Source organism: Nocardioides sp. B129/18, assembly GCF_055282735.1.
Window position 1 is genome coordinate 5,467 of sequence record NZ_JBUZJI010000021.1, and the last position, 53,549, is coordinate 59,015.

General features: G+C 74.2%; 62 protein-coding genes and 1 pseudogene (1 of these 63 running past the window's edge). 48 read left to right on the top strand and 15 right to left on the bottom strand.

Features of this window, described 5'->3' with window-relative positions:
- Positions 1–182: 182 nt before the first annotated feature.
- The 6 genes from ACZDWJ_RS14455 (at position 183) to ACZDWJ_RS14480 (ending at position 5,710) form a co-directional block, all read left to right on the top strand.
- A complete protein-coding gene (locus ACZDWJ_RS14455; protein ID WP_463521856.1) occupies positions 183–1,979 on the top strand; it encodes an FAD-dependent oxidoreductase in 1,797 nt (598 codons plus the stop codon).
- A 4-nt stretch (positions 1,980–1,983) separates the two neighbouring features.
- On the top strand, positions 1,984–3,051 hold the full coding sequence (locus ACZDWJ_RS14460) for a maleylacetate reductase (RefSeq protein WP_463521858.1): 1,068 nt from the start codon (positions 1,984–1,986) through the stop codon (positions 3,049–3,051).
- A complete protein-coding gene (locus ACZDWJ_RS14465; RefSeq protein WP_463521860.1) occupies positions 3,048–3,965 on the top strand; it encodes a dioxygenase family protein in 918 nt (305 codons plus the stop codon). The genes ACZDWJ_RS14460 and ACZDWJ_RS14465 overlap by 4 nt, the downstream gene beginning before the upstream one ends.
- A gap of 44 nt (positions 3,966–4,009) precedes the next feature.
- Positions 4,010–4,990: an AraC-like ligand-binding domain-containing protein gene (locus tag ACZDWJ_RS14470; RefSeq protein ID WP_463521862.1), complete on the top strand. Its 981-nt coding sequence runs from the start codon at positions 4,010–4,012 to the stop codon at positions 4,988–4,990.
- Between the two features lie 77 nt (positions 4,991–5,067).
- Positions 5,068–5,250: a hypothetical protein gene (locus ACZDWJ_RS14475; protein ID WP_463521864.1), complete on the top strand. Its 183-nt coding sequence runs from the start codon at positions 5,068–5,070 to the stop codon at positions 5,248–5,250.
- A gap of 196 nt (positions 5,251–5,446) precedes the next feature.
- Positions 5,447–5,710, top strand: coding sequence for a DUF1905 domain-containing protein (locus tag ACZDWJ_RS14480; RefSeq protein WP_463521866.1), 264 nt, complete (start codon positions 5,447–5,449; stop codon positions 5,708–5,710).
- A gap of 10 nt (positions 5,711–5,720) precedes the next feature.
- Here the strand turns inward: ACZDWJ_RS14480 and ACZDWJ_RS14485 are convergent, their stop codons facing one another.
- On the bottom strand, positions 5,721–6,350 hold the full coding sequence (locus ACZDWJ_RS14485; RefSeq protein ID WP_463522003.1) for a DedA family protein: 630 nt from the start codon (positions 6,348–6,350) through the stop codon (positions 5,721–5,723).
- Positions 6,351–6,362: 12 nt separating this feature from the next.
- Positions 6,363–7,979: a sensor histidine kinase gene (locus tag ACZDWJ_RS14490; RefSeq protein WP_463521868.1), complete on the bottom strand. Its 1,617-nt coding sequence runs from the start codon at positions 7,977–7,979 to the stop codon at positions 6,363–6,365.
- Between the two features lie 177 nt (positions 7,980–8,156).
- Between ACZDWJ_RS14490 and ACZDWJ_RS14495 the strand changes: the two genes are divergently transcribed.
- The 3 genes from ACZDWJ_RS14495 to ACZDWJ_RS14505 all read left to right on the top strand — a co-directional run bounded on the left by ACZDWJ_RS14495 (position 8,157) and on the right by ACZDWJ_RS14505 (position 10,852).
- Positions 8,157–8,516: a hypothetical protein gene (locus tag ACZDWJ_RS14495; protein WP_463521870.1), complete on the top strand. Its 360-nt coding sequence runs from the start codon at positions 8,157–8,159 to the stop codon at positions 8,514–8,516.
- Positions 8,513–8,818 (top strand): hypothetical protein, encoded by a 306-nt coding sequence (locus ACZDWJ_RS14500; RefSeq protein ID WP_463521872.1) that lies wholly within the window; start codon positions 8,513–8,515, stop codon positions 8,816–8,818. The genes ACZDWJ_RS14495 and ACZDWJ_RS14500 overlap by 4 nt, the downstream gene beginning before the upstream one ends.
- A gap of 219 nt (positions 8,819–9,037) precedes the next feature.
- On the top strand, positions 9,038–10,852 hold the full coding sequence (locus ACZDWJ_RS14505; RefSeq protein ID WP_463521874.1) for a PAS domain-containing sensor histidine kinase: 1,815 nt from the start codon (positions 9,038–9,040) through the stop codon (positions 10,850–10,852).
- Between the two features lie 50 nt (positions 10,853–10,902).
- Here ACZDWJ_RS14505 and ACZDWJ_RS14510 read toward each other — a convergent pair whose 3' ends face one another.
- Together ACZDWJ_RS14510 and ACZDWJ_RS14515 are read right to left on the bottom strand one after the other, a co-directional pair.
- Entirely contained in the window at positions 10,903–11,316 is a 414-nt protein-coding gene (locus tag ACZDWJ_RS14510) for a response regulator transcription factor (RefSeq protein ID WP_463521876.1), read from the bottom strand.
- Entirely contained in the window at positions 11,313–11,651 is a 339-nt protein-coding gene (locus ACZDWJ_RS14515; RefSeq protein WP_463521878.1) for a hypothetical protein, read from the bottom strand. Before ACZDWJ_RS14515 ends, ACZDWJ_RS14510 begins: the two co-directional genes overlap by 4 nt.
- 153 nt (positions 11,652–11,804) lie before the next feature.
- On the opposite strand from ACZDWJ_RS14515, the gene ACZDWJ_RS14520 reads away from it, so the two are divergent.
- Positions 11,805–13,439, top strand: coding sequence for a sensor histidine kinase (locus tag ACZDWJ_RS14520; RefSeq protein ID WP_463521880.1), 1,635 nt, complete (start codon positions 11,805–11,807; stop codon positions 13,437–13,439).
- A 34-nt stretch (positions 13,440–13,473) separates the two neighbouring features.
- Here the strand turns inward: ACZDWJ_RS14520 and ACZDWJ_RS14525 are convergent, their stop codons facing one another.
- On the bottom strand, positions 13,474–14,436 hold the full coding sequence (locus tag ACZDWJ_RS14525; RefSeq protein WP_463521882.1) for a response regulator transcription factor: 963 nt from the start codon (positions 14,434–14,436) through the stop codon (positions 13,474–13,476).
- A gap of 125 nt (positions 14,437–14,561) precedes the next feature.
- On the opposite strand from ACZDWJ_RS14525, the gene ACZDWJ_RS14530 reads away from it, so the two are divergent.
- The gene (locus tag ACZDWJ_RS14530; protein ID WP_463521884.1) at positions 14,562–15,263 is read left to right on the top strand and encodes a hypothetical protein; all 702 of its coding nucleotides are present in this window, start codon (positions 14,562–14,564) and stop codon (positions 15,261–15,263) included.
- A gap of 21 nt (positions 15,264–15,284) precedes the next feature.
- Here the strand turns inward: ACZDWJ_RS14530 and ACZDWJ_RS14535 are convergent, their stop codons facing one another.
- Complete coding sequence (locus ACZDWJ_RS14535) at positions 15,285–15,806, bottom strand: TetR family transcriptional regulator (RefSeq protein WP_463521886.1); 522 nt, start codon at positions 15,804–15,806, stop codon at positions 15,285–15,287.
- A 78-nt stretch (positions 15,807–15,884) separates the two neighbouring features.
- On the opposite strand from ACZDWJ_RS14535, the gene ACZDWJ_RS14540 reads away from it, so the two are divergent.
- Genes ACZDWJ_RS14540 through ACZDWJ_RS14550 form a run of 3 tightly spaced genes read left to right on the top strand, consistent with a single transcriptional unit; the run spans position 15,885 to position 17,804 of the window.
- The gene (locus ACZDWJ_RS14540) at positions 15,885–16,799 is read left to right on the top strand and encodes an oxidoreductase (RefSeq protein WP_463521888.1); all 915 of its coding nucleotides are present in this window, start codon (positions 15,885–15,887) and stop codon (positions 16,797–16,799) included.
- Positions 16,800–16,843: 44 nt separating this feature from the next.
- Entirely contained in the window at positions 16,844–17,323 is a 480-nt protein-coding gene (locus ACZDWJ_RS14545) for a hypothetical protein (RefSeq protein ID WP_463521890.1), read from the top strand.
- Between the two features lie 10 nt (positions 17,324–17,333).
- On the top strand, positions 17,334–17,804 hold the full coding sequence (locus tag ACZDWJ_RS14550) for a hypothetical protein (RefSeq protein ID WP_463521892.1): 471 nt from the start codon (positions 17,334–17,336) through the stop codon (positions 17,802–17,804).
- 21 nt (positions 17,805–17,825) lie between these two features.
- On the opposite strand, the gene ACZDWJ_RS14555 is transcribed toward ACZDWJ_RS14550, so the two are convergent.
- A complete protein-coding gene (locus ACZDWJ_RS14555) occupies positions 17,826–18,062 on the bottom strand; it encodes a hypothetical protein (RefSeq protein WP_463521893.1) in 237 nt (78 codons plus the stop codon).
- 84 nt (positions 18,063–18,146) lie between these two features.
- On the opposite strand from ACZDWJ_RS14555, the gene ACZDWJ_RS14560 reads away from it, so the two are divergent.
- Positions 18,147–19,004 carry a sigma-70 family RNA polymerase sigma factor gene (locus ACZDWJ_RS14560; RefSeq protein WP_463521895.1) on the top strand — a complete coding sequence of 286 codons (858 nt, stop codon included), beginning with the start codon at positions 18,147–18,149 and terminating at the stop codon, positions 19,002–19,004.
- Positions 19,005–19,022: 18 nt separating this feature from the next.
- Here ACZDWJ_RS14560 and ACZDWJ_RS14565 read toward each other — a convergent pair whose 3' ends face one another.
- A complete protein-coding gene (locus ACZDWJ_RS14565; RefSeq protein WP_463521897.1) occupies positions 19,023–19,538 on the bottom strand; it encodes a hypothetical protein in 516 nt (171 codons plus the stop codon).
- A 301-nt stretch (positions 19,539–19,839) separates the two neighbouring features.
- Between ACZDWJ_RS14565 and ACZDWJ_RS14570 the strand changes: the two genes are divergently transcribed.
- The 6 genes and pseudogenes from ACZDWJ_RS14570 to ACZDWJ_RS14595 all read left to right on the top strand — a co-directional run bounded on the left by ACZDWJ_RS14570 (position 19,840) and on the right by ACZDWJ_RS14595 (position 23,719).
- Positions 19,840–20,256 (top strand): hypothetical protein, encoded by a 417-nt coding sequence (locus ACZDWJ_RS14570; RefSeq protein WP_463521899.1) that lies wholly within the window; start codon positions 19,840–19,842, stop codon positions 20,254–20,256.
- A 46-nt stretch (positions 20,257–20,302) separates the two neighbouring features.
- On the top strand, positions 20,303–20,758 hold the full coding sequence (locus ACZDWJ_RS14575; RefSeq protein ID WP_463521901.1) for a DUF350 domain-containing protein: 456 nt from the start codon (positions 20,303–20,305) through the stop codon (positions 20,756–20,758).
- A 7-nt stretch (positions 20,759–20,765) separates the two neighbouring features.
- A pseudogene (locus tag ACZDWJ_RS14580) lies at positions 20,766–22,097 on the top strand (glutathionylspermidine synthase family protein).
- Positions 22,094–22,684 (top strand): hypothetical protein, encoded by a 591-nt coding sequence (locus ACZDWJ_RS14585; RefSeq protein WP_463521903.1) that lies wholly within the window; start codon positions 22,094–22,096, stop codon positions 22,682–22,684. The pseudogene ACZDWJ_RS14580 and the gene ACZDWJ_RS14585 overlap by 4 nt, the downstream one beginning before the upstream one ends.
- A gap of 73 nt (positions 22,685–22,757) precedes the next feature.
- Positions 22,758–22,958: a hypothetical protein gene (locus ACZDWJ_RS14590; protein WP_463521905.1), complete on the top strand. Its 201-nt coding sequence runs from the start codon at positions 22,758–22,760 to the stop codon at positions 22,956–22,958.
- The gene (locus ACZDWJ_RS14595) at positions 22,955–23,719 is read left to right on the top strand and encodes a hypothetical protein (protein ID WP_463521907.1); all 765 of its coding nucleotides are present in this window, start codon (positions 22,955–22,957) and stop codon (positions 23,717–23,719) included. Before ACZDWJ_RS14590 ends, ACZDWJ_RS14595 begins: the two co-directional genes overlap by 4 nt.
- Here ACZDWJ_RS14595 and ACZDWJ_RS14600 read toward each other — a convergent pair.
- Positions 23,716–24,045, bottom strand: coding sequence for a hypothetical protein (locus tag ACZDWJ_RS14600; protein WP_463521909.1), 330 nt, complete (start codon positions 24,043–24,045; stop codon positions 23,716–23,718). The two genes, ACZDWJ_RS14595 and ACZDWJ_RS14600, sit on opposite strands and share 4 nt — an antisense overlap.
- 116 nt (positions 24,046–24,161) lie before the next feature.
- On the opposite strand from ACZDWJ_RS14600, the gene ACZDWJ_RS14605 reads away from it, so the two are divergent.
- The 9 genes from ACZDWJ_RS14605 (at position 24,162) to ACZDWJ_RS14645 (ending at position 30,780) form a co-directional block, all read left to right on the top strand.
- The gene (locus ACZDWJ_RS14605; RefSeq protein ID WP_463521911.1) at positions 24,162–24,581 is read left to right on the top strand and encodes a VOC family protein; all 420 of its coding nucleotides are present in this window, start codon (positions 24,162–24,164) and stop codon (positions 24,579–24,581) included.
- Positions 24,582–24,634: 53 nt separating this feature from the next.
- Positions 24,635–25,009, top strand: coding sequence for a hypothetical protein (locus ACZDWJ_RS14610; RefSeq protein ID WP_463521913.1), 375 nt, complete (start codon positions 24,635–24,637; stop codon positions 25,007–25,009).
- Positions 25,006–25,629, top strand: a complete 624-nt coding sequence (locus tag ACZDWJ_RS14615) for a hypothetical protein (protein ID WP_463521915.1) — start codon at positions 25,006–25,008, stop codon at positions 25,627–25,629. The genes ACZDWJ_RS14610 and ACZDWJ_RS14615 overlap by 4 nt, the downstream gene beginning before the upstream one ends.
- 117 nt (positions 25,630–25,746) lie before the next feature.
- Complete coding sequence (gene lhgO, locus ACZDWJ_RS14620; protein WP_463521917.1) at positions 25,747–26,949, top strand: L-2-hydroxyglutarate oxidase; 1,203 nt, start codon at positions 25,747–25,749, stop codon at positions 26,947–26,949.
- Between the two features lie 214 nt (positions 26,950–27,163).
- The gene (locus tag ACZDWJ_RS14625) at positions 27,164–27,367 is read left to right on the top strand and encodes a cold-shock protein (protein WP_463521919.1); all 204 of its coding nucleotides are present in this window, start codon (positions 27,164–27,166) and stop codon (positions 27,365–27,367) included.
- A gap of 238 nt (positions 27,368–27,605) precedes the next feature.
- Positions 27,606–27,791 (top strand): hypothetical protein, encoded by a 186-nt coding sequence (locus ACZDWJ_RS14630; RefSeq protein WP_463521921.1) that lies wholly within the window; start codon positions 27,606–27,608, stop codon positions 27,789–27,791.
- A 128-nt stretch (positions 27,792–27,919) separates the two neighbouring features.
- A complete protein-coding gene (locus ACZDWJ_RS14635) occupies positions 27,920–28,213 on the top strand; it encodes a metal-sensitive transcriptional regulator (RefSeq protein WP_463521923.1) in 294 nt (97 codons plus the stop codon).
- A gap of 71 nt (positions 28,214–28,284) precedes the next feature.
- Positions 28,285–28,491, top strand: coding sequence for a heavy-metal-associated domain-containing protein (locus ACZDWJ_RS14640; protein ID WP_463521925.1), 207 nt, complete (start codon positions 28,285–28,287; stop codon positions 28,489–28,491).
- A gap of 36 nt (positions 28,492–28,527) precedes the next feature.
- Positions 28,528–30,780 carry a heavy metal translocating P-type ATPase gene (locus ACZDWJ_RS14645; protein ID WP_463521927.1) on the top strand — a complete coding sequence of 751 codons (2,253 nt, stop codon included), beginning with the start codon at positions 28,528–28,530 and terminating at the stop codon, positions 30,778–30,780.
- A gap of 79 nt (positions 30,781–30,859) precedes the next feature.
- On the opposite strand, the gene ACZDWJ_RS14650 is transcribed toward ACZDWJ_RS14645, so the two are convergent.
- Positions 30,860–31,906: a hypothetical protein gene (locus ACZDWJ_RS14650; protein ID WP_463521929.1), complete on the bottom strand. Its 1,047-nt coding sequence runs from the start codon at positions 31,904–31,906 to the stop codon at positions 30,860–30,862.
- A gap of 100 nt (positions 31,907–32,006) precedes the next feature.
- On the opposite strand from ACZDWJ_RS14650, the gene ACZDWJ_RS14655 reads away from it, so the two are divergent.
- The 7 genes from ACZDWJ_RS14655 (at position 32,007) to proC (ending at position 38,930) form a co-directional block, all read left to right on the top strand.
- On the top strand, positions 32,007–32,879 hold the full coding sequence (locus tag ACZDWJ_RS14655; protein WP_463521931.1) for an NUDIX hydrolase: 873 nt from the start codon (positions 32,007–32,009) through the stop codon (positions 32,877–32,879).
- A gap of 232 nt (positions 32,880–33,111) precedes the next feature.
- Complete coding sequence (locus ACZDWJ_RS14660) at positions 33,112–34,209, top strand: phosphate ABC transporter substrate-binding protein PstS (protein ID WP_463521933.1); 1,098 nt, start codon at positions 33,112–33,114, stop codon at positions 34,207–34,209.
- 74 nt (positions 34,210–34,283) lie between these two features.
- Positions 34,284–35,252, top strand: a complete 969-nt coding sequence (gene pstC, locus ACZDWJ_RS14665) for a phosphate ABC transporter permease subunit PstC (RefSeq protein WP_463521935.1) — start codon at positions 34,284–34,286, stop codon at positions 35,250–35,252.
- Positions 35,249–36,304 carry a phosphate ABC transporter permease PstA gene (pstA, locus tag ACZDWJ_RS14670; RefSeq protein WP_463521937.1) on the top strand — a complete coding sequence of 352 codons (1,056 nt, stop codon included), beginning with the start codon at positions 35,249–35,251 and terminating at the stop codon, positions 36,302–36,304. Before pstC ends, pstA begins: the two co-directional genes overlap by 4 nt.
- Before the next feature lie 20 nt (positions 36,305–36,324).
- Complete coding sequence (gene pstB / locus ACZDWJ_RS14675) at positions 36,325–37,104, top strand: phosphate ABC transporter ATP-binding protein PstB (RefSeq protein ID WP_463521939.1); 780 nt, start codon at positions 36,325–36,327, stop codon at positions 37,102–37,104.
- Positions 37,105–37,175: 71 nt separating this feature from the next.
- Entirely contained in the window at positions 37,176–38,111 is a 936-nt protein-coding gene (locus tag ACZDWJ_RS14680) for a proline dehydrogenase family protein (RefSeq protein WP_463521941.1), read from the top strand.
- A 9-nt stretch (positions 38,112–38,120) separates the two neighbouring features.
- Positions 38,121–38,930 carry a pyrroline-5-carboxylate reductase gene (proC, locus tag ACZDWJ_RS14685; RefSeq protein ID WP_463521943.1) on the top strand — a complete coding sequence of 270 codons (810 nt, stop codon included), beginning with the start codon at positions 38,121–38,123 and terminating at the stop codon, positions 38,928–38,930.
- 138 nt (positions 38,931–39,068) lie between these two features.
- Here the strand turns inward: proC and ACZDWJ_RS14690 are convergent, their stop codons facing one another.
- The gene (locus ACZDWJ_RS14690) at positions 39,069–39,359 is read right to left on the bottom strand and encodes a hypothetical protein (RefSeq protein WP_463521945.1); all 291 of its coding nucleotides are present in this window, start codon (positions 39,357–39,359) and stop codon (positions 39,069–39,071) included.
- A gap of 26 nt (positions 39,360–39,385) precedes the next feature.
- On the opposite strand from ACZDWJ_RS14690, the gene ACZDWJ_RS14695 reads away from it, so the two are divergent.
- From ACZDWJ_RS14695 to ACZDWJ_RS14710, 4 genes are all read left to right on the top strand, one after another.
- On the top strand, positions 39,386–39,589 hold the full coding sequence (locus tag ACZDWJ_RS14695; protein WP_463521947.1) for a helix-turn-helix domain-containing protein: 204 nt from the start codon (positions 39,386–39,388) through the stop codon (positions 39,587–39,589).
- A gap of 179 nt (positions 39,590–39,768) precedes the next feature.
- The gene (locus ACZDWJ_RS14700; protein WP_008356322.1) at positions 39,769–39,870 is read left to right on the top strand and encodes a 30S ribosomal protein bS22; all 102 of its coding nucleotides are present in this window, start codon (positions 39,769–39,771) and stop codon (positions 39,868–39,870) included.
- A gap of 45 nt (positions 39,871–39,915) precedes the next feature.
- Positions 39,916–40,989, top strand: a complete 1,074-nt coding sequence (locus ACZDWJ_RS14705) for an NAD-dependent epimerase/dehydratase family protein (protein ID WP_463521949.1) — start codon at positions 39,916–39,918, stop codon at positions 40,987–40,989.
- The gene (locus ACZDWJ_RS14710; protein ID WP_463521951.1) at positions 40,982–42,220 is read left to right on the top strand and encodes a lysophospholipid acyltransferase family protein; all 1,239 of its coding nucleotides are present in this window, start codon (positions 40,982–40,984) and stop codon (positions 42,218–42,220) included. Before ACZDWJ_RS14705 ends, ACZDWJ_RS14710 begins: the two co-directional genes overlap by 8 nt.
- A 41-nt stretch (positions 42,221–42,261) precedes the next feature.
- Here ACZDWJ_RS14710 and ACZDWJ_RS14715 read toward each other — a convergent pair whose 3' ends face one another.
- The 3 genes from ACZDWJ_RS14715 to ACZDWJ_RS14725 all read right to left on the bottom strand — a co-directional run bounded on the left by ACZDWJ_RS14715 (position 42,262) and on the right by ACZDWJ_RS14725 (position 45,369).
- Positions 42,262–43,413, bottom strand: a complete 1,152-nt coding sequence (locus tag ACZDWJ_RS14715; RefSeq protein WP_463521953.1) for a DUF5667 domain-containing protein — start codon at positions 43,411–43,413, stop codon at positions 42,262–42,264.
- A 103-nt stretch (positions 43,414–43,516) separates the two neighbouring features.
- Positions 43,517–44,320, bottom strand: a complete 804-nt coding sequence (locus ACZDWJ_RS14720) for a sigma-70 family RNA polymerase sigma factor (protein WP_463521955.1) — start codon at positions 44,318–44,320, stop codon at positions 43,517–43,519.
- Between the two features lie 116 nt (positions 44,321–44,436).
- Positions 44,437–45,369, bottom strand: a complete 933-nt coding sequence (locus ACZDWJ_RS14725; protein ID WP_463521957.1) for an HAD family hydrolase — start codon at positions 45,367–45,369, stop codon at positions 44,437–44,439.
- 135 nt (positions 45,370–45,504) lie between these two features.
- Between ACZDWJ_RS14725 and ACZDWJ_RS14730 the strand changes: the two genes are divergently transcribed.
- The 7 genes from ACZDWJ_RS14730 (at position 45,505) to hemB (ending at position 53,157) form a co-directional block, all read left to right on the top strand.
- On the top strand, positions 45,505–47,148 hold the full coding sequence (locus tag ACZDWJ_RS14730; RefSeq protein WP_463521959.1) for an AMP-binding protein: 1,644 nt from the start codon (positions 45,505–45,507) through the stop codon (positions 47,146–47,148).
- Complete coding sequence (locus tag ACZDWJ_RS14735; protein ID WP_463521961.1) at positions 47,145–47,399, top strand: glutaredoxin family protein; 255 nt, start codon at positions 47,145–47,147, stop codon at positions 47,397–47,399. Before ACZDWJ_RS14730 ends, ACZDWJ_RS14735 begins: the two co-directional genes overlap by 4 nt.
- A gap of 183 nt (positions 47,400–47,582) precedes the next feature.
- Positions 47,583–48,299 carry a redox-sensing transcriptional repressor Rex gene (locus ACZDWJ_RS14740; RefSeq protein ID WP_463521963.1) on the top strand — a complete coding sequence of 239 codons (717 nt, stop codon included), beginning with the start codon at positions 47,583–47,585 and terminating at the stop codon, positions 48,297–48,299.
- Complete coding sequence (locus ACZDWJ_RS14745) at positions 48,296–49,576, top strand: glutamyl-tRNA reductase (RefSeq protein ID WP_463521965.1); 1,281 nt, start codon at positions 48,296–48,298, stop codon at positions 49,574–49,576. The genes ACZDWJ_RS14740 and ACZDWJ_RS14745 overlap by 4 nt, the downstream gene beginning before the upstream one ends.
- On the top strand, positions 49,573–50,541 hold the full coding sequence (gene hemC / locus ACZDWJ_RS14750) for a hydroxymethylbilane synthase (RefSeq protein WP_463521967.1): 969 nt from the start codon (positions 49,573–49,575) through the stop codon (positions 50,539–50,541). Before ACZDWJ_RS14745 ends, hemC begins: the two co-directional genes overlap by 4 nt.
- 5 nt (positions 50,542–50,546) lie before the next feature.
- Positions 50,547–52,148 (top strand): bifunctional uroporphyrinogen-III C-methyltransferase/uroporphyrinogen-III synthase, encoded by a 1,602-nt coding sequence (locus ACZDWJ_RS14755; RefSeq protein WP_463521969.1) that lies wholly within the window; start codon positions 50,547–50,549, stop codon positions 52,146–52,148.
- A 4-nt stretch (positions 52,149–52,152) separates the two neighbouring features.
- Positions 52,153–53,157, top strand: a complete 1,005-nt coding sequence (gene hemB, locus ACZDWJ_RS14760) for a porphobilinogen synthase (RefSeq protein WP_463521971.1) — start codon at positions 52,153–52,155, stop codon at positions 53,155–53,157.
- An 82-nt stretch (positions 53,158–53,239) separates the two neighbouring features.
- Here hemB and ACZDWJ_RS14765 read toward each other — a convergent pair whose 3' ends face one another.
- A protein-coding gene (locus ACZDWJ_RS14765) for a lytic transglycosylase domain-containing protein (protein ID WP_463521973.1) crosses the window boundary here: on the bottom strand, positions 53,240–53,549 show its 3' end. It continues 935 nt past the right edge of the window; 310 of the gene's 1,245 nt are visible here — the last part of the coding sequence; its start codon lies beyond the right edge, outside the window; the stop codon is at positions 53,240–53,242.

Here is a 53,549-nt window from a genome sequence, read left to right on the forward strand (position 1 = left end):
CCTCAGAACCTGCGAGACACGTCACGGCGTCGGCTCGGCGACCTGCGTTCGTCGGCGTTCGCATTTCCGCCATCGACCACCCCGACCCTTGGCCGGCCCCGAGCCGGCCGCTGAGACTCGACGCACCCGAGGACCCCCGAGACCCCCCGAGAACCGCTCAGGACCCGACGAGAGGTGCGCAGATGACGACGTTCGACGACGGCCTGGCCGAGACCGTGCCGCCCAGCGGCGCGATGGTGGAGACCGACGTGCTCGTCGTCGGGTCGGGCCCGGCGGGTGCGTCGGCGGCGCTGTTCCTGGCCGAGCTGGGCGTGGCGACGATCATGATCACCAAGTACCGCTGGACGGCGAACACCCCGCGGGCGCACATCACCAACCAGCGGGCGATGGAGATCTTCCGCGACCTCGGCATCGAGGAGCAGGTGCTGGCCGACGCGACGCCGCACCACCTCGTCGGCGACACGGTGTTCTGCACCTCGCTGGCGGGGGAGGAGATCGGCCGCATCCGCACGTGGGGCACCCGGCCCGACCGCGAGGCCGACTACCAGCTGGCCAGCCCGTGCCTCACCGTCGACATCCCGCAGACCTACCTCGAGCCGATCCTGGTGCGGACGGCCACCGAGCGCGGCGCGCAGACGCGCTTCTCCACCGAGTACCTTCGCCACCGGCAGGACGACGACGGCGTCACCGTGGAGGTGCGCGACCGGCTGACCGGCCACGAGTACGCGATCCGCGCGAAGTACCTCATCGGCGCCGACGGGGCCCGCTCGCAGGTGGCCGCCGACGTCGACCTGCCCTACGAGGGCGCGATGGACATCGCGGGCTCGATGAACATCACCTTCAAGGCCGACATCTCCGAGCTCGTCGACCACCGCCCGTCGGTCCTCTACTGGGTGATCCAGCCGGGCTCGAACGTCGGCGGCATCGGCACCGGCCTGGTGCGCATGGTGCGCCCCTGGGACGAGTGGCTGATCGTGTGGGGCTACGACATCGCCGAGGAGCCGCCGGTGCTCGACGACGCCGCGGCCACCAAGATCGTCCGCGACCTGCTCGGCATGCCCGACCTCGAGCCGGAGATCACCGGCTACAGCCTGTGGGGCGTCAACGAGATGTACGCGACCCGCCTGCAGCACGGCCGCGTGTTCTGCGCCGGCGACGCCGTGCACCGCCACCCGCCGAGCAACGGCCTGGGCTCGAACACCTCGGTGCAGGACTCCTACAACCTGGCCTGGAAGCTCGCCGCGGTGCTCAAGGGCCAGGCGGCGCCGGGCCTGCTGGAGAGCTACACCGAGGAGCGAGCGCCGGTGGCGCAGCGCATCGTGACGCGCGCCAACACCTCCGCGCGCGAGTTCGCCGACCTCTTCGAGGCGCTCGGCGTCGTCGGGCTGGAGGGCGAGGCGATGGCCGCGGCGATCGAGGAGCGCAAGGCCAGCACGCCCGAGGGCGCGGCCAAGCGGGCGGCGCTGGTGAAGGCGATGGAGAAGAAGAACTACGAGTTCAACGCCCACGGCGTCGAGCTCGGGCAGTTCTACGAGTCCGGCGCGATCCTCGGCGACGGGACGCGGCCGGTGCAGCCACCGGGCAAGGAGGACGCCGACCTCTACCACGCGGTCTCCACCAGCCCCGGCGCCCACCTGCCGCACGCGTGGGTCGGCGACAACACCACCCGGCTGGCGATGATGGACCTCGCCCCCTACGACCGCTGGACGCTGATCACCGGCGTCGCGGGGGAGGCCTGGGAGCAGGCCGCGGCGGCGGTGTCGGCCGAGCTCGGCGTGCCGTTGGAGGCCGTCGTCATCGGCCCCGGTCGGGAGGTCACCGACCTCTACTTCGACTGGGAGCGACTGCGCGAGGTCGAGGAGTCCGGCGCGCTGCTGGTGCGCCCCGACAAGCACGTCGCGTGGCGGGCGATCAACCTGCCCGAGGCGCCCGAGCAGGCGCTGCGCGCCGCGCTGGCCCAGCTGCTCGGACGGGCGTGAGGCCGTGACCACCGCCCTGCGCTTCGAGCACGAGACCCGCGCCCAGCGCGTGGTCTTCGCGCCGGGCGAGGCGGCCGCGGCCACCGCCGCGGAGGCCGAGCGCCTCGGCGCGCGCCGCGTCATGCTCCTCGCCGCGGGAGCGGAGGCCGCGCTGGCGGCGCGGATCGCCGACGGCCTGCCGGTGGCGGTGCACCACGACGAGGTCGTCATGCACGTGCCGGTGGAGGTCGCCGAGCGCGCTCGCAAAGTGGCCGCCGACGCGGACGCCGACGCGCTGGTGTGCGTCGGCGGAGGCTCGACGACGGGCCTGGCCAAGGCGGTCGCGCTCACCACCGGCCTGGTAATCCTCGCCGTGCCCACCACCTACGCCGGCTCCGAGGCCACCGACGTGTGGGGCCTGACCGAGGGCGGCGTCAAGACCACCGGCGTCGACGCCCGGGTGCTGCCCCGCACGGTGGTCTACGACGCCGCCCTGCTCACCAGCCTCCCGGTCGAGCTCTCCGTGGCCAGCTGCCTCAACGCCCTGGCCCACTGCGTCGACGCGATGTGGGGCCCGCGGGCCGACCCGATCGACCGCGCCCTGGCCGGGGAGGCGATCGCCGCGCTCGCCGCCGGCCTGCCGGACGTCGTCGCCGACCCGTCCGCGCTGCCCGGACGCGAGCAGACGCTCTACGGCGCCCACCTCGCGGCGGTCGCCTTCGCCTCGGCCGGCTCCGGTCTGCACCACAAGATCTGCCACGTCCTCGGCGGCCTGTTCGACCTCCCGCACGCCCAGACGCACGCCGTCGTCCTGCCGCACGTGCTGGCCCTCAACGCCCCGGCCGCGCCCGAGGCCGAGCGGCGGATCGCCGCGGCGCTGGGCGCGGAGGACGCCAGGAGCGGCCTGGCGTGCCTCTACCGCGCCCTCGACGCGCCCCGCTCCCTGCGCGAGCTCGGCCTGCCCGAGGAGCGCCTGCCCGACGCCGTCGCGCCGATCCTGGCCGCGGTGCCCCCGCACAACCCCGTCCCCGTCGACGCCGACCGCATCGCCGCCCTGCTCCGGGCGGCCTGGGAAGGAAGCGAGCCCCGATGAGCACGTCCCCGAGCACGTCCAGCACCTCCGACAGCCCCGTCTCCGCCGACCAGCAGCAGCGCGAGGAGGAGCTCCTCGAGCGCGTCGTCGCCTCCTTCGACGCCTGCCCCGACCCGCGGCTGAAGGAGCTGATGACCGGCCTGACGCGCCACGTCCACGCCTTCATCCGCGAGACCCGGCTGACCGAGGAGGAGTGGGGCGAGGCCATCGCGTTCCTCACCGCTGCCGGCCACATCACCGACGACCAGCGCCAGGAGTTCATCCTGCTCTCCGACGTGCTCGGCGCCTCGATGCAGACCATCGCGGTCAACAACGAGGCCTACGGCGACGCCACCGAGGCCACCGTGTTCGGGCCGTTCTTCGTGGAGGGCTCCCCGGAGATCGAGCTCGGCGGCGACATGGCCTTCGGCGCCACCGGCGAGCCGTGCTGGGTCGAGGGCACCGTCCGCGACCACGAGGGACGCCCGCTGGCCGGTGCGCTGCTGGAGGTCTGGGAGGCCGACGAGGACGGTCGCTACGACGTCCAGTACGGCGACGGCCGCACCGCCGCCCGCGCCCACCTGCGCACCGACGACGACGGCGGCTACCGGTTCTGGGGCATCACGCCCACGCCGTACCCGATCCCCGACGACGGTCCCGTCGGCCGGATGCTCGACGCGGTGGGCCGCTCGCCGATGCGCGCCAGCCACCTGCACTTCATGGTGTCCCACCCGGGCTGCCGCACGCTGGTGACCCACATCTTCGTCGAGGGCGACCCCCTGCTCGAGGCCGACAGCGTCTTCGGCGTCAAGGACTCCCTGGTCAAGCGGTTCGAGCAGCAGCCGGCCGGCACGCCCACCCCCGACGGCCGCGCCGTCGACGGCACCTGGAGCCGCACCCGGTTCGACGTCGTGCTGGCGCCTTCGGAGGCGTGAGCACGCTCGCCCCCGCCCCTGGTGACGCGTGTCACGATGGGAACGTGGAGGCCCCCGCCCGGCCGCGCTCCTTCGAGGTGCACGGCGACGTCGACGCCGGTGCGCGGCTGCTCGCGGCCTGGGAGCAGCACAACCGCGAGGCCCTCATCGAGCTGACCTGCCAGGTGGCCGACGGCGTCGCGTTCCGTGCCCGCGAGGTCACCGTCGAGGCCGGCGACCTGCGCCTGGCCGCGGTGCGCGGCACCGCCCACGTCGTCGAGCGCGACGCCGGCACCGCGCCCGCCGAGGCGATCGCCGTGTACGCGGCGCTGCGCGGCGAGGCCCTCGTCGAGACCGACGCCGGCCGCCTCGTCGTCCGCCCCGGGCAGCTGCTGGTCTGCGACCTCGACCGTCCGCTGCTGCGCGGCTTCGGCCGCGGCCTGCACGAGCTGGCGGTGCGGGTGCCGAAGGCGGCCGTCGCCTCGCTCACCGGACTCTCGGCCTCGGCCGTCGTCGAGCCGCTCGTCGTCGACTCCACCGGCGCGCACGCCGACCCACATGCCCGCGCCCTGGTGCGGCTGGTCTCCCGCGCGCTCGCCGGACCCTCCGACGGCGCGCTGCCCGCCGACCGTCAGGCCGTCGTCGAGCTCGTCTCCATCCTCGCCGCGGGCGGCGACGTCGCCCCCTCGACGCGGCACCGCGCCGCCGTGCGCGCCTTCGTCGACGACCACCTCGCCGACCCCGCCCTCGGCGCCGCCGGCGTCGCTGCCGGCGCGGGCGTCTCCGAGCGGCACCTCTCCCGCTTGCTCGCCGACGCCGGCACGACGCTGCCGCGCCACGTGCTGGCCCGCCGCCTCGACCGCGCCTACGTGCTGCTCCGCGACGCCGCCGACCCCGCCTTGCGCACCGTCGACGTCGCCGCCCGCTGCGGCTTCACCTCCACCGCCTGGTTCTCCCAGGCCTTCGCCGCGCGCTTCGGCGTCGCTGCGGGCGTGGTGCGGCGGCTCGAGGACCACCGGCGCCTCGGCGATCCGGAAGCACCCTGACGCGAGGTGTGCGCTCCAGGCCCGCGGGTCACCGGTCGTCACGGCCGACGACGGCGCCCATCGCACCTGGAGGATCCATGACCCGCCACTCGCTCACCCGCTCGCTGCACGACGTCGGCCTCGCCGCCTGGTTCGGCGGGACGCTGGCCAACGCCATCGCCCTCAACCCCGCGTCCGGTCAGGCGGACTCCTCCTCGTCCCGTGGCGCCGTGGCGAACACCGGCTGGGACCGCTGGACTAGTGGGTGGTCCCCGGGCTGACCGGCGCCCTCGTGGTGGTCAGCGCGCTGGCCGGGGAACAGCAGCGCGCCTCCGAGGCGGTGCCCGGCGTGCTGAGGAGCATCGTCGGCTGAGCCTTCCCGAACCCGACCCGGGGCCGCCTCCGACCTGCTTGGCTGACACGCAGCGGTGCGATGCACCGCTCGATCGGCAGCGTCGACGCATCACGAGGAGTGTCATGGCCACCTTCCGCACGGTCCTCGAGGCCACGGGCGGCAACAACGTCGGGATCGTCGTGCCGGAGGACGTGGTGCTTGCCTTCGAGCGCGGCAAGCGGGTGCCGGTGGTCGTCACCATCGACGGCGACTACGAGTACCGCACCACCATCGGCGTGATGGGCGGTCGCTACCTGGTGTCGTTCAACGCCGAGACCCGCAAGCGCACCGGTCGCGGCGCGGGCGACGAGGTCGAGGTGCGGCTCGAGGTCGACCCCGAGCGCTGATCCGGACGGCTCAGGCGGTCGGCGTCGTGGCCTCGTCGTCCTCCGACCGCTCCCGCCGCACCTTCCACACCACCAGCGCGACGACGACCGCGAGCGCGACCACCACCGCCGAGCCGGTGCCGATGCGCGAGGCGACCTTCTCGTAGGAGGCGCCCGCGAAGTAGCCGACGAGGCAGAACGTGACGCCCCAGGCGAGGCCGCCGAGCGCGTTCCAGGCCAGGAAGGTGCGGTACGGCATCCGGCTCAGCCCGGCCAGGCCGGGCATGACGGCGCGGAAGAACGCCGTCCAGCGAGCAAGGAACACGGCCGGCCCGCCGCGGCGGCGCAGCGTCTCGCGGGCCTTGTCGATGCGGTGCTCGTGCTTGCGGACGACGCCGATCTGCAGCACCCGCGGCCCGTAGCGCTTGCCGACCTCGAAGCCGACGGTGTCGCCGACGACGGCGCACACCACCACGAGCACCACCAGCGGCACGATCTGCAGGTTCGCCTGGCTGGCCAGGAACCCGCCGAGCAGCACCGCGGTCTCGCCCGGCAGGACGAACCCGACGAACACCGCCGCCTCCCCGAAGACCAGCAGGCCGATGATCGCGTAGGCCGCCGCGGGCGGCACCGAGCGGATGGCGTCGAGCACCCCGTGCATCACGGGGCGAACCTACTCGCCTCCGGTGCACGCCCAGGGCAGCGTGGCCGTGACGGTGGTGCGTCCCGGGCCGCTGGTGACGTGGATGTCGCCGCCGTGGGCCCGGACGATGTGACGTGCGAGCGTCAGGCCCAGCCCGACGCCGGGACGCCCCTCGCGGCGGGAGGCCTCGGTGCGGAAGAAGGCGTCGAAGACGTGGCGGCGCTCGGCGGCCGAGAGGGGCTGGCCGGTGTTGGTCACCTGGACGCACGCGCGGGCGGGATCCCCCGGCGAGGGGCTGAGGCTGAGCACCACCGGCGCCTGGCCGTCGCTGGCCCGGCGGGCGTTGGACACCAGCTCCTCGACGACCCGCCCCAGCTGGGCGGGGTCCCCGCTCACCAGGCCGGTGCGGGCCTCCGGGGCGATGACCGCGACGACCTCGCCGTCGGGCGGGACGGCTCGGGCGGATCGCTCGAGCAGGTCGGCGAGCACCACCACGTCCTGCGCCGTCTCCGCCTGCTCGTGGACGCTGTTCGCCGCGATGAGGTCGTCGACGAGACGCACGAGGCGCTCGCCGTTGCGGTGCACGGCGTCGGCCTGGTCATGGAGGTCGGTCATCCCCGCGGCGTCCAGGCGCTGACGCAGCACCTCGCTGTAGCCGAGGATGACGGTCAGCGGCGTGCGCAGCTCGTGGGTGACCGTCGAGAGCAGCGTGCCGCGCATCCGGCCGAACTCGATCTGGTCGACCAAGGCCTCCCGCTCGTGCTCGAGGGCCAGGTGGCGGTCGCGGATCGCGAGGGAGAGGGGTGTGGCCAGGGCGCTCGCGCAGACGATGAACAGCTGCACCATCGCCGCCACCCGCGCCGGATCGAGGGCCGGGACGGTGACGAAGGGCCCGCTCCCGCGCGCCGTCGCCACCGTCGCCGTCAGGGCCAGGCCGAGCGCGACCCAGGCGGTGGCCCGGGGCGCGAGCACGAAGGCGGCGAGCACCATGCCCGCCAGCGGGACGAAGCCGACCGGCTGACCGCGGGTGAGCGCGAACATCGCGGCTCCTCCGGCGAGCAGGGCCGCGGTCGGCAGCACGACGCCCGGCGGCGTGCGGTGCGATCGCGCCCGCGGGGGCGCGAGGACGATCCCCAGCACCACCAGCGAGCCCGAGAGGTGCGCCGGCAGCGAGCTGACCAGCACCGGCCACGGCGACGAGGTGGTCGCGAGGGCCACGGTCGTCGCCGCCAGCACCGCCAGGACGGCCGCACCGGCCAGGCAGGCCAGGACCACCCGGCCGTACTGCTCCAGCGCGCGGAGGCGGAAGGCACGCGTCGGCGACGGGCTCAGGGCCTGGGCGACGACGAGCGCCTCGGCCCCGTTCGCCACGCCGAAGGGCACGGCGAGGGCCAGCCCATGGCCCGCGACGAGGTTGGCGGCGGTCGTCACGACGACGGTCATCAGGCCTGCGGCGAGCCGACCCCGCCGCGAGCGCCGACGCAGCACGCCCCAGGCGGCCACGCCGGAGGCCGGCCACCACGCCGCCACCTCCGAGCCGGCCGGACGCAGCGCCACCGCGCTCGACGCCGCGACGAACAGCAGCGACCACAGGAGGACGTCGATCGTCCAGGCGCTGCGGGTCGAGCGCCATCCCCAGGTCGGCATGCCCCCAGGGTCATGCACGCGCGCGAGGGGCCGCTCGGATCTTGATCGGTTCTTCACGATCGCGCCGGGTGCGTTAAGAACCGATGAAAGAGCACGGTCCCCCGCGGCCCCGGCGGCGCAGAGTGATCCTCATCGGCCGGGCTCCTCGAGCTCGGCCCCCGAGGGCAGGAGGGGCCCATGATCACGCTGGATCTGCCGGCCGACGGTCGGCGGTGGAGGCCCGGCACGCTCGTCGACGTCGGCCACCACCACCTGCACCTCGATCGAGGTCTCGACCTCGGCGAGCAGGTGCTCGCCCGCTGCCTCGACGGCGCGGTCTGGCTGATGTGCGTCGAGGACCTCGAGTTCGGGCTCGTCGACACCCGCTACCTCCTCACCGCGGAGCGGCCCGCGCCGGATGCGGATCGCTCGCGACTGCCCGACGCCGGCCGCATGCTGACGACCGCCGACACCGCCGCGCTGCTGCACGCCCTGGGCCGCCAGCAGCGCGTCTCCCGACGCGGGGACGCCGAGCCGATCGCGGGGCGTCGTCGATGATCCTCCGTCCGACGCTGCTGGAGTGCTGGGCGCCGGTCGCCGACGCCGCCGCGGGCGAGGTCATCGACCTCGCCCCGGCGGTCCCCGCTCACGTCTCGGGCCTGCGCCTGGCCCAGATCGTCGTCGTCCGGGGCAGCGACGGCGCCTGTCGCGGGGCCGTGATCTCCGGCATCGGCGCCGACGGCACCTGTCGCGCGACTCTGGGACCGGTCCTCTCCCGCCAGGAGATGGCCGCGCTCGGCGTCGTGTGGGGCGCCCAGCAGCGACGCCTGGCCCAGGCCCGCCTCGTCGTGTGCCCGTGAGCCTCCCCCGCCGCGCCCGTCCTCGGACTGGTATCGGGCGGCCCGTCGGTCGGCGCCCCTCGCCCTCCCCGGTCGGGCGCCGACCGGCGGCACCGAGGAGATCGGGCCGCTCCGGAGCAGGTGTGAAGGTTGTATGAAGACTCCTGCCGCGGCTGCGTGCCGCGGTCGAGGAGAGGTGGTGCGGCGAAGGACCGCGGATCCGTTCGGGAGGATGGCACGGTGGTCAGTGGGGAAGGGTCCGTGCTCGACGCCGTGCGTCGTGCGCGCGCAGCGGTCCTCGAGGCGGTCCCGCCGCTCGGAGCCGAGTGGCCGCCCTTCAGTGCGGCCCTGAGCGCCGTGGGCCCCGGACGCGTCAGGGTCGTCGTCCTCGAGCCCGGCTCCGTCGCCCAGCCCACGCGTCAGGTGCGGCTCGCCCACCGCCACGTCGCCGACCTCGTCGTCGAGCCGTGGCAGCGCACGGCGGAGCCGACCGACCAGGCCCAGCAGGTCGAGGACCTCCTCGACCTGCTCGCCGACGTCGCCGCGCTCGCGCTCGCGCAGCACGGCGCGGGCTCGGCGGTGACGGCGCGTCGACTCGCCGAGCGCACCAGCCTCCTCGAGCACGTCAACGACGCCGTCCTCGCCCGTGACCTCGACGGCCGGATCACCTACTGGAACCCGCGGGCCGAGGTCACCTACGGCCGCGCTGCGGGGGAGGTGCTGGGCCGCGACCTGGACGAGGTGCTCGGCACCGAGTTCCCCCCGGGACTCGATCGGGGCGTCATCAACGCACACCTCCTCGCCGACGGCGTCTGGGAGGGCGAGCTGGCGCACGCGCACGCGGACGGGCGTCGCCTCGTGGTCCTCAGCCGCAAGGCGCTGCTGCGCGAGCCCGACGGCACGCCCTTCGGCGTGCTGACCATCAACTCCGACATCACCGAGCGCCGGGCCACCGAGGAGGCGCTCGTGGTGAGCGAGGAGCTCTTCCGCTCCCAGTTCGAGCACAGCGCGGTGGGTCAGGGCACGCGCTCGGTGGACGGCACCTTCGAGTCGGTGAACCCGGCCCTGGCCAGGATGCTCGGCTACGCCGACGGCGGCGCCCTCCTGGCCGACCCCGACCGTCACCGGCGCGAGATGCCGCACCAGATCGTGGAGATCACCGAGCGCCTGCTGTCCGGGACGGCAGCGTCGGGGAGCACCGAGGTCGAGCTCGAGCGGCCCGACGGCCGACTCGTCTCGGTGCTCTACACCACCAGCCTGGTGCGAGACCGCGACGGCAGCCCGCTCCGCTTCGTCTCCCACCTCATCGACCTCACCCAGATCCGCGAGGCCGAGGCCCGCCGCGACGTCGCCGAGCAGGCGCTGCGCGATCGGCTCGACGAGCTCGACGCGATGAACCGCCTCAAGTCCGACCTCATCGGGATGCTGGGACACGAGCTCAAGAACCCGCTCACGGTGCTCTCGATCGCAGCGGAGGTCGCCCGCGCGGGCTGGGGCGGCGACGCCCTGCCGGCGCAGCGCCAGTTCCTCGAGCTCGTCGAGCGCAGCGCCGCTCGACTGAGCGGCACCGTCGGCGACATCCTGCGCCAGGTCACCACCGAGACCGCCCACCTCACCGCACGCCCCGAGCCGGTCCGCGTGACCTCCGTCGTCCGACTGGCGCTCGCCGAGGTCGGGCTGCCCGACGTCCCGGTCCACGACCCGGAGGCCGGCACCGCCCTCGTGCAGCACGGCCATCTCGTGCAGATCGTCGCCAACCTCGCCGGGAACGCGCGCAAGTACGCCGGCGGCGTCGAGCGGGTCGAGGTGGGTCGGGACGGTCCGCGGATCGTCCTCGACGTCGTGGACGCGGGCCCCGGCGTGCCGGAGGACTTCCGCGCCTCCCTCTTCGAGCGGTTCTCCCGGGCGGCCCAGACGGCCGACGTCGTCGAGGGCACCGGCCTCGGCCTGCACCTCGTGCGCGAGCTGGCCCGCGCCAACGGCGGGGACGCCCTGCACGTCGACCGACGCGAGGGCGGCTCGATCTTCCGGGTGGTGCTGCCGGCCGTCGACTGACCGTCAGCCGCCCTCGGACGGAGGGCCGACGGCAGGAGGAGCCGCGCCGATCAGGAGAGGATCGTGCGCTCGTCGACGAGGGTCTGCACTCGGTCGAGGAGCTCGGACATCGTGAAGGGCTTGGCCAGGTAGTCGTCGGCGCCGGCGATGTAGCCGGCCCGGACGTCGGCGCGCGAGCAGAGGGCCGAGAGCATCAGGACGGTCGGCTGCCGACCCTCCCGGGCCCGGATCTCGCCGAGCACCTCGATGCCGGTGGCGCGCGGCATCATCACGTCGAGCACCACGACGTCGAACTCGCCGGCCGCCGAGAGCGCGATGGCCTCCGCGCCGTCGCGCGCGGCGACGACCTCGTGGCCGCCGGACTCCAGCACGAGCACCATCAGGCTGCGCAGATCGGCCTCGTCGTCGGCGAGCAGCACCCGGCTCCCGGGCCTCCTCGGGCTCCCCGGGGTCCCGGGGGTCACCGCGCCGACCTCGGTGTCGCGTGGGCGCGGCGGGTGGCGGTGCCCAGCAGCCGCAGCAGGTAGGCGGTCTGGAGGGTCGTGACGGGCTCGTGGGGGGACGGAGGCGCGGGGACGCAGCTGCCGGGCCACACCAGGCGTAGGCCGTAGAGGGTGTCGGCGAGATCGAACTCGATGGTCTCGACCTCCACGATCCACTGCCGGTCGTCCAGGCAGGCGGCGCTGAGCCGCTCGCCGGGCTCGAGCCCGCGATCGAGCCCCAGCCCGTGGTGGCTCACCTCGACCCGGTCCCCGACCTGCAGCCGTCGCCCGTCCATGGGCAGCGCGATGACCTTCACGGCGCCTCCTCTCCTCGCTGGCACGAGCATCGGCGCTCGGCTGCCGCGGTGCGCGGGATCTTGGGACGATCTTCACGGGCGACCTCGGCGCCGCGACGTGAAGATGCCGTGAAGAGGACTTGCCGTAGGCGCCCGAGCACCGATCCTCTCTGCGTGGAGACAGCCGCCGAGACCGCCCAGGCCCGCCACCCGCGGGTGCCGGGCCGCGGGCTCGAGGCCGGCATCGTCGCGGCCATCGCGGTCAGCACCGCCCTGGCGGCGGCGCTGCGTCCCGGCAGCCTGCCCGTCGCGGCGTGGGCACCGGGCGCAGGGCTCTCGACCTGGCTGGTGATGCGCCAGCGCGACGCCCGCACCGGCCTGCTGGCGCTGCTCGCGGTGCTGCTGGCCAACCTCGTGCCCGACATCGTCCTCGGGCGGGGCCTCCTGCTGAGCGTGCTCATGAGCGGTGGCAACACCGTGGAGGCGGCGGTCGTCGGCTACCTGTTCTCCCGCGGGCGTCCCGCCAAGCTGCTGAGGACCGGCCGCGACGTCGGGGACCTCGCGCTGGCCTCGCTCGCCGGCTCCGGACTGCTGGGCCTGGCCTCGGCGCTCGTCGTCGCGCCGATCGCGGGAGCCGACGCCCTCAGCGTCGGCGCCACGGTGCTGCTCGCGCACCTCTCGGGGAACCTGCTCGTGCTCTGCCTGGTCCTGGTGACGCCCGAGGCGGCCGTCCGCCCTCATCCGCGCTGGCTGCGCGTCTCCACGGGCGGCCTCGGCGCGATCACGACCGTCCTCATGCTGCTCCACCCCGGCGACGGCGTGTTCGTCTTCGTGCCGCTGGCGATCCTCGTCGGCGCCGCGTTCGTGCTCTCGCCGCGTCAGATCGCGGCGACCGCGCTCGTCAACGCCGCCCTCGCGACGACCTGGGCCGTGCGCGGCGACGGCTCCTTCGACCACCGCCTCATCGCCACCTCGACGATGTCGAGCGCGGCGGTGCAGGTCTATCTCATCTGCCTGATCGGGCTCGCGACGCCGCTGGCGCTCGCGGTCCGGGAGCGGGAGCGGGCCCTCGAGGTCGAGCGAGCGGCCCGCGAGCGCCTGGAGGACTACGTGAGGCTGCGCGAGGATCTGCTGCGCTCGGTCACCCACGAGCTCCGCACGCCCCTGGCGACGATCCTGGGCTACAGCGACGCGATGCTCGGCGGGCTCGTCGGCGAGCTCGACCCGGCGCAGCAGGAGACCACCCGCATCGTGCGCCGCAACGGCGAGCGCCTGCTGCGGCTGGTCGACGACGTCCTGCACACGGCCAGCCCCACCCGGGGCGGCGTGCCGCGCACCGAGGTCGACCTGCTCGCCATCGTGCGACGCGGCGTCGCCGAGGGCAGCCCCGCGGCCGATCGCGTCCAGGTCGCCCTGCCGCAGGACCCCGCCCTGATCGTGCGCGGCGATGCCCATCAGCTCGAGCGCGCGATCGCGCACCTGGTGGCCAACGCCTGCCAGGCCTGCCAGCCGCAGGCCTCGGTCGTCGTCGAGGTGCGCTCGCAGGGCGGGGAGGCCCTCGTGCTCGTGCGCGACGCGGGTCGCGGGATCGAGGCGACCGAGCTCGGCCGGGTCTTCGACCCCTTCTACCGCACCCGCGCCTCCCGGACCGCGCACGACCCGGGGGTGGGCCTCGGGCTCACGCTCGTGCGCAGGATCGTCACCGAGCACCACGGCAGCGTCGAGGTCCGCAGCGACTCCGACGGCACGCGGATGACGGTGCGGCTGCCCCTGGCGAGCGGGTGTCCCACGCTCGGCGTCGGCGCCTGAGGGCAGGCGCCCCGTCCAGCCCCGCCCGGCCCGGTCAGGCCCCGCCGAGGCGGCGGCTGACGTCGCGGGCGACGCCGCGGAGCCGCTCGACGCCGCTGGCCAGTCGGGCCTGGGCCTCGGCGCGCGCCGCCTCGCTGAGCTCGACGGTCGGGTCGAGCATGCCGGTGATGACGCTGAGCGTCGCGACCGCGTTGTTGAGCTCGTGACGCAGCACCCGGTCCGCCTGCGGATCGGCACCGGGGTCGCTCGGCGGGGCGGCCGGCGCGCGGACCGGCGCCTCGACGGCCTGGTCCGCCCCCGCGATCTCCTGGCGGGAGACGGAGGAGCCGCCCTCGGACGGCTCGCCGACCCAGCGGTAGCCGATGCCGCTCTCGGTGGCGATGCACCCCTCGCCCAGCTTGGCCCGCAGCGCCGCCACGTGGACCCGCAGGCTCTCGCGGGCCTGGACGTAGGCGGTGTCGCCCCACACCGCGCGTCCCAGCGTCGCGTAGGTGACCGCGCGTCCGTGGGCCGTGGCGAGGGTCGTGAGCACCTTCCACTCCGTCGGCGTCAGGCGCACCGGCGAGGGACCGCCCTCGATGGTGCGGCGCTCCAGGTCGATCGTCCGCTCGCCCGCGGTGACGGCATGCCGCGGCGCCGCCAGGTTCGGCCGGCGCAGCGCGGCCCGCAGCCGTGCCTCCAGGTCGACCAGCTTGAACGGCTTGTGCACGAAGTCGTCGGCTCCCGCGTCGAGCGCCTTCACGACGGCCTCGAGCTCGGGGCGTCCGCTCAGCACGACCACGGGCACCTGGGAGCTGCCGCGGATGCGTCGGATGACCTCGAGGCCGGCGAGGTCGGGAAGGCCCAGGTCGGCGATGATCACGTCGAAGCCCTCGGACGCCGCGTCGAGCCCCTCCCGCCCGGTGGCGGCGACGGTGACGTCGTGACCGCGTTGGCGCAGCGCCTGCGCGAGGACCCCGCCGAGCTGCACGTCGTCCTCGATGATGAGCAGGCGCACGGCGGGATCATAGGAGGACCTCGACGCGATCCGGGGCCGATCGCGCGCGAGGGTGAGGCCGAGCCCCACGGCATGCGCTGGCCTCGGACCGTGGCCCATGCCGTCCATGCGTGAGAGCCTCGAGCATGATCTCGGCATCGCGCACGCGTCAGCTCGCCCTCTCCGCCGCGGCCCTGGCCGCCCTGGCCGCGCCGCTGGCCGGCGTCCCGGTCGCGCAGGCCGCGCAGGTCGCGCAGAGGGAGGGCGTCACCGGCCGCCAGGTGGTCTACACCCACGTCGACGCCCGGCGTGACGCCTACGGCCGCACCGACTACGACGACGGCACGTCGTCGGTGACCACCCGCGGCGTCGGCGAGGACCTCAGCCGCCTGACGATCGTCTCCGACGGCACGACCCTCCAGGCGAACATCACCACCCGCGTCGACACCGTCGAGGACTTCGACGCCTGGGTGCGCATCACCACCGCGGCGGGTCGGGTCTACCACGTCGGCTACGTCCTCACCACCGACACCTTGGACGACCACTTCCGCATCGTCCGCAAGGGCAGCCGCACCACCACCTGCGAGGGCGGCCGTGCCTACCGCGTCGACCCCGGCGTCGTCGTGCGCGTGCCGCTGGCCTGCCTGGGCGACCCGACGCAGATCCGCGCCGGCGCCGAGACCTGGGGCATCTTCCCGGTCAGCAAGCCCGGCGGGGTCCGCGGCGAGACCATCTCCTACGACGACGCCCTAAGCACCGGCCCGTCTGCTGCGGCCCGGGCCACGAGCAGGGTCAACATCGCCGGACGCGGCTACGCCACCATGTCGGGGGCGTTCACGGTCCGCTGACGCCGGGCTCGTCCGGGTCGATCAGGCCGGTCGCAGCCCGCGCAGCACGACCGAGAGGTACGGGCCGCGTCGGGCTGCGTCGACGGGCACGCCCGCCAGCAGCTCGACGACGTCCTCCGCGACGACGTCCGCGCGCAGGGCGCCGGCGGCCTGCGCGTCGGCGAGGAGCCGCTCGAAGGCCGCCCAGCCGCGGGCGGCGAGCTCGTCCTCGAGGTCGATGAGGGAGCCGCCGCGGGCGCGGCTCTCCTTGAAGGCGCGGTCGGAGGCGTAGATCTCCGCCACCTCGCGCAGCACGACCTCGAGGTCGGTGACGTCCTCGGCCGCGAGGGCGTCCTCGAGCAGCGCGACCATGCGGCGGGTGGCGTCCTCGACCACCGCGGCGACGAGGTGCTCCTTGCTCGGGTGGTGGCGGTAGAGCGTGCCGACGGCGAGGCCCGCGCGCGAGGCGATGACGCTCATGGGGGCGTCGATGCCCTGCTCCGCGACGACGTCGCGCGCGGCCTGCAGGATCGCGTCGGCGTTGCGGGTGGCGTCGGCTCTCACCGGCCCATCATGAACCATCGTTCACCTTGTAGGCTAAGGTGAGCGTACGTTCACGTTAGTGCCGAACTGGAGGAACCCATGAGCTGGAGCACCGCCGACATCCCCGACCTCACCGGCCGCGTCGCGCTGATCACCGGCGCCAACGCCGGCCTCGGCCTCGAGACCGCCCGCGGCCTGGCCGGCGCCGGCGCCGAGGTCTGGCTGGCCTGCCGCAACCGCGCGAAGGCCGACGCCGCCGTCGCCACGCTGACCGCCGAGCACCCGCAGGCCACCTTCCGCGTGCTCGCCCTCGACCTCGCCGACCTCGCGTCGGTCACCGCGCTGGCCGACACCCTGCTCGCCGAGGGCCGTCCGATCGACCTGCTGGTCAACAACGCGGGCCTCATGGCCATCGACGAGGCCCGCACCGCGCAGGGCCTGGAGATGCAGTACGGCGTCAACCACCTCGGCCACTTCGCGCTCACCGGGCTCCTGCTGCCGCTGCTCCAGGCCTCCGAGCTCGCGCGCGTCGTCAACATCTCCAGCATGGGCCACCGCGGCGCCCGCGGGCAGGCCGACCCGACCCTGCAGCGCCGCTACGACCGCTGGAACGCCTACTTCCACTCCAAGCTCGACAACCTGCTCTTCACCGCAGAGCTGCAGCGCCGTGCCACCGAGGCCGGCTCGCGGCTCTCCGTCATCACCGCGCACCCCGGCGGCTCCAACACCGACCTCGGTCACGAGGGCAGCGGCCTGGCCAACCGGGCTACGCGCCTGCTCGGCCCGTTCGTCACCCAGTCGGCCTCCGACGGCGCCCGCCCCGCGCTGCGCGCCGCCACCGACCGCTCGCTGAGGCCGGGCGCGTTCGTCGGCCCGCGCTTCGTCGTCCGCGGCCGCACTCCGGTCGTCGAGACCCCCAGCCGCCGCGCCCGCGACGCCGCTGCCGCGCGCCGCCTGTGGGAGGAGTCGGTGGAGCAGTCCGGCGTCGACCCCACGCCGGCGCTCCAGGGCTGAGCGTTCTCGCGCCGCGTCGGGCTCCGGAGCCCTAGGCTCGCGCCATGGGCTCGGAGACGGCAGGGCGACGACGTGGCGCGGGACGCCTCCTCCTCGTGACCGCCGGCGTCCTCGCCGCGGCGCTGGTCGCGGCGCTCCTGGTCACCGGCGCGTTGCTGGCCACCGGCCGCATCGAGGCCGACGACGTGCTCGACGTCGTCCTCGACGACCAGTGCTCCGCGCAGGTGCGCGACCAGGCCGAGCAGGCCGCCGACGCCGTCCGCGCCGACCTTCCCGGCCGCACCGGCGACGTCGAGGTGCAGGGCCGCTGCGAGGACGGCCCGTGGCCCCTCGTCCGCGCCCGCTCGACGCTGGAGCGCCGCGCGCTCAGCGCCGCCCTGTCGACGCGCTGGGACTGCCGATCGGCCGGCTCGCCCGGGCTCTCCTCCTGCACCGACCTCGACGGCCTGCAGGCAACCGTGCAGGTCGAGGACGACGGGTCGGTGGTCGTCGAGGCCTTCACCGACGAGACCCGCCAGGGCTGAGGGCGAGCCGATGCGCGTCGCCCCGCTGCTCGCCGGCGTCCGCCCGACGGTCGTCACCGTCGGCCTGCCGGCGATCGTCGCCTGGCTGACCCTCGGGCTGTGGCTGCGCTCGCCGGACCAGACCTGGGTCGAGCAGCTCGACGAGGCCGCCGCCGTCACCGGCGCGACCGCCCTGCTCACCGTCGTCCTGACCCTGCTGTGCCAGGCGCTGCTGGAGCGCACCCCGCTCGACCAGCGGCTCTTCGCCGTCGGACAGCGCTCCTTCACCGGCTGGGTGGTGGCGCTGCTGACGATGCTCAGCAGCGCCGTCGTCGGTGGCGTCGTCGGAGGGGTCTACGGGGCGTACTTCGGGATGGTCGTCAGCTGGATCAGCGGTGGCTTCCCGCTGGTGATCCTCGTCAGCCTCCTGCTGCCCTCCGGCTGGCTCGGCCTGGGCCGCCACGCTCCGCTGCTCGAGCAGCGCTGGCGCGAGGAGCCCTAGGCGCGGTCGGGCGAGGCGCGCTCACCGCTCCGGGAGCGCCGCGAAGCGCTCCTTCACCCCGCGGTACCAGTCCATCGACCGCCTCGGGTGCCGCCAGCGGCCCTTCATCTCCTCACGCGCCGCGACGTGCGCGGTGTCGCCGGCCGCGACGGCGTCCTTGAGGTGCCGGTCCGGGGCCTTGATGACGTCGTCGGCGCTCGCGCCGGCGTGGGGCAGCGTGCAGGGACCGCCGAGGTCGAGGCAGGTCATGGTCTTCATGGGGGGCTCCTTCGTCGGGTGGTCACACACGCCGCTCGGCGTGCGTCATCCCGGTGACGGATGCCGAGATGGAAGTGTGACCACATGACCGATCCCACCGCCGTGTTCGAGGCCGAGCGAGCGCGGCTGACCCGGATCGCCGCCCACGTGCTGGGCGATCCGAGCGAGGCCGAGGACGTCGTCCAGCAGGCGTGGCTGCGCTGGCACGCGGTCCCCGAGGTGGCCGCGATCGAGAACCCGCCCGGCTGGCTCACCACCGCGACGACCCGCCTGTGCCTCGACCGCCTCCGGCTGCGCCTCCCGGTGCCGGACGCCGACCTCGACGCCGAGCTCGCAGACCTCGCGGGCGGGCCCGATCCCGCTGATGACGTCGCGCTCGCCGACACGGTCGGCGCCGCGCTCCAGGTGGTGCTCGACCGCCTCTCCCCGCGCGAGCGGGTCGCGTTCGTGCTGCACGACAGCTTCGGCTTCGGGTTCGAGACCATCGCCGGGGTGCTCGACACCAACGCCGCGGCGGCGCGCAAGCTGGCCTCGCGTGCCCGGGCGAAGGTGGCTCAGCCCGCCCCGGAGGACGCCCTGGCCGACTGGGAGGTCGTCGACGCGTTCCTCGCCGCGGCCCGGGGCGGAGACCTGGCGCGGCTCCTGACGCTGCTGGCGCCGGACGCCGTCGTCACGGCCGACGCCGCGGCGCTGCGGCTGGGCACGCCCTCGCGCATCGAGGGCCGCGAGGCGGTGGCGGCGTTCTTCGACGGCGCCGCCAGGGCCGCCTTCCCGGTGCTGGTGGGGGAGCGGCCGGGTGCCGCCTGGATCCAGCACGGGCAGGCCCGGGTGGCCTTCGACTTCACGGTGGTGGCGGGTCGGGTCGCCGGCATCGTCTTCCGCGCCGAGCCCGAGGTGCTGGTCGGCGTCGTCCGACGGGCGGGTGCGACAGCAGCGGAGTGAGACCGCCTGCGGTCGGGCTCAGCCGGTCGGCAGGTCGGCGCAGTGCGCGGCGAGGAACCGGCTGCGGTCGATCGCGACGGCGCCCCCGTGTCCGTCGTCCACCAGCACCTGCGCCGGCCCGAGCGCCGCGAGCTGGGCCGGATCGGCGGTCGGCGCGGTCAGCTCCCGGGAGCCGTCGGTGGCCCGCACGGTGACGACGACGTCGGGCAGCGTCAGCGGCAGCGCGGCGTCGCTCGGCGGCAGACCGCTGCCCGGGTCGGCGAGGTCGGTGACGCCCTCGCCGAGCACCAGGGAGCCCAGCCGCCACCGGGCGATGCGCGCGTACCCGCCCGCGGCCGGGCGGCCCAGCAGCACCACCCGCGTCGGCTGCACCGCGCACCGGTCCACGAGCACCTGCAGCGTCGAGCCCGTGCGCGCCAGCGCGACCGCGCCGTTCCGCGCGTCCGCGTCGTCGCCGGCGTGCGCACCGCCCATGCCCGCTGCCGTCAGCACGGCCGTCAGCGCGACCGCGCTCAGCCGGCCGGATGCGCCCATGGTGACTCCTCGCTCGGGACGCCCGAGCGCGTCGATCCTGGCGCGAGGGTAGGCGCGGCTCGCAGGCCCGCGCGGCGGAATCGGTCAGGTCGTGACGCAGGTCCCGCACGTCTGGCTCACCTCGACGACGCTGCCTGGGGCGCCCCCTGGCCGCCGCGGGTGACGAGCAGTCGCAGTGCGGGGGACCGGCGGGTGAACGCGGCCGCGTGCGATGCTGGCCCCGCCCGACTCGGCGGGCGTCGCGCCCGCGGGTCCCGCAGCGGGTGCCGGCCGCCGCACCACCCGACCCCGAAGGCCGATCGTGTCCCCGACCCCGCGCCTGTCCTCGCGCACCGTCGCCGTCCCGCTCACCACGGCGCTCGCGGCCACCTTCCTCGCCGGCTGCTCGACCGAGCCGGAGTACGTCGCGGTGTGCGCCGACCCGCAGACCATGCAGCGCCTCGGCGACGACGCCTGCCCCGGCGACGACGACCCCGACGACTACGACGGCACCACCGCCGGCCCGCACTGGTTCTACCTCTCGACCGGATCGCGCTACCGGATCCCCGGCGTCGGCTCTCGCATCGACCCCACGCAGGGCACCTGGGCCGGACGCTCGCTGGTCTCCGGCGGCCGCGCCGTCCAGCGTGGCGGCCTGCCCGCGAAGGGCGGCTCGTCGCTCTCGGAGTTCACCAAGAGCGGCGGCTTCGGCTCCTCCAAGGGCGTCTCCCGCGCCTGAGCGCCCCACCTCGCATCCCCGTCACCCCAGTCCGAAGGACCCCCGCGTGCACGACTACTCCGACCTCCTCCCCGCGCTGCTCGACGCCGCCACCTTCGCGGTGCCGATGACGGCGCTGCTGCTGGTCTCCTACCTGGTGCTCGACCTGCAGACCCCCGGGCACCTCGGCACGCACCTCACCGGCGACGCCGACGCCGGCCGGGCGCCGTCGTGGTCGGCCACCGTCGTCACCGTGGCCTGGGTGCTCTCCTCCGCGGCGATCGTCTTCACCGCGATCTGGACCAACGCCGAGGGCGCGTCGTGGTCCGAGCTCGCCTGGACGACGAGCTTCGCCGTGTTCGGGCTGGTGCTCAAGAGCGTCGTGGTGCTCGCCGTCGACCTGCTCACGCCGGGCCGGCTGCGTCAGATCCTCTGCGAGCCCGGGCCGGCCCAGCCGGTGGCCGTGCTCACCGCCGCGCTCGTCGTGGCGGTGTCCCTGGTCGTCGTCGCCTCCATCGCCTGAGGTCGTCGTGCGTCGCGTCCCGATCGCCCCGCGCGAGGGCTGGCAGGCCATCGTCGAGGGTCAGGGCCTGGTCTACCCGCTCACCGAGCACGACGACGGCCGCACCACGGCGTACTGGAACGAGTCGGCCTACGTCGAGCTGACGCTGGCCGAGGCGCTGCGGATCGAGGCCGACACCGAGGAGCTGTGGGCCCTGTGCCTCGACGCCGCCGGCGCGATGGCCACCGACCTCGACGACCGGCGTCTCGGGCTCCCCGCCGGCACCCTCGAGCTGATCCGCGAGTCGCTGCGCCGCGACGACCCCAGCGTCTACGCCCGCTTCGACCTGCGCTTCGACCCCGACGCCGGCGAGCACGCCGTCTCGATGTACGAGCTCAACGGCGACACCGCCACCGGTCTGGTCGAGACCGCCGTCGTGCAGTGGCACTGGCTGCAGGACCTCTTCCCCGAGCGCGACCAGCTCAACTCCGTCCACGAGCGCCTGGTCGCGGCCTGGGCCCGGCTGCGCGCGGAGGGACGCCTCGACGCCGAGACGCTCTGCTTCCTCTACTCCGACGCCGACACCAGCGGCGAGGAGTTCATGACCTGCGCCTACCTGCAGGACACCGCCGCCGAGGCCGGCTGGCCGACGCGCCGCTTCGAGATGGGCCAGGTGGGGTGGAACCCCGGCGCCGCGGAGTTCCGCGACGTCTACGAGTAGCCGCTGCGTGCCGCCTTCAAGCTCTACCCCTGGGAGGCGATGCTCGGCGAGGAGTTCGGCGAGCACCTGCTGCATCGCCGCGAGCGCACGCCCACGCGCTGGGTGGAGCCGGCCTGGCGGATGCTGTTCTCCACCAAGGCCCTGCTGCCCGTGCTGTGGCAGCGCAACCCCGGCCACCGGCTCCTGCTGCCGGCCTACTTCGACGGCCCCGGCGACCTCGAGGCCTGGGTGGCCAAGCCGCTCCGCGGTCGCGAGGGCGACAACGTCACCGTCCACCTGGCCGACGGCACCGAGACCGTGCGCGAGGGCGCCTACGGCGAGGAGGGCTGGGTCTACCAGGCCTATGCGCCACCGACCCTGCTCGACGGCAACCACACCGTCCTCGGCTCGTGGGTGATCGACGGCGAGGCCGCGGGCCTGCTGGTGCGCGAGTCCGACGGCGTCGTCACCGACTACTACAGCCGCGTCGTCCCGCACCTCATCGTCGACGCCGACGCCCCGACCCCCGAGCAGACCGCCGCCTGGCTGAGCGAGCGGGCCCCGCACGACGACGTCGTCGTGGGGGAGCGGCCCTCGCCCGCCGAGGCGCCCGCGATCTCCGACCTCGACGCCGCTCGGCGTGGCAGCCTGCCGCTGTGACCACCGCCCCGGTCGGCCCCCACGCCTCCGACGCGCCCGACGCGCTCCGGCGTCGTCCGCTGGTGCGGCTGATCGTCGCGCTCGTCGTGCTCGGGCTCGTCGTCTGCCTCGGGCTGGGGGTGCGCTGGTGGCGTCACCCGCAGGTCTTCGAGAGCGGCAGCGGCGGCATGACCGGCTCGTTCGCCGCCCGCTCCGAGCCCTTCGTCGCGTCCTTCGGCGTGGCCCTCCCGCTGCTGGATCGCGACGGTGAGGAGCAGCTGACGCTGCGAGGCTGGCGTCCGGTCCTGGCCGGAGGCAGCGCGCCCGCCGAGCTGACGCTGGTGCGCTGCCGCTACCGCGACATGCCCATCGGCTCGGTGACGGGCCCGCTGAGCCGCTGGTGCTCGTCGGTCGCGCCCGTGCGCGACGGGCTGAGCTACCGCGTCGGCGGCGACTCCCGAGACACCCTCGTGCTCTCGGTGCGCCCGCGCGGCTCCGGCACGGTGCGGGTGCGCGGCGTCGACCTCGACTACGCGCGCGGCGCCGGCCACCTGTGGCAGCGCGGCACCGAGCGGCTCTCGACCTCGGTGGACGTGCCGATCCGCTGATCGCTCGCCCACCTGGGATGCTGGCCTGGCCCGACGACCCCCGCGGGCCGAACCACGCCCCTCGGAGGCCCCGATGTCCGACCGTGTGCGCAGCATCCTGGAGTCCCGCTGGCTCGGCGTCTTCAACGGCGCCGTCCTGATCCTGCTGGGACTGCTGCGCTTCGACGGCGGGTGGCGCTGGCCGTTCCTCGTCGTCGGCGCGCTGCTGATCGTCCAGAGCCTGGTGCTGGTGCGCGCGGGCCGCGACGGCACCCCGCCGGCCCGTCGGCGATGACCCCCGAGGACGTGCTCGACGCCGACGCCTTCGCCGCGGCGGTCGAGGTGGGACTGCTGCGAGCCGTCGAGCCGGGACTGGTGCGCCGGTCGTCATGGCGCTCGGTCGAGGCCCCCTGCGACGCGCGGGTGCTCGAGGCCGTCGTGCAGGACCCGCCCGAGCACCCCGGCACGGTCAGCGTCGCGCTGATCGTCCCCGAGGACGTGGCCTGGCGGGCCGAGCGGCTCTGGCGCGCGGAGATGCGCTGGCGCCGTGCGCAACGACGCGGAAAGCGGGACGATCTGCCGCCGCCCGTCCCGTTCGCCCTCGCCGAGGACTGGGCGACGCGGGCCTGGCGCGGGCAGATCCACCGGGAGCACGTCCGGCGCGCCGAGGATCACGCCCTGCGCAGGCTGGGTCTCGACGACGCCGCCCTGGACGCAGCGCTCCCGAGCCCGGCCGAGGTCCTGCGGCGTCTCGACCTCGACGCATGGGGTGGTGATCAGCAGCTCCACCTGACGCCCGAGCAGTGGCACGCGCTCCTGCACGCCCACCTCCGCGCGCGCCTCGCCGAGATCGTCGACGGCCCGCCGGAGCCGCCCCAGCGCAGCGTCACGATCGCGTTCGAGCGGCTCCTCGCGGAGCTCCAGCAGGACCCGGACGACAGCGAGTCGTGGCACACCGACCATGTCGTGATCTGGGAGGGGCGGCTCCGGTTCAGCGAGCGCGCCGCGCTCCCGCCGGTGTCGCAGGGCTGGTGGCTGCCGGACCTCCAGACCTAGGAGAGGTCCCAGTCGGGGTGCGTTTGGGAGTAGGCGAGCAGCAGCCCGACGACGGCCGCCGCCTCGAGCGCCGCGACGAGCCCCGTCAGCCCGATCAGCCAGGCTCCCCGACGCTGCAGGTCGACCCGCAGGAGCAGCGCGACGCCGCCCACGAGCCCCAGCGCGAGTCCGACCAGCGGAAGCGCGACCGCAGCGCCGCTGAGCCCGCGGGTCCACGCCATGGCCGCTGCGACGGCGAACATCGCGACCTGCACCAGGACCGGCCAGCGCAGCGCCGGCAGATGCGTCCGCGCGAGGTGCGGTGCGGCGTCGGTCTGCTGCGTCATGGGATCTCCTGAGGTCCGAGAGCCGCGAGCCTAGGGCCCAGCGAGCCGCGGCGTCCGTCGAACCAGACCACCCCTCTGCGCCCCGCCTCGACCGGCGCCGTGCCTAGGTTCGACGCATGCCCGTCACCATCGACAGCGTCCACCACGTCCGCCTCACCGTCCGCGACATCGCCACCTCGCGCGCGTTCTACGACCGGGTCTTCGGCTGGGACGTCGCCTACGAGATCCCCGCCGACGCCGACGAGGCCACCCGCGAGCAGCTGTGGTTCCTCTTCGGCGGCGTGATCTACCAGATCCCGGGCGGGCTCTTCGGCCTGCGGCCGGTCGCCCCGGGCGACGACACGTTCTCCGAGGACCGCACTGGCCTCGACCACGTCTCCTTCGCCGTCGCCGACCGCTCCGTCCTCGACGACGCCGCCGCCCTGCTCGACGAGATCGGCGTCGAGCACGGCGGCATCAAGGACGCCGGCGGCCTGCTCATCCTGGAGTTCCGCGACCCCGACGGCATCGCCCTCGAGCTCAGCGCCCCCGCCTGATCGCTGCGACGGATCGAACCGCCGGCGCGGCGTCCGGGTGCGAGGATGACGCGATGTCCGCCCTCGCCCCGACCGCGCCGGCGCTCGATCGTCTGGTCCTGCGCAGCAACCTGCTCGCCGCGGTGCCGTTCGTGATCCTGCTGATCGGCATGGACAGCCCGCCGCTGGCGGTGATCGCGGCCGGCTACGTGGCGGTGGTCTCGCCGCTGCTGGCCCGGCGCCGGACGCGGGGATCGGTCGGGGCGGGCTGGGCCCTGGCCGTCGCGCTCTGGGTCATGGTCTTCGCGCCCGTCGAGGGCCCGGGGTCCTGGAGCGTCGGCGTCGCGCTGGCCGTCGTCGTCGGCACCGGCACGTTCGCCGCCTGGCAGCTCACCGCGCTGTCCGTCAGGCACGCCCTCGGCTCCACGACGCCGCGCCCTCCGGCATGAGCACCTCCGACGATCGCGTCGCGGCGCGCGCCACCATCGACATCGAGGCCGACGAGTGGGCGGGGCCCTTCCTCATCCGGGGCCCCGGCCCGTGGGACGACGTCGATGATCTCGGCGACGCGATCGACCACGTCCGTGCCCTCGGCGTCTCCGAGGACCTGATCCTCGATGCCCAGGCCTGGCTCGTCGACTGGGTGCGCCGCCTCGGCCGTGGCAGTCGTGAGGAGGACAGGCCCGACCTCGCCTGGCGCCGGGCTCACTTCGAGCGTGAGCAGGTGCTGCTGCGTCGGCTCGCTGCGGAGGTCGGGCCCGACGTCGAGGTCCTGACTCCCCGCCGCCAGCCAGCAGGTCGCGTCTCGCTGCGCTTGCTCTACGAGGATGCCGCCTCCGGTCACCTCGCCGGCGTCGACCGGGAGCCGTTGCACCAGGAGCGCGTCCTGCTGCTGGACGCCGTCCCGGCCGACCTGGTCGAGCGATGGCGTCAGTGGCGCGAGGACGCCGTGGCGTGCGATCGAGATGGAGCCGAGGATCCCGTCCTCTCGGCTCGCGTGTTCGACGAGGCGCACGCACTCAGCCATCTGATGACCCATCACCTCGACGACGTCCTCGTCACGATGTAGGTGCGCACGAAGCTGGCGCCTGCACGCTGAAGCTTCACCGTGCAGGCGCCAGTTTCATCGGTCAACCGATGAAACTGGCCGCGACCCCCGCCCCACCCCGCCCGCTAGATTCGAGGAATGCGCACAGCTGATCTCGTGGTGGTCGGGGCGGGCCTGGTGGGTCTGGCGACGGCGCGCGAGCACCTGCGACGCCGGCCCGGCTCGCGGGTGGTGGTGCTGGAGCAGGAGGCGGCGGTCGCCGCGCACCAGACCGGGCGCAACTCCGGCGTCGTCCACGGCGGCATCTACTACCAGCCGGGCTCGCTCAAGGCGCGGCTGTGCGTCGAGGGCGCCCGGCTGATGTACGACTACGCCGAGGAGCACGGCATCGCGCACGAGCGGTGCGGGAAGCTGATCGTCGCGCTCGGCGAGCACGAGCGGGGGCGCTTCGAGGAGCTCGAGCGCCGCGGCGTCGCGAACCGGGTGCCCGGGCTGCGGCGGGTCGAGGGGCTGGCGGCGATCCGCGAGATCGAGCCGGCCGCCACCGGCGTCGCGGCCCTGCACGCGCCGAACACGGGGATCATCGACTACGGCGCGGTCGCCCGCGCGGTGCACGCCGAGATCCTCGCGCTGGGGGCCGAGGTGCGCCTCGCGACGCCCGTCACCGGCCTGGAGCCGCACGGCGACGACGCCCTCGTGCGCACCCCCGCCGGGGAGGTGCTGGCCCGCCGGGTGGTGGCCTGCGCCGGACTGTGGTCCGACCGGCTGGCCCGGGCCTCGGGCGCCCCGGCCGACCCGCGCATCGTCCCCTTCCGCGGCGCCTACCTGGCCCTGCGCCCCGACGCCGCGCCGATCCGCGGCATGGTCTACCCGGTGCCCGACCCCGATCTGCCGTTCCTCGGCGTCCACGTCACCCGGCACGTCAGCGGACGCGTGCTGCTCGGGCCCACCGCGATGCTCGTCCAGGCCCGCGACGCCTACCGCCTCGGCACCTGGCGCACCCGCGACGCCGTCGAGAGCCTGGCCTGGCCGGGCACCTGGCAGGTGGCGCGCCGCTTCTGGCGCACCGGCGTGCACGAGCTGCGGATGGCCGCCGACCGGCGGGCCTTCGTCGCCGAGGCCGCGCGGTACGTCCCCGGCCTCACCGTCGACGACCTCGAGCCGGGTGTGTGGAGCGCCGGGGTGCGCGCCCAGGCGGTGGGCCGCGACGGCGCGCTCGTCGACGACTTCGTGCTCTCCCGCCGGGGTCCGGTGGTGCACGTGCGCAACGCGCCCTCGCCCGCGGCCACCTCGGCCTTCGCCCTCGCCTCCGAGCTGCTCGACCGCGTCGAGGGCCGCTGAGCCGTCCCCCGGATCAGGGCCCGGATCAGGGCCCGGATCAGGGCCCGGACCAGGCCCCGGATCAGGCCCCGACGAGCCTGTTGGCCGCCGCGTCATGTCAGCGTCGCGCAACCTTCATCGGACGACCCGTAGAAGTCACGTCAAGGCCGGCCGGCGGGCCCTCCGCGCTGGATAGTGTCGCCGCACATCTGCAGTTCCCAGCACAGGAGTGAGCATGGCCCAGGGCACCGTCAAGTGGTTCAACGCCGAGAAGGGTTTCGGCTTCATCGCGCAGGAGGGCGGCGGCGACGACGTCTTCGTGCACTTCTCCGCCATCCAGGGCACCGGTTACAAGTCGCTCGAGGAGAACCAGTCCGTCGAGTTCGACGTCATCCAGGGCCAGAAGGGCCCGCAGGCCGAGAACGTCCGCGGTCTCTGAGCCGCCCTCGCGGCCGCGGATCCCAGGGCGCCGGAGCCCCCTCCTCAGGGGTGGGCTCCGGCGTCCTCGCACGTCCGGGGCCGTGCCCGGAGGGTGCCGGATCATCGCTGGTCAGCGGCCGGATCGTCGGGTCGACGGGGGCCGGTGCGTCGGGGCCGGACCAGACCGCTGGGGCCAGTTCCGCGGGTTTTACCCAGATCCCGTTTGGCCTCGGGAAAGGTCGGGCAGTCTGGGAGGGATGAACCACACGGGCCTTGAAGGGGGAGCGGTGCACGACCAGTTCGACGTGACGCTCGAGGACGCCGACCTGCTCGGCGAGGTCGAGCTGACCACGAACCTGATCATCGCGGCCAGCGAGTCCGACGATCACCTGAGCCAGGGCGAGATCGACGCCATCCTCGGCGTGCTCCCCGGCGACGACTGACCGCTCCGCACCCCGCCTTCCGACGCATGCGACCCACCCGGGTCGTGTGCGTCGACGCGTTTCCGGGCTCGTGCGGGGTCCCGTCCGTCGGCGCTTGAACCAGTACCCCTAGGGGGTACCCTGTCGGTGTGAGCGAGCACCACCACGGCTACATCAGCCGCAAGGACGACTACCTCGCGCGCCTGCGTCGCATCGAGGGCCAGGCCCGCGGCCTCCAGCGGATGGTCGAGGAGGAGGCCTACTGCATCGACATCCTCACCCAGGCCTCCGCGCTGACGAAGGCCCTCCAGGCCGTCTCCCTCGGCCTGCTCGAGGACCACCTCGGCCACTGCGTCGTCGACGCCGCCCGCACCGGCGAGGAGGAGGGCGCGGCCAAGGTCGCCGAGGCCGTCGCCGCCATCACCCGCCTCGTCCGGTCCTGACGCCGGACCTCGCCCCACGCCCTGCATCCCACGCCCCCGTCTCTGAGCCACCACCCAGCACAGGAGCCCCCATGAGCACCCAGACCACCTGGACCGTCACCGGCATGACCTGCGCGCACTGCGTCGCCTCGGTCACCGAGGAGCTCTCCGAGGTGCCCGGCGTCGAGCAGGTCGACGTCACCCTCGAGACCGGCGCCGTCGTCGTCACCTCCGCCGAGCCGCTGGGCCGCGAGGCCGTCGAGGCCGCCGTCATCGAGGCCGGCTACGCGCTGGCCTGATCCGCGGCGCCACCGCGCAGCCTCCCGGAGGAGTCCATGACCACCGCCCCCAGCACGTCCACCACCGGGGCCGAGGCCGACCGCCACGCGGTCGAGCTCGCCATCAGCGGCATGACCTGCGCGTCGTGCGCGCACCGCGTCGAGCGACGCCTGGGCAAGATCGACGGGGTCGAGGCCAGCGTCAACTACGCCACGGAGCGGGCGCTGGTCACGGCGCCGGCCGCGGTCGACGTCGCCACGCTGGTCGCGGCCGTCGAGGCCGCCGGCTACGGCGCCGTCGCGCCCGACCCCGTCGAGGAGCAGGACGACGCCGACGCCGCGAGCCGCGCGCTGCTGCGCCGCCTCGTGGTCTCGGCGGTGCTCTCGGTGCCGGTGATCCTGGTGGCGATGGTGCCGGCCTGGCAGGTCGACTACTGGCAGTGGGCCTCGCTCGTGCTCGCCACCCCGGTGGTCGTGTGGGGCGCCTGGCCCTTCCACGCCGCCGCGGCCCGCAACCTGCGCCACGGCGCCACCACGATGGACACCCTGGTCTCCCTCGGCGTCCTGGCCGCCTTCACGTGGTCGGTCGTGGCCCTGCTCTTCGGGCACGCCGGGATGATCGGCATGACCCACGGCTTCTCCCTGACCCTGCAGCGCGACGACGGTCTCGGCGAGATCTACCTCGAGGCCGCCACCGGCGTCACGACGTTCCTGCTGGCGGGCCGCTGGCTCGAGCGCTCCGCGCGCCGCCGCGCCGGCTCGGCCCTGCGGGCGCTCGCCGCGCTCGGGGTGCGCGAGGTCGAGGTCGTCGCCGACGACGGCTCCACCGGCGTCATGCCGGCCGATCGGCTGCGCGTCGGCCAGCGGTTCGTGGTGCGGCCGGGCGACCGCGTCGCCACCGACGGCGTCGTCGAGACCGGCACCTCCGCGATCGACGCCTCCCTGCTCACCGGCGAGCCCGTGCCCGTCGAGGTGGGCCCCGGGGAGGCCGTCACCGGCGGCACCGTCAACGCCGGCGGACGCCTGCTCGTGCGGGCCACCCGCGTCGGCTCCGACACCGCGCTGGCCCACCTGGTGCGGCTGGTCGAGGAGGCCCAGACCCGCAAGGCGGCCGTCCAGCGCCTGGTCGACCGCATCGCCTCGATCTTCGTGCCGGTGGTCCTCGGGGTCGCCGCGCTCACCCTCGTCGGCTGGCTGCTCCTCGACGGCTCGCTCACCCTCGGGCTCAGCGCCGCCGTCGCGGTGCTCGTCGTGGCCTGTCCGTGCGCCCTCGGGCTCGCGACGCCGACGGCGCTGCTCGTCGGCACCGGACGCGGCGCGCAGCTCGGCGTCCTGCTGCGCGGGGCGCCCGCGCTCGAGCAGGCCCAGCGCGTCGACACCGTCGTGCTCGACAAGACCGGCACGCTCACCACCGGCGTCATGACCCTCCACGAGGTCGTGCCGGCCGTCGGCGTCGACCGCGCGCTGCTGCTCGCGCGCGCCGCCGCCGTCGAGGCCGCCTCCGAGCACCCCGTCGGCCGGGCGATCGTCGCCGCCGTCGCGGAGCCGGACGCGGTCGAGGACTTCGCCGCGCTCCCGGGTCGTGGCGTGCGCGGCCGGGTCGGCGACGTCGAGGTGCTCGCCGCCCGCGCCGCCGTGCTGCGCGAGGAGGGCCTCGCGCTCGGCGACGACGTCCTGGGCGCCGTCGAGGCCGCCGAGGCCGCCGGGCGGGTCGCCGTCGTCGTCGGCTGGGACGGCGCCGCCCGCGGCGTCCTCGCCGTCTCCGACGCCGTGCGCCCCACCTCCGCCGACGCCGTCGCCCGCCTGCGCGGGCTCGGCCTGCGGCCGGTGCTGCTCACCGGCGACCACGAGCGCGCCGCCCGCCGGGTCGCCGCCGAGGTCGGCATCGCCGAGGCCGACGTCGTCGCCGGAGTGCTGCCGGAGGGCAAGGTCGACGCCGTCCGCGCCCTGCAGGCCGAGGGGCATGCCGTCGCGATGGTCGGCGACGGCGTCAACGACGCCGCGGCGCTGGCCCAGGCCGACCTCGGCATCGCGATGGGCAGTGGCGCGGAGGTGGCCATCGAGGCCGCCGACGTCACCGTCGTGCGCGGCGACCTCCTGCTCGTCGTCGACGCCGTCCGGCTGGCCCGTCGCACCCTCGCGGTGATCCGCTCGAACCTCTTCTGGGCCTTCGCCTACAACGTCGCCGCGATCCCGCTCGCCGTCGCGGGCCTGCTCAGCCCGATGATCGCCGGCGGCGCGATGGCGCTCTCCTCGGTGCTGGTGGTCACCAACAGCCTGCGGCTGCGCCGGTTCCGCTCCGCCCTGTGAGGCGCTCCCGCTCCCGGCTGCCCGCTCAGTCCGCTCAGCCCACTCAGCCAACTCAGCCAACTCAGCCCACTCAGCCCATTCAGCAGGTGGCGAACAGCACCGGCCCGTCGGAGAGGTCGGAGAGCACGTAGGTGTCCGGCTTCGGGGTCAGCGCCATCGTGACGACGCTGCCGCGGGCCTCGACGCGACCGAGCCGGAAGCGGTCGGGGAAGGTGCCGCCCTGCCCGGGGGCGTCGCCGGAGGCCAGCCGGGCCCGGGTGCGGGCGTTGCTGCGGGCCTGCTCGTCCTTCTCGAACGACAGCCCCACGGTGAGGTCGCCGTCGCGCCGCAGCACCAGCGCGAAGCCGGTGAGCGGGCTGATCGGCCCGGCCTCGGCGATGAGCTCCTTGGCCTGCGCCTGGTCCTCCTCGTCGGCCTGGCCCATCGCCAGCTCCTCGCAGACGTAGGAGCCCGCGTAGACGGTGGCCGAGGCGGGCTCGGGGTCGCCGACCGCGGCCATGACGTCGTCGACGGTGGTGTCGTGGTCGTCGAGCTCGTCCAGCGCGGAGGCCAGGTAGGCCTTGGTGTCGCTGGCCAGCAGCAGGTGCCGGTCGTCGTCGAAGGCGAAGTGCTGGAGGATCGGCGTGGTGTCCTGGCCCTGCCGCTGGCCGACGGCCGCGAGCACCGACGGCCCGCCGACCCACACGCCGTCCTTCGACTCGCGGTAGCCGCGGTCCTGGAGGCGTCCGCGCAGGTCGCCGAGGTCGACGTCGTCGTCGAGGCGCAGCAGGTCGACCTGCCCCTGCGGCCCCTGGGCGAGCAGCTCCCAGCGCAGCGAGGCCGGCGACCAGCCGAACTGCTCGTTGAGCACCGGCACGGTGTCGACCAGCGCGGAGCGGGAGGTGAGGTCGCGCTCGTAGGCCCTCGAGAGGAAGTCCTGGACGTCCTCGGTGCTCGACTCCGGGCCGACCTTCGCGCGGGTCTCGGCCTTGGCGGCCGACCAGTCGGTCCAGGAGAACCGGACGGTCGTCGGCGGCGCGAGGCGCACGGCCTCCTGGAAGGCGGTGCGGTCCGGGCCGCCCCACCAGCCCACGGCGCGGGTGGCAAGGGCTCCCGCGACGAGCACGAGCACGACGACCGCGCTCACGGCGACGACGCCACGACGTCTAGCGATGCGCATCACAGCCGGTCTCTCCTCGACGGGTCCGACCCTGACGCGCGCGCCGGGGGTCTGTTTCACTAGCGCCATGGTCGCACGGGGTGAGGTCCTCGCCGCGGGAGCGGTGGTGCTCCGGCCCGGTCAGGTGCTGCTGGTCCACCGGCCCCGCTACGACGACTGGGCCTTTCCCAAGGGCAAGCTCGACCGCGGCGAGCACCGGGCCGCGGCCGCCGTGCGCGAGGTCGAGGAGGAGACCGGCCTGCGGGTGCGCCTGGGGCGTCCGCTGGCCCGCCAGCGCTACCTGGTCGGCGAGCGGCCCAAGAGCGTCGACTACTGGGTCGCGCGGGTGCGCGGCGACGACGACGTCAGCGCCTACCGCCCCAACGCCGAGATCGACGAGGTCGCCTGGGTCGACCGCGACAAGGCCGCGGACCTGCTCACCTACCCCCGCGACCGGCTCGTCCTCGCCGACGCCCTGCGTGCGCGCAAGCGCACCGAGACCGTCGTCGTCCTGCGCCACGCCTCGGCCCGCGCCCGCCGCACCTGGCGGGGCGAGGACGCCGTCCGGCCCCTGCTGGCCGCCGGCCGCCTGGAGGCAGCCCGCCTCGTGCCGCTGCTCGACGCGTTCGGCGTCGACGACGTGCTCACCTCGCCGAGCACGCGGTGCGTCGAGACCGTCGCCCCGCTCGTCGCCTCCCTCGGCCTCACCGCGCGGCCGGAGCCCGTGCTCGCCGAGGGCGCCGCGCCACCGCGCCAGGTCGCGGACGCCGTGCGCCGCGAGCTCGACGCGCTGCGCGGCACGCGCCGCACGCTGCTGGTGTGCAGCCACCGTCCCGTGCTGCCCGCGGTCGTCGACGCCCTGGGCCTGGCCGACCCCCGTCTGGAGCCGGGCGGCCTGCTGGTCGTGCACCTGCGCAAGGGTCGCGTGGTCGACGTCGAGGCCCACGGGCCGCGCCCCTGAGCGCCTCACCCACGGGACGCCCTCACGTCAACCCCTCGACGGGAACAGCCGGGCGAGTTCACGTGATGTACGTCAAGCGCCCGCATCCGCGTCGTCGAACGGGCATGTCGAGTTCACCGCTCGTTCACCGTCGACCCCGCAGTCGGACACCTCCGCTGCCTACCTTCCTCGACGTTCGATCCGAACAGACCCGCCCATGGGGTCCCCACGACCTGATCTCAGGAGAGACCACGTGATCCGCTCTTCCATCCGCCGCGGCCTCGTGCCCGGTGTCGCCGCGCTCGCCCTCGCCCTCTCGGCCTGCGGCGCCGGCAACGACACCTCCTCCGACTCCGGCGACTCCGGCAGCTCGCTGTCCGGCGACCTCGCCGGCGGTGGCGCGACCTCGCAGGAGAAGGCGCAGGGCGCCTGGCGCGCCGGCTTCCAGACGGCCAACGGCGACGTGAACGTCAACTACGACCCGGTCGGCTCCGGCACCGGTCGCGAGAACTTCATCAGCGGCGCCTTCGCGTTCGCGGGCACCGACTCCGCGATCAACGACGACGAGCAGGAGCTCACCAAGGCCAAGGACAACTGCGGCAGCGACGTCGTCCAGGTCCCGGCCTACGTCAGCCCGATCGCGATCGCCTTCAACCTCAAGGGCATCGACTCCCTGAACCTGAGCCCCGCCACGGTCACCGGCATCTTCGACGGCTCGATCACGAGCTGGGACGACGCCAAGATCAAGGCCGACAACCCGGACGTGACCCTCCCGTCCACCAAGATCGTCCCGGTCCACCGCTCGGACGACTCCGGCACCACCAAGAACTTCACCGAGTACCTCTCCGCCGCGGGCGGCTGGAAGCCGGAGTCCGACGACACCTGGCCCTCCACCATCAAGGGCGGCGAGGCCGCCGAGGGCACCTCGGGCGTCGTGGGCCTGGTCACCGACAACGAGGGCTACGTCGGCTACGCCGACAACTCCGCGGTCGACGGCCTCGGCGTGGCCTCCATCAAGGTCGGCGACGCCTACGTCGCCCCCAGCGAGGACGCCGCCGCCAAGGCGCTGTCGGTCTCGAAGCTGGCCAACACCGACTCCACCACGGACATGGCCTACGACATCGACCGCACCACCACCGAGGCCGACACCTACCCGCTGATCCTGGTGTCCTACCTCATCGCCTGCCAGAAGTACGACGGCGCCACGGCCGACCTGGTCAAGGGCTACCTGCAGTACGTCGTCTCCGACGAGGGCCAGAAGGCCGCCGAGAAGGAGGCCGGCTCCGCGCCGCTCGAGGCCTCGGTGGCCTCGAAGGCCCAGGAGATCGTGGGCACCATCTCCGCCAAGTGACCCCGACGGCCCCGGCCCGGTAGATTCCGGGCCGGGGCCCGTCCGTGTCCACCGATCGTCCCTCCAGGAGAGCTGTGAGCGCCACCCAGACCCCTCCGCAGGCCCAGCCGGGGCCCGAGACCAGTCTCGAGGCACCCCGCCGCCACGCGCTGGGCGACCGCGTGTTCCGCGGCGTCGCCATCGCGAGCGGCATCGTCATCATGGTGGCGCTGGCCGGCGTCTTCGTCTTCCTCTCCATCGAGGGCTATCCCGGCCTCGGACTGGACGCCGACCTCTACCAGCCGGCCACCACGTTCCTCGGCTACGTCTGGCCGCTGATCTACGGCACCATCCTGGCCGCGATCATCGCGCTGGTCTTCGCCGTGCCCTTCGCCATCGGGATCGCGCTGTTCATCAGCCACTACGCGCCGCGGCGGATCGCCGCGCCGGTGGCCTACCTCATCGACCTGCTCGCCGCGGTGCCGTCGGTCGTCTACGGCCTCTGGGGCGGCCGCGAGCTGGCCCGCCACGTCGGTGACGTCCAGGTGTGGCTGCACGACTGGTTCGGCTGGCTGCCGTTCTTCGCCGGCCCGCCGGCGGAGTCGGGTCGCACGATCCTCACCGCGGGCCTCGTGCTCGCCATCATGGTGCTGCCGATCACCACCGCCATCTGCCGCGAGGTGTTCGCCCGCACTCCGCGCCTGCACGAGGAGGCGGCGCTCGCGCTCGGAGCCACCCGCTGGGAGATGATCCGCTACGCGGTCTTCCCCTACGCCCGCTCCGGCATGATCTCCGGCGTCATGCTCGGACTGGGTCGTGCGCTCGGCGAGACGATGGCCGTCGCGATGGTGCTCTCCGCCTCGCCGATCGTCACGCTCAACCTGATCTCCGGCGACAACCCGGCCACGATCGCCTCGAACATCGCGGTGAACTACAAGGAGGCCACCCCCGACCGGCAGGCGCTGCTCATCGCCACCGGTCTGGTGCTCTTCGCCTTCACCTTCGCCGTCAACTTCCTCGCCCGCTACATCGCGGGCCGCAGCGAGCGGAGGCTCAACCGATGAGCGTCATGGAGCGGACCCCCCGCGCGTCCGCGCTGCTGTCCGAGGCCCGGCTGCCCTCCTGGGCGCCCGTCCTCGTCGCGGTCGGCGCTGCGGGCATCGGCGCCCTGGTGTGGCTCTTCGGGATGTCGCTCGCGCTGGGCGTCTTCCTCGCCGTCGTCGTGTTCCTCGTCGCGCTGCCGGCCTGGTCGGCCGCCGTCGAGAGCCGCCGCGCCGCGGCCGATCGCCTGGCCACCAGCCTCATCTGGACCGCCTTCGCGGTCGCGATGGTGCCGCTGGCGTGGCTGATCTACACCGTCCTGAGCGAGGGCGCCTCGACGGTCAACATGAAGTTCCTGACCTACCAGATGCGCAACGTCATCGGCGACCAGCAGGGCGGTCTCTACCACGCCCTCATCGGCACGCTGCTGGTCACCGGCATGGCGGTGCTGATCTCGGTGCCGATCGGCATCTTCGCCGCGATCTACCTCGTCGAGTACGGCAAGGGCACCCGCATGGCGCGCGTGCTGACCTTCCTCGTCGACGTCATGACCGGCATCCCCTCCATCGTCGCCGGCCTCTTCGCGCTCTCGCTGTTCGTGCTGATCTTCGGCCCCGCCATCCGCTTCGGCTTCGGCGGCTCGGTGGCGCTCTCGCTGCTGATGATCCCCACCGTCGTGCGCTCCACCGAGGAGATGCTGCGGCTGGTGCCCGACGAGCTGCGGGAGGCGTCCTTCGCCCTCGGGGTGCCGAAGTGGCGCACCATCGCCAAGGTCGTGCTCCCCACTGCGCTAGGCGGCATCGTCACCGGCGTCGTGCTGGCCATCTCGCGCATCATCGGCGAGACCGCGCCCCTGCTGGTCGTGGCCGGTGCCACCGACAGCGTCAACACCAACCTCTTCGACGGCCGGATGACCACCCTCCCGGTGTTCATCTACCAGCAGTACACGCTCGCCACGCCCAAGGGCCTCAGCTACGCCTGGGGCGGCGCGCTCGTGCTGATCGCCATCGTCATGATCCTCAACATCATCGCCCGCATCATCGGCAAGGTCTTCGCCCCGAAGACCGGACGCTGACCCATCCAGGAGCACCCACCATGGCCAAGAGCATCGACGTCTCCGACCTCGACATCTACTACGGCGACTTCCTGGCGGTGCAGGGCGTCACGATGACGGTCCGCGCCAAGTCGGTCACCGCGTTCATCGGCCCCTCGGGCTGCGGCAAGTCGACCTTCCTGCGCTCGCTCAACCGCATGCACGAGGTCATCCCGGGCGCGCGCGTCGAGGGCAAGGTCGTCGTCGACGGCCAGTCGCTCTACGACCCCGCCGTCGACCCGGTGGCCGTGCGCCGCCAGATCGGCATGGTCTTCCAGCGGCCCAATCCGTTCCCGACGATGTCGATCTACGAGAACGTCCTGGCCGGCAACCGCCTCAACGCCAAGAAGCTGAAGAAGGCCGAGGCCGACGACATCGTCGAGCGCTCCCTCAAGGGCGCCAACCTGTGGAACGAGGTCAAGGACCGCCTCGGCAAGCCCGGCATGGGCCTCTCCGGCGGCCAGCAGCAGCGTCTGTGCATCGCCCGCGCGATCGCCGTCGAGCCGCAGGTGCTGCTGATGGACGAGCCCTGCTCGGCGCTCGACCCCATCTCGACGTCGGCCATCGAGGACCTCATCCACGAGCTGAAGTCCGAGTACACGATCGTGATCGTCACCCACAACATGCAGCAGGCCGCGCGCGTGTCCGACGAGACCGGCTTCTTCAACCTCAAGGCGGCCGGTCAGCCCGGCCACCTGGTGGAGTTCAACCCCACCAAGAAGATGTTCACCAACCCCGACAACGAGGCCACCGAGGCCTACATCTCGGGTCGCTTCGGCTGAGCCGACGCCTCCCCGCAGCACCACCACCACCGGCCGTCGGGACCTCCCGGCGGCCGGGTTAGGTTGTGGCCATGTCGTTGCTCCGCCAGCCGCTCCTCATGCTCGCGCGCAGCTCTCGGGTCCGGTCGCTGGTCACGACGATGCCCGTCAGCGCGTCGATCGTCGCCTCCTACGTCCCCGGCGAGAGCGTCGCCGCCGCCGTCTCGGCCACCCGTCGTCTCCAGGACGACGGCCTGGTCGTCACCCTCGACCACCTCGGCGAGGACACCCTCGAGCCCGCGCAGGCCGAGGCCACCGTCGAGGCCTACCTCGCGCTGCTCGCCGCGCTCGGCCGCGAGGGCCTGGCCCACGGCGCCGAGGTGTCGGTGAAGCTCAGCGCGGTCGGCCAGCTGCTGCCGGGCGACGGCGAGGGCGTCGCCCTGGAGAACGCCCGCCGCATCTGCCGCGCGGCACGCCAGGTCGGCACCACGGTGACCCTCGACATGGAGGACCACACCACCACCGACTCCACCCTGGCGATCCTGCGCGAGCTGCGCCGCGACCATCCCGAGACCGGCGCGGTCCTCCAGGCCTATCTCCACCGCACCGAGGACGACTGCCGCCAGCTGGCCTACGAGGGCTCGCGGGTGCGGCTGTGCAAGGGCGCCTACGCCGAGCCGGACACCGTCGCCTTCGTCGACCGGCTCGACGTCGACCGCAGCTACGTGCGGTGCCTCAAGGTGCTGATGAGCGGCGAGGGCTACCCGATGGTCGCCACCCACGACCCGCGCATGATCGAGATCGCCCGCTCGCTGGCCGGCCGGTACGACCGCGCGCCGGGCACCTACGAGATCCAGATGCTCTACGGCATCCGCCCCGAGGAGCAGCGACGTCTCGCCGGCCTCGGCGAGCGGGTGCGCGTCTACGTGCCCTACGGCCAGGAGTGGTACGGCTACCTCATGCGTCGGCTCGCCGAGCGCCCGCAGAACCTGTCATTCTTCGCCAAGTCCCTGATCTCGAAGAAGTAGGGAGCGGCGATGACCGCCAGCCAGACCGCCATCCTCGGCGCCGGGGTGATGGGCGAGACCCTCCTCTCGGGCCTCGTCCGCGCCGGACGTCGCGTCGACCACCTGCTCGTGGGGGAGAAGCGCGCCGAGCGGGCCCGCGAGCTCGAGGAGCGCTACGGCGTCTCGGTCGTCGACAACCGCACCGCCGCCGAGCGCGCCGACACCGTCGCGCTCGTCGTCAAGCCGCAGGACATGGGCGACCTCCTGGTCGAGATCGCCCCCGCGCTGCGCGCCGGCCAGCTGCTGGTCTCGCTCGCCGCCGGCATCACCACCGCCTTCATCGAGGAGCGGGTGCCGGCGGGCGTCGCCGTCGTGCGCGTCATGCCCAACACCCCCGCGCTCGTCGACGAGGGCATGGCCGCGCTCTCGCCGGGCTCCTCGGTCAGCGAGGCGCAACTCGCCGAGGCCGAGTCGCTGCTCAGCAGCGTCGGTCGCGTCGTGCGCATCCCCGAGCGCCAGCAGGATGCCGTCACCGCGATCTCCGGCTCCGGCCCGGCCTACCTCTTCTACGTCGTGGAGTCGATGATCGAGGCCGGGGTGCACCTCGGCCTGCCGCGCACGACCGCCAGCGACCTCGTCATCCAGACCCTCGTCGGCTCGGCGAAGATGCTCCGCGAGACCGGCACCCACCCCACCGTGCTGCGCGAGCAGGTCACCAGCCCGGCCGGCACCACCGCCGCCGCGCTGCGCGAGCTGGAGGTGCACGGCGTCCGCGCCGCGTTCCTCGCCGCCCTCGAGGCCGCCCGCGACCGCTCCCGCGAGCTGGCCGCCGGCACCTGACGTCGGCTCCGGGCCTCGACGACGGCGTCGGCGACGGCCCGCGCGAGGGCGCCACCGGACCCACGGCTGCGAGCAGGGCGCCGACGCGCCGCCCGCGGGCGGCTCGTGGATGGATGCGCGACTCGTACGGCGGCCGCCTCAGGCGGCCCGCCACCGGGCACGCAGGCGCACGACGATCACGACGGCGATCACGACGGCGATCACGTCGGCGATCACGTCGGCGATCACGTCGGCGATCACGACGGCGAGGCCCGGCAGGCCGCGGCGCGCGCCAGTGGAGATGCGCTCTTGAGTCACGAATCCCCGGAAATCAAGAAGACACGCCGAGATCGGGGAGGTTTCTTCCGTCAACCCTTCCCCACCAGTCACATCAGGCCCTATTCTCACGAGCACGCGGCCGCTGCCGCGCCGGTGGGGAAGCCGGCGCACGAGCCGCCCAGAAAGTCGGTGCCCCCATGGTGACCCCTCCCTCGAATCTCGGTGACGGCCAGTTCCTGACCATCGCCGAGGTGGCCGCACGCGTCCGCGTCTCCAAGATGACCGTCTACCGCCTCGTGCACAACGGCGAGCTCCCGGCGGTCCGCGTCGGCCGCTCGTTCCGCGTGCTGGAGAAGGACGTCGACGAGTACATCCGCAAGAGCTTCTACGACGCCGGCTGACGCGCGTCAGCGCGCCGGCACAGCACCGCGGACGCCCCCGACGACCTCACGCAGGTCGCGGGGGCGTCCGTCGTGCACGGCCCGATTCTCGCCTCTCCGCGCGGCCGGATAGGCTGTGCCGGTCCGCCGACCCGCACATGCGGGTCCTCGAGCGCGGCTGAGGCTGTGAAAGGCATATCGTGGGTTCTGTCATCAAGAAGCGCCGCAAGCGCATGGCGAAGAAGAAGCACCGCAAGCTGCTGAAGAAGACGCGCGTTCAGCGTCGCAAGCTCGGCAAGTAAGCCGCGCCGGCGGTTCGCCACTCCTCGTCCTCGAGCGGAGCGCGCATGGGCAGGGTCGTCCTCGTCACCGGAGTCTCCCGTGACCTCGGCCGCACGTTCGCGCGCTCGCTCGCCGGCGATCCCGACGTCTCGCGCGTCATCGGCGTCGACGTCGTCCCCCCGCGGGGCGACCTCGGCGACGTCTCCTTCGTGCGTGCGGACATCCGCACGCCCGTCATCGCGAAGATCATCGCGAAGGAGGACGTCGACACCGTCGTCCACATGAGCGTCATCGCGACGCCCGGTGCCTCCGGCAACCGCAACGCGATGAAGGAGCTCAACGTCATCGGGACGATGCAGCTCCTCGCGGCCTGCCAGCGCGCCGAGAGCGTGCAGCACCTGGTGGTGAAGTCGACCACCACGGTCTACGGCGCGAGCAACCGCGACCCCGCCATGTTCACCGAGGACATGGAGCCGCGGCGCGCCCCGCGCAGCGGGTACGCCAAGGACGTCGCCGAGATCGAGGGCTACGTGCGCGGCTTCGGCCGCCGCCGACCCGACGTCCGGGTCACCACGCTGCGCTGCGCCAACGTCATCGGTCCCAGCGTGGTCAGCCCGATGACGTCGTACTTCCGGCTGCCCGTCGTGCCGACCGTGCTCGGCTACGACGCCCGGATGCAGTTCCTCCACGAGCGCGACCTCTACGGCGTGCTGCGCCACGCGGTGGCCCACGACGTCCGGGGCACCTTCAACGTCGCCGGTGACGGCATCCTCATGCTCTCCCAGGCGGTCCGGCGCCTCCAGCGGCCCGCGCTGCCGCTGCCCGGCCTGGCCGTGGGGCGGCTCGGCACGGTGCTGAAGTCCGCCCGCGTGGCCGACTTCAGCCCCGAGCAGCTGGCCTTCCTCACCTACGGACGCGGCGTCGACACCACCCGCATGCGCACCGTGCTCGGCTACGAGCCGCGCTTCGACACCGCCGCGGCCTTCGCCGACTTCGCCAGCCTGCTGCCGCCCACCGGTGGTCGCACCGAGCGGGTCCTCGCCGCCGTCGCCGAGGCCCTGCCCCCGCCCGACCACGAGCCGATCGCCGCCGCGCCGGCCCGGCTCGCCTCGACGTCCACGGAGGCCCGCCATGGGTGACGCCGAGATCATCCCGATCGGCACCCGCGGCCGCCCCGGTCGCGGCACCGGCAAGGCGCCGTCCTCGGCGGCGCGGAGCCTGGCCCCCGGCGCCAAGCGCGCCAAGGCCGCTCCCGCGTCGGCGGCCGAGCCGGCGCAGACCGAGCAGGCCGAGCACCGTGAGCAGGCCGGGCAGTCCGAGGTCGCGCCGCTCATCGGCGCCGTCCCGACGCCCGTCGAGGACGTCTCGGGGTCCGTTGCCGACGATGCCGCCCGTCCCGCGGACGCCCCGGCCGGCGGCGCGCCCGTCGCCGCCCCCCGCGATGCCGCCCGCACCGAGGAGCGTCACCCGCACGCCCACATCCCCGCCGGCGACCTCCTCGGCGCCTTCCAGGTCGCCGCGCGCGAGCTGTTCGGCGAGGAGTGGGAGGTCCAGCTTGCCCGCTTCCTCGCCTTCCTGCGCCGGCGCGTCACCGGTGAGTACGTCGTCGACGAGTACGGCTTCGACGCCGAGATCACCCAGCGCTTCTTCATGGCCGCGCTGCGCCCGATCGCGCAGAAGTGGTTCCGCATCGAGGTGCGCGGCATCGAGAACATCCCCACCGACGGCGGCGCCCTGGTGGTGTCCAACCACTCCGGCACGGTGCCCGTCGACGGCCTGATGACCATGGTCTCGATCCACGACCAGACCGGCCGCTTCCTGCGGCCTCTCGGCGCCGACCTCGTCTTCCGGATGCCGGTGGTCAGCACCCTGGCCCGCAAGGGCGGCGCGACGCTGGCCTGCTCGGAGGACGCCGAGCGGATGCTCCTGGGCGGCGAGCTCGTCGGGGTGTGGCCCGAGGGCTTCAAGGGCATCGGCAAGCCCTACTCCCAGCGCTACAAGCTGCAGCGCTTCGGCCGGGGCGGCTTCGTCGCCGCCGCACTGCGCACGGGCGTCCCGATCGTGCCGCTCAGCGTCGTCGGGGCCGAGGAGATCTACCCGCTCGTCGGCAACATCCCCTCCCTGGCCCGGCTGCTCGGGGTGCCCTACATCCCCATCACGCCGACGTTCCCGCTGCTGGGCCCGCTCGGCCTCGTGCCGCTGCCCTCGAAGTGGCTCATGGAGTTCGGCGAGCCGATCCGCACCGACGAGTACGACGCCGGCGCGGCCGACGACCCCATGCTCGTCTTCAACGTCACCGACCAGGTGCGCGAGACGATCCAGCAGACCCTCTACTCGCTGCTCATGCAGCGCGAGTCCGTCTTCCGCTGACCTCCGGACGCCTCCCGCAGGGTCCGGCTGGACCCGGGGGGCTACTTCGTGGTCTTGGGCGGGACGCCGCCGAGGACGCCGTCCCCGTCGGGGTCGAGCAGGCTGCCGAGGCCGTCGACGACGCCCTGCAGCACGTCGGACGGCGACGCCGAGGGCTTGGTCGGCGAGGAGGTCGGCGAGCCCAGGACGCCGGGCAGGTCGACCAGCGGGCCGCCGCCCGTGCCGGTGGAGCCGGTGCTCGGGGCGTCCGAGGGCAGCGTGACGCTGGGCAGGGACGGGGTGCTGCCCGGGGTGGCGGTGCCGCGGCCGGGCTTCTGCCTCACCGGGGTGACCGACGCGGAGTCGGGCAACCGGGTGGTGCCGCGGAGGATCTTGTCGATGTCGGCCGAGCTGCGCGCCAGCCAGGTCGGGAAGCGGTCGATGCTCGAGGGCTGGCACGACGGGCAGGCCTGGGTGGCCTGGGCGTCGATGCTGGTGAGCAGGGTGCCCGCGGCGACCAGCGCCTCGCGGGCGTCGGCCGGGATGGAGCCCGCGAGGCGGTCGAGCTGGTGCAGGCTCGTGGCGACGAACTCGCGCAGCGCCGAGATCGACGCCTCGTCCTGGTGGGCGGTGTAGTCGGCCAGCAGGAGGTCGGTGGCCTGGCCGGACTGGTCGGCGAAGTCCTCGAGCGTCGAGCGGATCTGCCCGGCGTGACCGCCCTCGGCGGCCAGGGCGCGGGTCTCGTCGAGGCGGCTCGTGGCGTTCTCGAGGAGGGTGGTGCCCTTGGCGTCGTCGCCGCGGGCCACGCTGGTGTGGGCGTCCTCGATGACCCGCTTGATCGGGTAGAGGACGTCGCCGGGCAGCGCGCTCTGCGCGGCCATGGCCATCGAGGTGGTGCCGCCGACGAGGGCCAGGCCGCCGAGGGCGGCGGCGAGACGACGGTCGCGGGCGGAGCGGCGCGGGGAGACGGTGAGGCGCTCGGAGAGCGCGGCGTCGGCGGCCGCGGGCTGGGCGACCAGCTCGGTGGCGGCCGCGGCGAGCAGGCGCTCGCGCAGGGAGGTGACGAACTCGGGGCGGGCCTCGACCGGCGCGACGGAGCGCAGGGCGCCCACGAGCTCGAGGAGGTCGGCGTCGCGCGCCGAGGACGCCTCGGCGCCCTCCAGCTGGGACTGGAAGGCCTCGGCTCGGCGCTGGGCCGGGAAGACCGGGCTCATCGCTGCGCCCTCCTCTGGTCGGTCGGCATCGGTGCCGACGCGTGCTCGTACACCGTGCTGAACGAGCGATCGGTGCCGAAGGTTACGGGCGGGAAGGGGCGGCTCATTCGCGCATCCCCTCGGGCATCAGCTTGGCGAGGTTGCGCACCCCGCGCAGCTGGAGCTGCTTGACCGCGCCGTCCGAGCGCCCGAGCACGGCGGCGGTCTCGGCGATGCTCATGCCCTGGAGGAAGCGCATGACCAGGCAGTCGCGCTGCTCCTCGGGCAGGCGGGTGAGCGCCTCGAGCAGGATCTCGTTGGTGATGCCGGCGAGCACGGCGGCCTCGGGGCTCTCCGTGGCGTCGTCGTGCTGGCCCATGTCCTCGGTGGTCATCTCGAGGCGGGTGCGGCCGGCCTTGAAGTGGTCGGTGGCCAGGTTGCGGGCGATGGTCATCAGCCAGGCGCCGAAGTCCTTGCCCTGCCAGCGGAAGCCCTGCATCGAGCGCAGCGCCCGGAAGAACGTCTCCGAGGTGAGGTCCTCGGCCAGCACCGCGGAGCGGGTGCGGTAGAAGAGGAAGCGGTAGACCGAGCCCTGGTAGTGGTCGTAGAGCAGGCCGAAGGCGTCGGCGTCACCGCTGCGGGCGAGCTCGACGAGCGCGATCAGCCGGGTGCGGTCCTCCTCGGAGACCTCCGAGGACGTGGCGTGCTCGGCGTCGCCGAAGCCGTCGGGACCCTCGGACGGGCCGGGCCCGCCGGCGAGCCCGTGGTCGGCGCTCGCGTCGTGGGCCACCTCGGTGAGCAGCCAGCCGGCGGCTCCCGCGGGGGCCAGCGCGGGGTACAGCGCGGGGGAGAGGGCGGAGGCGATCGCCTCGGCGACCGCGAGCCGGAGCGCGTCGAGACCGCGGACGACGTCGTCGCGAGCGTGCATGCTGCGGTCACCCCTCCCCGGTCGACCTGGCCTCTCCCGCTCCCGATGGTACGCACGCCGGGCCTCGGTGTACCACGGAACGGGGAGAATCGGACCGGCCGGGTGGTCGCTCGCGCTCAGGAGCGGCGGCGCAGGCGCACGCCGGCCGCCACGGCGCCGCTGAGCGCGCCCGCGACGGTGCCCGCGACGAGGCCGGCGCGGGCCGCCTTGCGTCCGCTGCGGTAGTCGCGGATGCGCCACCCCTGCTCGCGGGCGTGGGCGCGCAGGCGGTGGTCGGGGTTGACCGCGCACGGGTCGCCGACCAGACCGAGCATCGGGAGGTCGTTGGAGGAGTCGGAGTAGGCCGAGCAGCGGGCGAGGTCGAGGCCCTCCCGGGCGGCCAGCGCCTTGACGGCCTCGGCCTTGGCCGGCCCGTGGAGCATGTCGCCGACGAGGCGACCGGTGTAGACGCCGTCGACGTGCTCGGCGACGGTGCCCATCGCGCCGGTGAGGCCCAGACGGCGGGCGATGACGTGGGCGACCTCGATCGGGGCGGCGGTGACCAGCCAGACCCGCTGGCCCTGGTCGAGGTGGAGCTGCGCGAGCGCCCGGGTGCCCGGCCAGATGCGGTGGGCCATGCCCTCGTCGAAGATCTCCTCGACGATCTCCTGCAGCTCGGTGACGGTGTGCCCGGCGATGAAGGCCAGGGCGGAGTTGCGGGCGTCGGCGACGTGCTCGGGGTCCTCGACGCCGGCGAGGCGGAAGTAGGCCTGCTTCCAGGCCGCGCCGAGGATCTCGCGGGTGGTGAAGAACTGACGCCGGTGCAGCCCGCGGGCGACGTGGAAGATGCTGGCGCCCTGCATGACGGTGTTGTCGACGTCGAAGAAGGCCGCGGCGGTGGGGTCGGCCGGGGTGTCCAGGGAGGCCTCGACCTCGGCTGCGGCGGCCGCCGCCTCGCCGGCCAGGCGGGAGCGCTGCTGCAGGTCGGGCAGCCGTCGGCGCTCGACGCGCTCGGCACGCTCGGGCCGCTCGGGCCGCTCGTCCGCGGGGACCTGGTCCGCTGGGATCACGGCCACCACCCTAGTGGTGCGCGGAGGGGTGCGGGCGCTGGGCCGAGGGATCTCGACAGGCTCGATCACCGGGCTCGGCCGAGGATCTCGCCGGGCTCGATCACCGAGCCGGCGCGGACGTGGAAGGATTCCGTCATGGCGCACTCGACCCCGCACTCGACTCCGCCCCCGCCCCCGGCCGCCGACGCGCCCACGAACGTCGCCGATCTGGCGGCGCTGGCCGCCGCGGCCGCGCCGGACGACGTCGCGCTCACGGTGGTGCCGGCGCACGGCGAGGGCCGCGACGTCACCTGGGCCGCGCTCGAGGACGAGGTCGGCCGGGTCGCCACCGGGCTGGGCGCCGCCGGCGTCGTGGCCGGCTACCGTGTGCTGCTGTGCCTGGGCAACCGCCCCGAGCAGGTCGCGGCCTACCTCGGCGTGCTGCGGGCGCAGGCGATCGCGGTGCCGACGAACCCGCGCGGCACCGCCACCGAGGTCGCCCGCGTGCTCGCCGACAGCGCGCCCCGCCTGGCGATCGTCGAGGCGGCCACCGCGCCGCTGGTGCGGGCCGCCGTCGAGGAGCTCCTCGCCGACTTCCCCGACGCCGTCGCGCCGCGCCTGGTGGTCGTCGACGACGACGCCCTGGCCGGGGGACTGCTGCCGGCCGAGCGCTCGTGGTCGCAGCTGCGCGCCGACCGTGCCCGCGTCGTCCCGGCGGTCCAGGACCCCGAGCGTCCCGCCGCGCTGCTCTACACCAGCGGCACCACCGGACGTCCGCGCGGCGCGATGCTCAGCCACCGCGCGCTCCTGGCCAACGTCGCCCAGCTCGGCGACACCGATCCGCCGCTGATCGGCGCCGACGACGTCGTGCTCGGCGTGCTGCCGCTCTTCCACGTCTACGGCCTCAACGTCGTGCTCGGCACCGCCCTGCGCCAGCGCGCCCGGCTGGTGCTCGTCGAGCGCTTCGAGCCCGACACCGTGCTCGACGTCGTCACCGGCCACGGCTGCACGGTGCTGCCGCTGGCCCCGCCGGTCTTCGCGCAGTGGCGCGAGGTCGAGGGGCTGCGCGAGCGGCTCGCGGGCGTGCGCCTGGTGCTCTCCGGCTCCGCGCCGCTCTCGGCCGCGGTCACCGAGGAGTTCGCCGAGCGCACCGGCGTCGGCATCCATCAGGGCTACGGCCTCACCGAGGCGGCGCCGGTGGTCACCAGCACCCTGCTCAGCGATCGCCTCCAGCCCGGCTCGGTGGGCTCCGCGCTGCCGGGCATCGAGCTGCGCCTGGTCGACGAGACCGGCCAGGTGCTCACCGACCCCTCCGAGGCCGGCGAGGTCGGCGTCCGCGGCGCGAACCTCTTCTCCGGCTACTGGCCCGACGGCGCCGACGGCCCGGACGCCGAGGGCTGGTGGGGCACCGGCGACGTCGGCTACCTCGACCCCTCCGGCGACCTCTTCCTCGTCGACCGCCTCGGCGAGCTGATCATCGTCTCCGGCTTCAACGTCTATCCCGCCGAGGTCGAGGACGTCGTCCGCGAGGTGCCGGGCGTCGCGGAGGTCGCGGTGATCGGCGTGCCCGACGAGCAGACCGGTGAGACGGTCGTCGCCTACGTGCGCGGCCTGGCCGGGCACGGCTCCTACGAGCTCGAGGCCGCGGTGCACGCGCGCTGCGCGGTGCGGCTGGCGCGGTTCAAGCGGCCCACCCGGGTCGAGGTCGTCGACGCCCTCCCGCTCACGGTCACCGGCAAGGTGCAGCGTGGGCGCCTGCGCGCCTACGAGCGCCGCCGGTCCACGGGGCTGCTCGAGTGAGCGACACGACGCCGGCCCGGATCACCCTCTACTCCCGTCCCGGCTGCCATCTCTGCGACGACGCCCGCGCGATCGTCGAGGCCGTCTGCGCCGAGCTGGGGGAGTCCTTCGTCGAGGTGAGCATCGACGACGACCCGGCCCTGCAGGAGCGCTTCGGCCACGAGATCCCGGTCACCTTCGTCGACGGGCGCCAGCACGACTTCTGGCGCGTCGACCCCGTGCGCCTGCGGCGCGCGCTCGGCGCCTCCTGACGACGACCGCCCTCCGAGGCGCCCCCGCCCGCACGAGCACCTGAGGGGTGTGCTAGTCAAGTCGGCGAGACCCTCCTCGCGCGTTTTGTTCTCGCGTTCACAAACTCCTACAGTGGCTGACGCCGACGGCGATCCCGGTCTCCTCCGAACCGCGCCGGATCGGCTGGGTATGGAGAAGATGCAGTGACCGCACGGACTTCCGCCGAGACCGCCCGGGACATCCCCGAGGCCACGGTCGCGCGACTCCCCGTGTACCTGCGAGCCCTCACCGCCCTCTCCGAGGCGGGCACCGCCACGTGCTCGAGCGAGGAGCTGGCCACCGCGGCCGGCGTCAACAGCGCCAAGCTGCGCAAGGACCTCTCCTACCTCGGCAGCTACGGCACCCGCGGCGTCGGCTACGACGTCGAGTACCTCCGCTACCAGATCGCCCGCGAGATCGGCGTCGAGCAGGACTGGCCGGTCGTCATCGTCGGCATCGGCAACCTCGGCCACGCGCTCGCCAACTTCTCCGGCTTCCGCAGCCGCGGCTTCCGGGTCGTCGCGCTCCTCGACGCCGACCCGCGCCTGCGCGACACCCGCATCGCCGGGCTGGCCGTGCGGCCCTTCGACGAGCTCGCCGACCTCGCCCGCGAGCACGCCGTCGCGATCGGCGTCATCGCCACCCCCGCCCACGCCGCCCAGGACGTCGCCGACGTCATGGTGGCCGCGGGCATCCGCAGCATCCTCAACTTCGCGCCCACCGTCCTGGTGGTGCCCGACGACGTCGACGTGCGCAAGGTCGACCTCTCCATCGAGCTGCAGATCCTCGCCTACCACGAGTCGCGCAAGGCGCTCGGCGGCGAGGCCGCAGCACCGCCCGAGCCGGAGGTCGACGCCGACCCCGAGGAGGTCACCGCGTGAGCGTCCTGGTCGTGGGCATCTCCCACAACTCCGCACCCGTCAGCCTGCTGGAGCGCGTGGCGCTCGACGCCGACGGCGTGCAGAAGATGATCCACGACGTCGCGGCCAGCGCCCACGTCGTCGAGGCCACGGTCATCGCCACCTGCAACCGCATCGAGCTCTACGCCGAGGTCGACCGCTTCCATGGCAGCGTCGAGGAGCTCTCGCGGCTGCTCGTCGACAAGGCCGGCGAGTCCACCGAGGCGATGCTGCCCCACCTCTACGTCCACTACGACGACGGCGCCGTCGGCCACCTGTTCCGCGTCGCCTCTGGCCTGGACTCCATGGCGCTCGGCGAGGGCCAGATCCTCGGCCAGGCGCGCGAGGCGCTGCGGCTGGGCCAGGAGCTCGGCACCGTCGGCCCCGCCCTCAACGTGCTCTTCCAGCAGGCGCTGCGCGTCGGCAAGCGCTCCCACGCCGAGACCGGCATCGACCGCGCGGCGCCCTCGCTGGTCACCGCCGCGCTCGAGCGGGCCGGCAGCGTCGAGGGCCGCCGGGTCGTCGTGCTCGGCGCCGGCGCGATGGCCGGGCTCGCGGTCGCCACCGTCAGCCGCCTCGGCGCGGCCGAGGTCGCCGTCCTCAACCGCACGCCCGAGCGCGCCCAGCGCCTGGCCCGCGAGTACGCCGCCCGCCCGGCGCCGCTCAGCGCCCTGGCCGACGAGATCGCCGAGGCCGACCTCCTCATCTCCTGCACCGGCTCCACCGGCGCCGTCGTCTCGGTCGAGGAGGTGGCCGAGGGCCTGACCCCCGGCCGGTCGCTGGCCGTCGTCGACCTCGCCCTGCCGCGGGACGTCGACCCCGGCGTCGCCGACCTCCCGGGCGTGACGCTCGTGGGCCTGGCCGAGCTCGCCACCGACGTCCAGGGCTCCGAGGCGGCCGCCGAGGTCGAGGCCGTCCGCGAGATCGTCACCCAGGAGGTCGCGGCGTTCCTCGCCGCGCGCCGCCAGGCCAGCGTCACCCCCACCGTCGTGGCCCTGCGCTCGATGGCCACCTCCGTCGTCGACGCCGAGATGGCCCGCCTCGACAACCGCCTGCCCGGCCTCGACGAGCGGGCCCGCGCCGAGGTGCTGCAGACCGTGCGCCGCGTCGCCGACAAGCTCCTGCACGAGCCCACCGTCCGGGTGCGCGAGCTGGCCAACGAGTCCGGGGCGGTCTCCTACGCCGCCGCCCTGGCCGAGCTCTTCGCCCTCGACCCCGAGGCCGTCACCGCCGTCACCCGTCCCGGGGGCGCCGGATGAGCGCCCCGGTCCGCCCCGCGATCCGGCTCGGCACCCGCCGCTCCGCGCTGGCCACCACCCAGTCCGGCCACGTCGCGACGATGATCCGCGAGCGTCTGGGCCGCGAGGTCGAGCTCGTCGAGATCACCACCGACGGCGACCGCTCCCAGGCCTCGGGCGCCTCCCTGGTCGGCTCGGCGAGCACCGGGGTGTTCGTCACCGCCCTGCGCGACGCCCTGCTCGCCGGCGAGGTCGACGTCGCCGTGCACTCCCTCAAGGACCTCCCCACCTACCCCTGCCCGGGCATCGCGCTGGCCGCGATCCCCGGCCGCGAGGACTGCCGCGACGTCGTCGTGGCCCGCGACGGCCTGACCCTCGGCGAGCTGCCCGTCGGCTCCCGGGTCGGCACCGGCTCCCCGCGGCGTGCCGCGCAGCTGCACGCGCTCGGCCTCGGCGTCGAGGTCGTGCCGGTGCGCGGCAACGTCGACACCCGCATCCGCAAGGTCCACGACGGCGAGCTCGACGCCGTCGTCCTGGCCCGTGCCGGCCTGGCCCGCCTGGAGCGGGTCGAGGAGGCCACCGAGGTGCTCGACCCGCTGCAGATGCTCCCGGCCCCCGGCCAGGGAGCGCTCGCGATCGAGTGCCGCGACGACGACCCCCTGGCCGCCGACCTGGCCGGTCTCGACGACCCCTTCGCCCGGGCCGCCGTGACCGCCGAGCGTGCGGTGCTCTCGACCCTGGAGGGCGGCTGCTCGGCCCCCATCGGCGCGCTCGCCGAGGTCGTCGAGGGCGAGGACGGGGACGAGCTCTGGGTGCGGGCCATCGTGCTCTCACCCGACGGAGGCCTCTCGGTGCGGATGTCCGCCACCGGGGACCTCGCCGACGCCACGGGCGTCGGAACCCGGTTGGCGAGCCAGATGCTCGCCGACGGGGCAGGACAGCTGGGCCAGCCAGGTCCGGTCGCCGACGATGCAGATGAGGTGTGATCACTATGGCGAGCACGACCACCACGCGCGGGTGGGTCTCCTTCGTGGGCGCGGGCCCGGGCGACCCCGAGCTGCTGACAGTGCGTGCCGTGGAGCTGATCCGTCGCGCCGACGTGATCGTCACCGAGTCGCCTGAGCACGTCGAGCTGGTGCGCTCCCTCGGCCTCGAGACCGAGACGGTCGACGGCGGCTTCGGCGAGGACGGCCAGCCGCTCACCCACGCCGCCCGGGCCAAGGTCGTCGTCAAGCAGGCCAAGCGCGGCCTGCGCGTCGTGCGCCTGATGACCGGCGACCCGTTCCTCTACGCCTCGGGCCCCGAGGAGGCGCAGGCCTGCGCCAAGGCCTGCCTGGGCTTCGAGATCGTGCCCGGCGTGTCCTCGGTCAGCGCCGTCCCGGCCTACGCCGGCGTCCCGCTCACCACCAAGGACCACCGCGAGATCGCCGTCGTCACCTGCGGCGAGCGGGTCGACTGGACCCGCTACGCCGACGACCGCACCCTCGTGCTGCTCTCGGCGGTCGGCCAGATCGGCGAGATCGCCCAGGCGCTCGTCGCCGCCGGCCGCCCGGCCACGACGCCGGTCTCGATGACCCGCGTCGGCACCACCACCGAGCAGTCCACCGTCACCTCGACGCTGGCCCACATCGCCGCCGACGCCCGCGCGGCCCGGATGGCCCCGCCGGCCATCACCGTGGTCGGCGCCGTCGTCGACCTGCGCGACACGCTCTCCTGGTTCGAGACCAAGCCGCTCTTCGGCTGGCGCGTCCTGGTGCCGCGCACCAAGGACCAGGCCGGTCCGGTCTCCGCCCGCCTGCGCGGCTACGGCGCCGTGCCCGAGGAGGTCCCCACGATCTCCGTCGAGCCGCCCCGCAACCCCCAGCAGATGGACAAGGCCGTCCGCGGTCTGGTCGAGGGCCGCTACGAGTGGATCGCCTTCACCTCGGTCAACGCCGTCAAGGCGGTGCGGGAGAAGTTCGAGGAGTACGGCCTCGACGCCCGCGCGTTCTCCGGCCTCAAGATCGCCGCGGTCGGCGACAAGACCGCCCAGGCCATCGCCGCCTGGGGTCTGCGCGCCGACCTCGTCCCCGACGGCGAGCAGTCCGCGGCCGGCCTCCTCGAGGTCTGGCCCGAGTACGACGAGGTGCTCGACCCCATCAACCGGGTCTTCCTCCCGCGGGCCGACATCGCCACCGAGAACCTCGTCGCCGGCCTGATCGACCTCGGCTGGGAGTGCGACGACGTCACCGCCTACCGCACCGTGCGGGCCTCGCCGCCGCCGGCCGACACCCGCGACGCGATCAAGACCGGTCGCTTCGACGCCGTCGTCTTCACCTCCTCCTCCACGGTCCGCAACCTCGTCGGCATCGCCGGCAAGCCGCACCCGTCCACGGTCATCGCCGTGATCGGGCCGGCCACGGCCAAGACCGCCGAGGAGCACGGCCTGCGCGTCGACGTCCTGGCCTCCAAGCCCGACGTCGAGGTGCTCGTCGACGCCCTCGCCGACTTCGGCGCCTCGCGCCGGGCCGCGCAGCTCGAGGCCGGCCAGCCGGTCACGCGCCCCTCGGAGCGCAAGCCGGCCGCCCGTCGCAAGTCCACCACGGCGCGGTGACCCGATGAGCGCGAGCGAGGTCCCCGACGTCGTCGCCCCGACCGTCCGTCCGCGGCGCCTGCGCACCACGCCGGCGCTGCGACGGATGGTCGCCGAGACCTCCCTGGAGGCCCGGCAGCTGGTGCTGCCGCTGTTCGTGCGCGAGGGCCTCGCCGAGCCGCGGGCCATCGGCTCGATGCCCGGCGTCGTCCAGCACACCCGCTCCTCCCTGCTCGCCGCGGTCTCCGAGGCCGCCGAGCTGGGCCTGGGCGGGGTGATGCTCTTCGGCATCCCCGAGCACAAGGACGCCACGGGCTCCGGCGCGATCGACCCCGCCGGCATCCTCAACCTGGCCATCACCGACGTCGTCGCCGAGGTGGGCGACGCCCTCACGGTGATGAGCGACCTGTGCCTCGACGAGTTCACCGACCACGGGCACTGCGGCGTCCTGACCCCCGACGGGCGCGTCGACAACGACCGCACCCTGGAGCTCTACGCCGAGATGGCGCGCGCCCAGGCCTTCGCCGGCGTCGACATGGTCGGCCCCTCGGGGATGATGGACGGCCAGGTGCGGGTCATCCGCCAGGCCCTCGACGCCGCCGAGCACGCCGACGTCTCGATCCTCGCCTACTCCGCGAAGTACGCCTCGGCGTTCTACGGGCCCTTCCGCGAGGCCGTCGACTCCAGCCTCCAGGGCGACCGCCGCACCTACCAGCAGGACTCCGCCAACGCTCTCGAGGGCGTCCGCGAGGCGCTGCTCGACGTCGCCGAGGGCGCCGACCTGGTGATGGTGAAGCCGGCCCTGCCCTACCTCGACGTCCTGCGCCGGGTGCGCGACGCCGTCGACGTGCCGGTGGCCGCCTACAACATCTCCGGCGAGTACGCGATGCTCGAGGCCGCCGCCGAGCGGGGCTGGATCGACCGCGAGCCGGCCATCCTCGAGACCCTCACCTCGATCCGGCGGGCCGGGGCCGACGTCATCCTCACCTACTGGGCCGCCGAGGCCGCGCGGCTCCTCGCGCGCCGCTGACCCGACGCACCGCACACGCACGAGGCCCCCACCCGGATCGGGTGGGGGCCTCGCTGCGTGAAGCGGTCGAGCGGGACGAGCCTCAGCTCGGGTGGGTGTAGCGGTAGACGCAGGCGTCGAACGGGTCGTTGCTCTTGAGCAGGTTGTTGACGTAGCCGTCGAGCGTGCACTGGAGGATCGCCTGGGTGACCGACAGCAGGCCGTCGAGGGGCTTCACGCCCGTGGAGGGCAAGGCCGGCAGGCTCGGGGTCGGGAGGCCGGGGATGCCCAGGCCGCCCTTCGAGCCGCCACCGGAGGACGAGCCGCCGTCGCCGGAGCCGCCGCCCGAGCCGCCGGTGCCCGGGGTGGGCGAGGGGCTGGTGCTGGGCTCAGTGGGCGTCGACGAGCCGCCG

Bases quoted from the DNA above. Each gene is read 5' to 3' on its own strand.
- ACZDWJ_RS14455 (WP_463521856.1), top strand. From the start codon at position 183: ATGACGACGTTCGACGACGGCCTGGCCGAGACCGTGCCGCCCAGCGGC.
- ACZDWJ_RS14465 (WP_463521860.1), top strand. From the start codon at position 3,048: ATGAGCACGTCCCCGAGCACGTCCAGCACCTCCGACAGCCCCGTCTCC.
- ACZDWJ_RS14475 (WP_463521864.1), top strand. From the start codon at position 5,068: ATGACCCGCCACTCGCTCACCCGCTCGCTGCACGACGTCGGCCTCGCC.
- ACZDWJ_RS14480 (WP_463521866.1), top strand. From the start codon at position 5,447: ATGGCCACCTTCCGCACGGTCCTCGAGGCCACGGGCGGCAACAACGTC.
- ACZDWJ_RS14485 (WP_463522003.1), bottom strand. From the start codon at position 6,350: ATGCACGGGGTGCTCGACGCCATCCGCTCGGTGCCGCCCGCGGCGGCC.
- ACZDWJ_RS14490 (WP_463521868.1), bottom strand. From the start codon at position 7,979: ATGCCGACCTGGGGATGGCGCTCGACCCGCAGCGCCTGGACGATCGAC.
- ACZDWJ_RS14495 (WP_463521870.1), top strand. From the start codon at position 8,157: ATGATCACGCTGGATCTGCCGGCCGACGGTCGGCGGTGGAGGCCCGGC.
- ACZDWJ_RS14500 (WP_463521872.1), top strand. From the start codon at position 8,513: ATGATCCTCCGTCCGACGCTGCTGGAGTGCTGGGCGCCGGTCGCCGAC.
- ACZDWJ_RS14530 (WP_463521884.1), top strand. From the start codon at position 14,562: ATGATCTCGGCATCGCGCACGCGTCAGCTCGCCCTCTCCGCCGCGGCC.
- ACZDWJ_RS14540 (WP_463521888.1), top strand. From the start codon at position 15,885: ATGAGCTGGAGCACCGCCGACATCCCCGACCTCACCGGCCGCGTCGCG.
- ACZDWJ_RS14545 (WP_463521890.1), top strand. From the start codon at position 16,844: ATGGGCTCGGAGACGGCAGGGCGACGACGTGGCGCGGGACGCCTCCTC.
- ACZDWJ_RS14550 (WP_463521892.1), top strand. From the start codon at position 17,334: ATGCGCGTCGCCCCGCTGCTCGCCGGCGTCCGCCCGACGGTCGTCACC.
- ACZDWJ_RS14555 (WP_463521893.1), bottom strand. From the start codon at position 18,062: ATGAAGACCATGACCTGCCTCGACCTCGGCGGTCCCTGCACGCTGCCC.
- ACZDWJ_RS14560 (WP_463521895.1), top strand. From the start codon at position 18,147: ATGACCGATCCCACCGCCGTGTTCGAGGCCGAGCGAGCGCGGCTGACC.
- ACZDWJ_RS14565 (WP_463521897.1), bottom strand. From the start codon at position 19,538: ATGGGCGCATCCGGCCGGCTGAGCGCGGTCGCGCTGACGGCCGTGCTG.
- ACZDWJ_RS14590 (WP_463521905.1), top strand. From the start codon at position 22,758: ATGTCCGACCGTGTGCGCAGCATCCTGGAGTCCCGCTGGCTCGGCGTC.
- ACZDWJ_RS14595 (WP_463521907.1), top strand. From the start codon at position 22,955: ATGACCCCCGAGGACGTGCTCGACGCCGACGCCTTCGCCGCGGCGGTC.
- ACZDWJ_RS14600 (WP_463521909.1), bottom strand. From the start codon at position 24,045: ATGACGCAGCAGACCGACGCCGCACCGCACCTCGCGCGGACGCATCTG.
- ACZDWJ_RS14605 (WP_463521911.1), top strand. From the start codon at position 24,162: ATGCCCGTCACCATCGACAGCGTCCACCACGTCCGCCTCACCGTCCGC.
- ACZDWJ_RS14610 (WP_463521913.1), top strand. From the start codon at position 24,635: ATGTCCGCCCTCGCCCCGACCGCGCCGGCGCTCGATCGTCTGGTCCTG.
- ACZDWJ_RS14615 (WP_463521915.1), top strand. From the start codon at position 25,006: ATGAGCACCTCCGACGATCGCGTCGCGGCGCGCGCCACCATCGACATC.
- lhgO (WP_463521917.1), top strand. From the start codon at position 25,747: ATGCGCACAGCTGATCTCGTGGTGGTCGGGGCGGGCCTGGTGGGTCTG.
- ACZDWJ_RS14625 (WP_463521919.1), top strand. From the start codon at position 27,164: ATGGCCCAGGGCACCGTCAAGTGGTTCAACGCCGAGAAGGGTTTCGGC.
- ACZDWJ_RS14630 (WP_463521921.1), top strand. From the start codon at position 27,606: ATGAACCACACGGGCCTTGAAGGGGGAGCGGTGCACGACCAGTTCGAC.
- ACZDWJ_RS14640 (WP_463521925.1), top strand. From the start codon at position 28,285: ATGAGCACCCAGACCACCTGGACCGTCACCGGCATGACCTGCGCGCAC.
- ACZDWJ_RS14645 (WP_463521927.1), top strand. From the start codon at position 28,528: ATGACCACCGCCCCCAGCACGTCCACCACCGGGGCCGAGGCCGACCGC.
- ACZDWJ_RS14655 (WP_463521931.1), top strand. From the start codon at position 32,007: ATGGTCGCACGGGGTGAGGTCCTCGCCGCGGGAGCGGTGGTGCTCCGG.
- pstA (WP_463521937.1), top strand. From the start codon at position 35,249: ATGAGCGTCATGGAGCGGACCCCCCGCGCGTCCGCGCTGCTGTCCGAG.
- pstB (WP_463521939.1), top strand. From the start codon at position 36,325: ATGGCCAAGAGCATCGACGTCTCCGACCTCGACATCTACTACGGCGAC.
- ACZDWJ_RS14680 (WP_463521941.1), top strand. From the start codon at position 37,176: ATGTCGTTGCTCCGCCAGCCGCTCCTCATGCTCGCGCGCAGCTCTCGG.
- proC (WP_463521943.1), top strand. From the start codon at position 38,121: ATGACCGCCAGCCAGACCGCCATCCTCGGCGCCGGGGTGATGGGCGAG.
- ACZDWJ_RS14695 (WP_463521947.1), top strand. From the start codon at position 39,386: ATGGTGACCCCTCCCTCGAATCTCGGTGACGGCCAGTTCCTGACCATC.
- ACZDWJ_RS14705 (WP_463521949.1), top strand. From the start codon at position 39,916: ATGGGCAGGGTCGTCCTCGTCACCGGAGTCTCCCGTGACCTCGGCCGC.
- ACZDWJ_RS14710 (WP_463521951.1), top strand. From the start codon at position 40,982: ATGGGTGACGCCGAGATCATCCCGATCGGCACCCGCGGCCGCCCCGGT.
- ACZDWJ_RS14715 (WP_463521953.1), bottom strand. From the start codon at position 43,413: ATGAGCCCGGTCTTCCCGGCCCAGCGCCGAGCCGAGGCCTTCCAGTCC.
- ACZDWJ_RS14720 (WP_463521955.1), bottom strand. From the start codon at position 44,320: ATGCACGCTCGCGACGACGTCGTCCGCGGTCTCGACGCGCTCCGGCTC.
- ACZDWJ_RS14730 (WP_463521959.1), top strand. From the start codon at position 45,505: ATGGCGCACTCGACCCCGCACTCGACTCCGCCCCCGCCCCCGGCCGCC.
- hemC (WP_463521967.1), top strand. From the start codon at position 49,573: ATGAGCGCCCCGGTCCGCCCCGCGATCCGGCTCGGCACCCGCCGCTCC.
- ACZDWJ_RS14755 (WP_463521969.1), top strand. From the start codon at position 50,547: ATGGCGAGCACGACCACCACGCGCGGGTGGGTCTCCTTCGTGGGCGCG.
- hemB (WP_463521971.1), top strand. From the start codon at position 52,153: ATGAGCGCGAGCGAGGTCCCCGACGTCGTCGCCCCGACCGTCCGTCCG.